60 protein-coding genes (1 of these 60 only partly in view) are annotated in these 56292 nt (G+C 56.2%); 33 read left to right on the top strand and 27 right to left on the bottom strand.

Going from position 1 to position 56292, the window contains the following annotated elements; genetic code table 11:
- From pnp to WC600_14910, 5 genes are all read left to right on the top strand, one after another.
- Positions 1–815, top strand: the 3' portion of a protein-coding gene (pnp, locus tag WC600_14930; GenBank protein ID MFA4904026.1) for a polyribonucleotide nucleotidyltransferase. 1333 nt of this gene lie to the left of the window's left edge; the window shows 815 of its 2148 coding nt (coding positions 1334–2148); its start codon lies off the left edge, out of view; the stop codon is at positions 813–815.
- Positions 790–2040 (top strand): pitrilysin family protein, encoded by a 1251-nt coding sequence (locus tag WC600_14925; protein ID MFA4904025.1) that lies wholly within the window; start codon positions 790–792, stop codon positions 2038–2040. Before pnp ends, WC600_14925 begins: the two co-directional genes overlap by 26 nt.
- 209 nt (positions 2041–2249) lie before the next feature.
- Positions 2250–2651, top strand: coding sequence for a hypothetical protein (locus WC600_14920; protein MFA4904024.1), 402 nt, complete (start codon positions 2250–2252; stop codon positions 2649–2651).
- A gap of 68 nt (positions 2652–2719) precedes the next feature.
- A complete protein-coding gene (locus WC600_14915; protein ID MFA4904023.1) occupies positions 2720–2875 on the top strand; it encodes a DUF3309 family protein in 156 nt (51 codons plus the stop codon).
- A gap of 15 nt (positions 2876–2890) precedes the next feature.
- The gene (locus WC600_14910) at positions 2891–3073 is read left to right on the top strand and encodes a DUF1328 domain-containing protein (GenBank protein MFA4904022.1); all 183 of its coding nucleotides are present in this window, start codon (positions 2891–2893) and stop codon (positions 3071–3073) included.
- A gap of 111 nt (positions 3074–3184) precedes the next feature.
- Here WC600_14910 and WC600_14905 read toward each other — a convergent pair whose 3' ends face one another.
- From WC600_14905 to WC600_14885, 5 genes are all read right to left on the bottom strand, one after another.
- Positions 3185–3412, bottom strand: a complete 228-nt coding sequence (locus tag WC600_14905) for a hypothetical protein (GenBank protein MFA4904021.1) — start codon at positions 3410–3412, stop codon at positions 3185–3187.
- Between the two features lie 77 nt (positions 3413–3489).
- Positions 3490–4296, bottom strand: a complete 807-nt coding sequence (locus WC600_14900) for an alpha/beta hydrolase (GenBank protein ID MFA4904020.1) — start codon at positions 4294–4296, stop codon at positions 3490–3492.
- Positions 4293–5192: a DUF3108 domain-containing protein gene (locus WC600_14895; protein MFA4904019.1), complete on the bottom strand. Its 900-nt coding sequence runs from the start codon at positions 5190–5192 to the stop codon at positions 4293–4295. Before WC600_14895 ends, WC600_14900 begins: the two co-directional genes overlap by 4 nt.
- Positions 5193–5212: 20 nt before the next feature.
- Positions 5213–5989, bottom strand: a complete 777-nt coding sequence (locus WC600_14890) for a DUF3108 domain-containing protein (protein ID MFA4904018.1) — start codon at positions 5987–5989, stop codon at positions 5213–5215.
- A complete protein-coding gene (locus WC600_14885; GenBank protein ID MFA4904017.1) occupies positions 5989–6306 on the bottom strand; it encodes a DnaJ domain-containing protein in 318 nt (105 codons plus the stop codon). Before WC600_14885 ends, WC600_14890 begins: the two co-directional genes overlap by 1 nt.
- A gap of 324 nt (positions 6307–6630) precedes the next feature.
- On the opposite strand from WC600_14885, the gene pyrR reads away from it, so the two are divergent.
- The 15 genes from pyrR to WC600_14810 all read left to right on the top strand — a co-directional run bounded on the left by pyrR (position 6631) and on the right by WC600_14810 (position 22296).
- The gene (gene pyrR / locus WC600_14880) at positions 6631–7185 is read left to right on the top strand and encodes a bifunctional pyr operon transcriptional regulator/uracil phosphoribosyltransferase PyrR (GenBank protein ID MFA4904016.1); all 555 of its coding nucleotides are present in this window, start codon (positions 6631–6633) and stop codon (positions 7183–7185) included.
- Positions 7185–8417, top strand: coding sequence for a hypothetical protein (locus WC600_14875; protein ID MFA4904015.1), 1233 nt, complete (start codon positions 7185–7187; stop codon positions 8415–8417). Before pyrR ends, WC600_14875 begins: the two co-directional genes overlap by 1 nt.
- 2 nt (positions 8418–8419) lie before the next feature.
- Positions 8420–8818: a secondary thiamine-phosphate synthase enzyme YjbQ gene (locus tag WC600_14870; GenBank protein MFA4904014.1), complete on the top strand. Its 399-nt coding sequence runs from the start codon at positions 8420–8422 to the stop codon at positions 8816–8818.
- 1 nt (position 8819) lies between these two features.
- The gene (locus WC600_14865) at positions 8820–10559 is read left to right on the top strand and encodes a hypothetical protein (GenBank protein ID MFA4904013.1); all 1740 of its coding nucleotides are present in this window, start codon (positions 8820–8822) and stop codon (positions 10557–10559) included.
- Between the two features lie 868 nt (positions 10560–11427).
- A complete protein-coding gene (locus WC600_14860) occupies positions 11428–11664 on the top strand; it encodes a DUF465 domain-containing protein (GenBank protein ID MFA4904012.1) in 237 nt (78 codons plus the stop codon).
- A complete protein-coding gene (gene ilvB / locus WC600_14855; GenBank protein MFA4904011.1) occupies positions 11661–13349 on the top strand; it encodes a biosynthetic-type acetolactate synthase large subunit in 1689 nt (562 codons plus the stop codon). The genes WC600_14860 and ilvB overlap by 4 nt, the downstream gene beginning before the upstream one ends.
- Before the next feature lie 12 nt (positions 13350–13361).
- Positions 13362–13850: an acetolactate synthase small subunit gene (gene ilvN, locus WC600_14850; GenBank protein ID MFA4904010.1), complete on the top strand. Its 489-nt coding sequence runs from the start codon at positions 13362–13364 to the stop codon at positions 13848–13850.
- 119 nt (positions 13851–13969) lie between these two features.
- Positions 13970–14959: a ketol-acid reductoisomerase gene (ilvC, locus tag WC600_14845; protein MFA4904009.1), complete on the top strand. Its 990-nt coding sequence runs from the start codon at positions 13970–13972 to the stop codon at positions 14957–14959.
- 250 nt (positions 14960–15209) lie between these two features.
- Positions 15210–15866, top strand: a complete 657-nt coding sequence (locus WC600_14840; GenBank protein ID MFA4904008.1) for a phosphatidylserine decarboxylase family protein — start codon at positions 15210–15212, stop codon at positions 15864–15866.
- On the top strand, positions 15863–16690 hold the full coding sequence (gene pssA, locus WC600_14835) for a CDP-diacylglycerol--serine O-phosphatidyltransferase (protein MFA4904007.1): 828 nt from the start codon (positions 15863–15865) through the stop codon (positions 16688–16690). Before WC600_14840 ends, pssA begins: the two co-directional genes overlap by 4 nt.
- 240 nt (positions 16691–16930) lie before the next feature.
- Positions 16931–18049 (top strand): GDSL-type esterase/lipase family protein, encoded by a 1119-nt coding sequence (locus WC600_14830; protein MFA4904006.1) that lies wholly within the window; start codon positions 16931–16933, stop codon positions 18047–18049.
- Positions 18050–18061: 12 nt separating this feature from the next.
- Entirely contained in the window at positions 18062–19621 is a 1560-nt protein-coding gene (locus WC600_14825; GenBank protein ID MFA4904005.1) for a 2-isopropylmalate synthase, read from the top strand.
- Between the two features lie 135 nt (positions 19622–19756).
- Positions 19757–21022 (top strand): 3-isopropylmalate dehydratase large subunit, encoded by a 1266-nt coding sequence (gene leuC, locus WC600_14820; GenBank protein MFA4904004.1) that lies wholly within the window; start codon positions 19757–19759, stop codon positions 21020–21022.
- Positions 21023–21226: 204 nt separating this feature from the next.
- Complete coding sequence (locus tag WC600_14815) at positions 21227–21715, top strand: SRPBCC domain-containing protein (GenBank protein MFA4904003.1); 489 nt, start codon at positions 21227–21229, stop codon at positions 21713–21715.
- Between the two features lie 302 nt (positions 21716–22017).
- Positions 22018–22296 (top strand): hypothetical protein, encoded by a 279-nt coding sequence (locus WC600_14810; GenBank protein MFA4904002.1) that lies wholly within the window; start codon positions 22018–22020, stop codon positions 22294–22296.
- Here the strand turns inward: WC600_14810 and WC600_14805 are convergent.
- Both WC600_14805 and prfA read right to left on the bottom strand, forming a co-directional pair.
- On the bottom strand, positions 22293–23282 hold the full coding sequence (locus WC600_14805; GenBank protein MFA4904001.1) for a HemK/PrmC family methyltransferase: 990 nt from the start codon (positions 23280–23282) through the stop codon (positions 22293–22295). The two genes, WC600_14810 and WC600_14805, sit on opposite strands and share 4 nt — an antisense overlap.
- Entirely contained in the window at positions 23283–24356 is a 1074-nt protein-coding gene (gene prfA / locus WC600_14800) for a peptide chain release factor 1 (protein MFA4904000.1), read from the bottom strand.
- 265 nt (positions 24357–24621) lie between these two features.
- Here prfA and WC600_14795 point away from each other — a divergent pair, with 265 nt between their 5' ends.
- A complete protein-coding gene (locus tag WC600_14795; GenBank protein MFA4903999.1) occupies positions 24622–25161 on the top strand; it encodes a hypothetical protein in 540 nt (179 codons plus the stop codon).
- A 108-nt stretch (positions 25162–25269) separates the two neighbouring features.
- Here WC600_14795 and WC600_14790 read toward each other — a convergent pair whose 3' ends face one another.
- The 6 genes from WC600_14790 to gltX all read right to left on the bottom strand — a co-directional run bounded on the left by WC600_14790 (position 25270) and on the right by gltX (position 30791).
- Positions 25270–26118, bottom strand: coding sequence for a histone deacetylase (locus tag WC600_14790; GenBank protein ID MFA4903998.1), 849 nt, complete (start codon positions 26116–26118; stop codon positions 25270–25272).
- Positions 26119–26149: 31 nt separating this feature from the next.
- Positions 26150–27211, bottom strand: a complete 1062-nt coding sequence (locus WC600_14785; GenBank protein ID MFA4903997.1) for a hypothetical protein — start codon at positions 27209–27211, stop codon at positions 26150–26152.
- Between the two features lie 213 nt (positions 27212–27424).
- Positions 27425–27904 (bottom strand): hypothetical protein, encoded by a 480-nt coding sequence (locus WC600_14780; GenBank protein ID MFA4903996.1) that lies wholly within the window; start codon positions 27902–27904, stop codon positions 27425–27427.
- Between the two features lie 83 nt (positions 27905–27987).
- Complete coding sequence (locus WC600_14775; GenBank protein ID MFA4903995.1) at positions 27988–28926, bottom strand: methionyl-tRNA formyltransferase; 939 nt, start codon at positions 28924–28926, stop codon at positions 27988–27990.
- A 199-nt stretch (positions 28927–29125) separates the two neighbouring features.
- A complete protein-coding gene (locus tag WC600_14770; GenBank protein MFA4903994.1) occupies positions 29126–29323 on the bottom strand; it encodes a hypothetical protein in 198 nt (65 codons plus the stop codon).
- A 64-nt stretch (positions 29324–29387) separates the two neighbouring features.
- Positions 29388–30791: a glutamate--tRNA ligase gene (gene gltX, locus WC600_14765; GenBank protein MFA4903993.1), complete on the bottom strand. Its 1404-nt coding sequence runs from the start codon at positions 30789–30791 to the stop codon at positions 29388–29390.
- A 159-nt stretch (positions 30792–30950) separates the two neighbouring features.
- On the opposite strand from gltX, the gene WC600_14760 reads away from it, so the two are divergent.
- From WC600_14760 to WC600_14740, 5 genes are all read left to right on the top strand, one after another.
- Complete coding sequence (locus tag WC600_14760; GenBank protein MFA4903992.1) at positions 30951–31148, top strand: hypothetical protein; 198 nt, start codon at positions 30951–30953, stop codon at positions 31146–31148.
- Positions 31149–31489: 341 nt separating this feature from the next.
- The gene (locus WC600_14755) at positions 31490–32581 is read left to right on the top strand and encodes a PAS domain-containing sensor histidine kinase (GenBank protein ID MFA4903991.1); all 1092 of its coding nucleotides are present in this window, start codon (positions 31490–31492) and stop codon (positions 32579–32581) included.
- 116 nt (positions 32582–32697) lie between these two features.
- Entirely contained in the window at positions 32698–32886 is a 189-nt protein-coding gene (locus WC600_14750; protein ID MFA4903990.1) for a hypothetical protein, read from the top strand.
- 481 nt (positions 32887–33367) lie between these two features.
- Positions 33368–35083, top strand: coding sequence for an FAD-dependent oxidoreductase (locus WC600_14745; protein MFA4903989.1), 1716 nt, complete (start codon positions 33368–33370; stop codon positions 35081–35083).
- A gap of 45 nt (positions 35084–35128) precedes the next feature.
- A complete protein-coding gene (locus tag WC600_14740) occupies positions 35129–36373 on the top strand; it encodes a cation:proton antiporter (GenBank protein MFA4903988.1) in 1245 nt (414 codons plus the stop codon).
- Positions 36374–36419: 46 nt separating this feature from the next.
- On the opposite strand, the gene WC600_14735 is transcribed toward WC600_14740, so the two are convergent.
- Positions 36420–37226 (bottom strand): alpha/beta fold hydrolase, encoded by an 807-nt coding sequence (locus tag WC600_14735; protein ID MFA4903987.1) that lies wholly within the window; start codon positions 37224–37226, stop codon positions 36420–36422.
- Between the two features lie 206 nt (positions 37227–37432).
- Here WC600_14735 and WC600_14730 point away from each other — a divergent pair, with 206 nt between their 5' ends.
- Positions 37433–38041, top strand: a complete 609-nt coding sequence (locus WC600_14730) for a hypothetical protein (protein ID MFA4903986.1) — start codon at positions 37433–37435, stop codon at positions 38039–38041.
- 14 nt (positions 38042–38055) lie between these two features.
- Here WC600_14730 and WC600_14725 read toward each other — a convergent pair whose 3' ends face one another.
- The 9 genes from WC600_14725 to WC600_14685 all read right to left on the bottom strand — a co-directional run bounded on the left by WC600_14725 (position 38056) and on the right by WC600_14685 (position 45254).
- Positions 38056–38943, bottom strand: coding sequence for a CBS domain-containing protein (locus WC600_14725; protein ID MFA4903985.1), 888 nt, complete (start codon positions 38941–38943; stop codon positions 38056–38058).
- A 45-nt stretch (positions 38944–38988) separates the two neighbouring features.
- On the bottom strand, positions 38989–39456 hold the full coding sequence (locus WC600_14720; protein MFA4903984.1) for a CBS domain-containing protein: 468 nt from the start codon (positions 39454–39456) through the stop codon (positions 38989–38991).
- Between the two features lie 246 nt (positions 39457–39702).
- Positions 39703–39993 carry a hypothetical protein gene (locus WC600_14715; protein MFA4903983.1) on the bottom strand — a complete coding sequence of 97 codons (291 nt, stop codon included), beginning with the start codon at positions 39991–39993 and terminating at the stop codon, positions 39703–39705.
- Entirely contained in the window at positions 39971–40750 is a 780-nt protein-coding gene (locus WC600_14710; protein MFA4903982.1) for a ParA family protein, read from the bottom strand. The genes WC600_14715 and WC600_14710 overlap by 23 nt, the downstream gene beginning before the upstream one ends.
- 403 nt (positions 40751–41153) lie before the next feature.
- Entirely contained in the window at positions 41154–41486 is a 333-nt protein-coding gene (locus WC600_14705; protein MFA4903981.1) for an HMA2 domain-containing protein, read from the bottom strand.
- A gap of 171 nt (positions 41487–41657) precedes the next feature.
- Entirely contained in the window at positions 41658–41828 is a 171-nt protein-coding gene (locus WC600_14700; protein ID MFA4903980.1) for a hypothetical protein, read from the bottom strand.
- A gap of 63 nt (positions 41829–41891) precedes the next feature.
- Positions 41892–42128 carry a hypothetical protein gene (locus tag WC600_14695; protein ID MFA4903979.1) on the bottom strand — a complete coding sequence of 79 codons (237 nt, stop codon included), beginning with the start codon at positions 42126–42128 and terminating at the stop codon, positions 41892–41894.
- A 226-nt stretch (positions 42129–42354) separates the two neighbouring features.
- Entirely contained in the window at positions 42355–43116 is a 762-nt protein-coding gene (locus WC600_14690; GenBank protein MFA4903978.1) for a hypothetical protein, read from the bottom strand.
- A gap of 203 nt (positions 43117–43319) precedes the next feature.
- The gene (locus WC600_14685; protein ID MFA4903977.1) at positions 43320–45254 is read right to left on the bottom strand and encodes a PAS domain S-box protein; all 1935 of its coding nucleotides are present in this window, start codon (positions 45252–45254) and stop codon (positions 43320–43322) included.
- A gap of 444 nt (positions 45255–45698) precedes the next feature.
- Between WC600_14685 and WC600_14680 the strand changes: the two genes are divergently transcribed.
- The 4 genes from WC600_14680 to WC600_14665 all read left to right on the top strand — a co-directional run bounded on the left by WC600_14680 (position 45699) and on the right by WC600_14665 (position 49304).
- Positions 45699–46844 carry a DegT/DnrJ/EryC1/StrS family aminotransferase gene (locus WC600_14680; GenBank protein ID MFA4903976.1) on the top strand — a complete coding sequence of 382 codons (1146 nt, stop codon included), beginning with the start codon at positions 45699–45701 and terminating at the stop codon, positions 46842–46844.
- Between the two features lie 353 nt (positions 46845–47197).
- Positions 47198–48127, top strand: a complete 930-nt coding sequence (gene rfbA / locus WC600_14675; GenBank protein MFA4903975.1) for a glucose-1-phosphate thymidylyltransferase RfbA — start codon at positions 47198–47200, stop codon at positions 48125–48127.
- Positions 48128–48190: 63 nt separating this feature from the next.
- Entirely contained in the window at positions 48191–48775 is a 585-nt protein-coding gene (locus WC600_14670; GenBank protein ID MFA4903974.1) for a nucleoside recognition domain-containing protein, read from the top strand.
- Position 48776: 1 nt separating this feature from the next.
- Positions 48777–49304, top strand: a complete 528-nt coding sequence (locus tag WC600_14665) for a nucleoside recognition domain-containing protein (protein ID MFA4903973.1) — start codon at positions 48777–48779, stop codon at positions 49302–49304.
- A 473-nt stretch (positions 49305–49777) separates the two neighbouring features.
- Here the strand turns inward: WC600_14665 and WC600_14660 are convergent, their stop codons facing one another.
- The 4 genes from WC600_14660 to WC600_14645 form a co-directional block, all read right to left on the bottom strand.
- Entirely contained in the window at positions 49778–50917 is a 1140-nt protein-coding gene (locus tag WC600_14660) for a pentapeptide repeat-containing protein (GenBank protein MFA4903972.1), read from the bottom strand.
- Between the two features lie 155 nt (positions 50918–51072).
- Positions 51073–52281 (bottom strand): SufD family Fe-S cluster assembly protein, encoded by a 1209-nt coding sequence (locus WC600_14655; GenBank protein MFA4903971.1) that lies wholly within the window; start codon positions 52279–52281, stop codon positions 51073–51075.
- Positions 52269–52994 carry an ABC transporter ATP-binding protein gene (locus WC600_14650; GenBank protein MFA4903970.1) on the bottom strand — a complete coding sequence of 242 codons (726 nt, stop codon included), beginning with the start codon at positions 52992–52994 and terminating at the stop codon, positions 52269–52271. Before WC600_14650 ends, WC600_14655 begins: the two co-directional genes overlap by 13 nt.
- 183 nt (positions 52995–53177) lie before the next feature.
- Positions 53178–53516, bottom strand: a complete 339-nt coding sequence (locus WC600_14645) for a succinylglutamate desuccinylase (GenBank protein ID MFA4903969.1) — start codon at positions 53514–53516, stop codon at positions 53178–53180.
- Between the two features lie 674 nt (positions 53517–54190).
- On the opposite strand from WC600_14645, the gene WC600_14640 reads away from it, so the two are divergent.
- A complete protein-coding gene (locus WC600_14640; GenBank protein MFA4903968.1) occupies positions 54191–54385 on the top strand; it encodes an FAD-dependent oxidoreductase in 195 nt (64 codons plus the stop codon).
- A gap of 51 nt (positions 54386–54436) precedes the next feature.
- On the top strand, positions 54437–56292 hold a 1856-nt coding region (locus WC600_14635), incomplete at its 3' end, for an FAD-dependent oxidoreductase (protein MFA4903967.1).

The raw sequence follows: 56292 nt of genomic DNA, 5'->3' as shown, positions 1-56292 counted from the left end.
GCTCCATGGCCCTGATGGACGCGGGCGTGCCCATCAAGGCGGCGGTAGCCGGAGTGGCCATGGGTCTCATCAAAGAGGACGACCGGGTAGCGGTGTTGTCCGACATCCTGGGCGATGAAGACTCTCTCGGCGACATGGACTTCAAGGTGGCCGGAACCGCAGACGGGATCACCGCCCTCCAGATGGATATCAAAATGACGGGATTGACCCGGGAGATCATGGGCCAGGCCCTGACTCAGGCCCGGGAGGCCCGGCTGCATATTCTGGGGAAGATGAACGAAGTTATCGACGCGCCGTCTCCCACCCTCAAGGAACACGCGCCCAAGATCATCGTGCTCACCATCAATCCCGACAAGATTCGGGAGGTGATCGGACCCGGTGGTAAAATGGTGAAGTCGATCGTGGCGGCCACCGGAGTAAAGATCGACATCGAAGACGATGGCCGCATCCATATCTCCTCGGCCGACCAGACCGCGGCTAATGAAGCTATTCGGTTGATCAACGAGATCATCGAAGAAGCGGAAATCGGCGCCACCTACACGGGCAAGGTGAAGAAGATCATGGATTTCGGCGCTTTTGTGGAAATCCTGCCGGGCACCGACGGCCTGGTGCACATCTCGGAGATGGCCCATCGCCGGGTTAAAACCGTAGACGAGATCCTCAAGGAAGGCGACGTAGTCACGGTCAAGGTTCTGGACGTGGACCGGCAGGGGAAGATTCGCCTGTCCATCAAGGCCTTGATTCCTAATGATAACCCCCAGCCGGACGATTCGGATCGCAGGGGGGGGCGTGTACCAAAAAAGCGTCCTGAGTAACGGGCTCCGCATCGTCACCGAGGAGGTGCCTCACTTCCATTCGGTGGCGGTGGGGGTGTGGCTCAATGTGGGTTCCCGGGACGAGACTGCCTCAGAGAACGGTCTCAGCCATTTCCTGGAACACATGGTCTTTAAGGGCACCCCCGAGCGCAGCGTCCTGGATATTGCCCGGGAAATCGACCAGTTGGGCGGGCAGTGCAACGCCTTCACCACCAAGGAACAGACCTGCTTCCACGGCCGGGTCCTGGCGGAGCAGCTGCCCCGGCTGGTGGACCTGCTGGGCGACTTGGTACTCCGGGCGCACCTCCCGGCTCCAGATCTGGAGCGGGAACGGCAGGTCATCCTGGAGGAGATTAACGCCCAGGACGACTCCCCGGAAGAACTGGTGCACGTGCATTTTGCCCGGAACTTCTGGGGGGACAACCCCTTTGGGTGGCCCATCCTGGGGGAGGCTGCGAGGATCGGCCAGGTCCAGAGGGAGGACTTGCTGGCCTACCGCCGGCAGGTCTATCGCCCGGCCGACACCGTGATCGCGGCTGCGGGTAAAATCCGGCACGAGGACCTGGTGAACCTGGTGACCGCGGGTTTTCAGGATTTTACCAACGGCGCCCCGGCCCGACCCCGGATACCTGTCAGCACTCATCCCGGGGTCTATCCCCTCTCTCGGGACCTGGAGCAGGTCAACCTCGTTTTGGGGGCCCCGGCGGTGGCGGCGGGCGATCCCCGGCGCTATGCGGCTACCATGCTTCAGTTGATCCTGGGCGGCAACATGAGTTCTCGCCTCTTCCAGGTGATTCGGGAGCAGCTGGGATTGGCTTATGCCATCCAGTCGTACGTCCAGTTTTTCAGCGATGCGGGCTTTTTGGGCATCGCCGCCGGGGTCAGTCCCGGCAATCTTGAGGCCATTATGGCCGCAATTCGCGAGGAACTGAAAAATCTGCAAGCCGAGCCGGTCTCCCGTGCCGAGCTTACCGCGGCCCAAGAACATCTTAAAGGCTCCATCATGCTTTCCGCCGAGGATTGCGACCATCTCATGCTGCGTCTGGCCAAAAACGAGCTCAACTTCGGCCGCTATATCCCTCTGCAGGACATCATCACCGGCATGTTGCAGGTCACGACGGCAGAGATCCTGGAAGTAGCCCGGGACCTGCTCCGGCCGGAAGCCTGGGGCGTGGCCCTCCTGGGTCCGGTGGATGATACCCCGGGCAATTATGGCCTGGCTTGAGTAGCTACTAGCTACCAGCGGTCAGTTTTCAGCCAAAAATTTCAAACGGCTGTAATTACGTCCTGAGCACCATTCCTTGGTCTGAACAGCCGGGGGGGCTGGTCTACACCTTCTCTTGATTTCCCAAAACCATCCGGAAATTTCCTGCTTGACTCTTAAAAAACCATTATTAATTTAACTGTTAAACTATCTTTTAAAGGGAGGCAATTATGCGTAAGGTGATGGTATTCATACTGACAGCATCTTTGCTCATGGGCGCGGGTTACGCCATGGCTCAGGCGCCCGGGGAAGTCCAGACCCCGCAGCCGGGCCAGAGTCAGCCGCAGGGGGCCATGATGGGGAGTCAAGAGATGCCCCAAATGATGAAGCAAATGCAGGACAACATGCAGCAGATGCAGCAGATGATGAGCAAAAGCAAGGTGCCCCCGGCTGACCTGAAGAAGATGCAGGATATGTTTAACCAGATGCAGGTCATGCTGAATCAGATGCACATGATAGGTATGATGCAGATGATGCAGGCCTGCCCCATGATGAAGCAGCTGCAGACTCCGGGGACCCAGCCCCAGGCACCGCCAGAACACCCGAAGCCGCCCGAGCCGGAAAAGAAGTAATAGAAGCATGGACGCCCTGGCGGGAGCGGCCACTTCTGGTCGCTCCCGGTTGACAAGGAGGAACAAAAATGGTCAGCACTTTATTGCTCATCATATTAATTCTTCTGCTTATCGGAGCGCTGCCACGCTGGCCCTATAGCGGGGGTTGGGGTTATTATCCCAGCAGCGGCATAGGATTGATCCTTATCATTATAATTATCCTGCTCCTGCTGGGACGCATCTGAGGCCTGGAGGTAGATATGCTTAGTATGGCACTTACTTTCTTGATCATCGCTTTAATAGCGGGTGTATTGGGACTTGGCGGCATTGCGGCTATTTCTGCGGAAATTGCCTGGATCCTTTTCATTCTTTTTCTAGTGCTCTTCATTATTTCATTGTTCTTTGGGGTGAGAAGCAGGAGGAGGGGGCCTCCCTTAGTTTAACACATCCATATCACGAAGAGGGGGGCCGTTTCCCCCCTCTTCAATTTTTTTATGAGAAATCAGAAGCGTTCTGCGTTTCCCAAAGAGCGGGGGGGAGTATCAGGTGCTGCTCTAAAAATCCTCCTCGTCTTCTAAGATGGCCTTGTTGATGAATTTATAGAGGCTGCCGATCCATTCCAGCTCATTTTCCAACTCCGAGTTGGCGAAGATCCATTCGCCTTCCCGGTCTTTGGCGATGATAACGATTTCTTCGATGTCATCCAACTCCTGATAAAACTTCTCCACGACCTCCTTGACGGAACGTTGCGCCCGGGCAAAAGGGATGATGTTTTTTGTCATGTGTATGTGGCGGGTAAAATGCCCGTCACCCTCCTAGTAGTATTCCCTTCAAGAGAAAGGTAAAAAATGCTTTTGCGTTAATTGTTTAATGAACGGCCCAAAAAATCAATGATTATCTTGTTTACCTTCACCGGGGCTTCTTCCTGGGGGGCATGGCCCACCTCCGGCAGCAGGTGAAATTCCGCCTGAGGCAAATGACTTTTGATCCAGTGACCCTGGGCCGGAGGCAGGATGAGGTCGTGCGCTCCCCAGATGAGGCTCGTGGGCAGGGTGAGACTGCGCAGGAGCTCCGCAATCTCCTCGAGAGGTCGAACCTCCAATTGCCGGCAGACCTGGCGCAGGGCCAGACGATGGCTCAGGGATCGGTAAGGCGGGGCATAGCCGGCCACGGCCTCAGGGATCATCCGCTCGGGATGACAGTAAACCAGGCGCATGAACCAGGGAAGAAACCAGGGACCCAGGAGGGTCGCGACTGCATATCCCAGGACCGGCAGGCGCAGCGGATAAAAGGCGTAGGGAATCCGGGTGATCGCTGCGGCGGGGGCCAGCAACACCAGGGCGCACACCTGCTCGGGGCGCTTTTTAGCCACAAGCAGGCTTAAGCCCCCGCCCAGGGAATTGCCGCCCAGGATAACGGTCTTAAGCCGGCGCCAGTCCAGGAAATCCAGGATACCCTGGAGCAGGGCTTCGACGCGGTAGTCGGCGTGCCGGAGCGCCGGGGATTTGCCGTGGCCAGGCAGGTCAGGGGTGATCACCCGGAAATGGCGGGACAGGGCAGTCCGGTTGTGGCGCCAGGAAAAGCTGGAGGCCCCCAGGCCGTGGAGCAGCACCAGGTCGGGCCCCTGACCGGCGATCTCCACGTACCAGTCCCGGGGGTGGATCATGGCGGGCTTTCCCCATCTGGGTCAGGTGTGGGGATGTTAGCCTGGGGAGACCGGGTAGCAGCCGGCCCGGACGCGGGGAGCCCCGGTAATTTCGCGGGCATCATGACGCTGCCCGGTAACAAGGCCCCTCTGACGGTGACGCCGAAGACCGTGGTCCAGGCCTGGTGCGGCACCCGTTGCGCATCGATCATAGCGAATACCACACCCCGGGTACCTGCAAAGACCGGGTTGACCAAAGAAACCTTGGCCTGGCGGCCATCGACGGTCTCCGGGCCTAAACTCACTTCCAAGGCCTCGGGCTGGGGATAGGGAATGCCCCGGATAGTGCTGGTTTCGCCTTCTCGGGTTGGGCCTAAAATCTTCAATCGGCAATTGTAGAACGCGCTCAGGGGGTCATAGACCTGCTCAGGCAAATCGGTCTCCCATTTCTTTAAGAGACCTTTGCCTTGATGCCACTCCCACAAGGCTAACCGGGCTCGAGGATAATTGAAGCGATACTCCTTGAAGGCGCGTTTCCCGTGGCGCCAGGATTCTTCCCGGTAAACCAGCGGCACCAGACGCCCCTTCCGCCAGACCATCTCGGTTTGGAGACGTTCCTTGTGGTTGCCGCTCATGACCTTGATGAAGCCCCTGGTCTCTCCCAACACTTCCGCCACCAGGCGGCCCTGCCCCTGGTTCGTTAAGGTAACCCGGACCTGGGCGGCATCCGGCCAGACCAAAACCGCTATCTGGTAGCGCAAATCCTCAAGTAAGGCCGGGGCAGCCAAGACCGCGCCGTCCGGCAGCACAAAATGGATCAGAAAGAGGAGGACCAGGCAGGGGAGGGCGCATCGCCATCTCTGAACGCGGCCAAATAAGGAGAGGTACCGCCCCTGAGGTGGTAAATTACCAGCCACGCTTTTTACGACCTGTCATATTAATTATGCCGCGCCATGGCCGGCAGCAATTCCTTCTTGATCTCGCCGGGGTTCAGCAAGCGCCCCGCCAGCTTGCCGAAGAAGGTGACCTCGGTCCAGGCCAGGGTGGGCACTCCCTGCGGATTGAGGAAGATGAAATAGTGATCTTCGGTAGGGGAGTCCTGCGGGCGATAGTTTAACATCACCTTAAGGCCTGGCTCGGTCTTCTCGCCTATGCGAAAGACGAGTTCTTGAGGTTTGGGGTTGGGCAATACCGCAACCCGGACGTTTTCACCGCCCTTGAGCGTCCCGAAGGCCCCAATCCGGACATTATAAAACAGGGACAACAAGTCATACACCGGTTCGGTCAGGGGAACTTCCCATTTCTTAACCCAGGCGCCGCCGTCGATCTGGCGCCGGAGAGTCAGAAGCCGGCGCTCGTAGTCAAAGCGGTACTCTTTTACCCAGCGCTGCCCCTTGTCCATAAATTCTTCGCGATAAACCAGGGGTTTAAGACGCCCCTCCCGGTAGATCATCTCCGATTGGTAGCGTTCGGGCAAATAGCGGCTGAGCAGCCGCCACATGCCCTGGGCCGCGCCGGAAAACTCGGCCAGGTAATGTCCCGGTTCCAGTTCCTTTAAGACCAGATGAACCTTGGCCACATCATCCCAGGGGCCCAGGCTTACCTGGTAGACCAAATCTTCCCGGGTGTTGGGCAGAGGGGCGGCCGGAGCCCGCACCGGCGCCAGGACTACATGGAAGCAGATGACCAAAACCAGAAATGCCCGGATTGACATCAATTGTTGCCGCCGTCTTGATCTTTCGGGGGGGGTGGCCCCCACACCCCGGTGTAAAAACGATCGGCCCACCATTTCTGGAGATCTTCAGGACCGGCGCTTTCAACCAGGTCGTAACGATACGCCTCGATGAATTGGACAATCCGCTGGTAGGCTGCGTTAATCTGCTGCATCCGGGTGCGGTATAGGGCTTCCTCACCAATGGGGGCGCGGTCCGGATGCCAGAGGCGGGCTGCCCGGCGGTAGGCCGTTTTGATCTCCCTTTTGGTGGCCTTGGGCTCAAGCTCCAGGAGCTCCCGAGCTTCTGCCAGGGTCATGACGTGGTTGGGATTGAGTTCGTGCAGAGATTGAGTCCGCCATTAAGATTAATTAATTACCGTTGGGTTCATTATAGCTCTGATCGGCTTTGTCGCCAATAAGCCATCACACCATGGCCGACTTACCTTGTCTTCTTGAAGAAATCATGGTAAAAATTTAACCAATTGCCATCGTTAGGGAAAATACGGCACCGGCGACGGCGATGCTGCAAGTTTGAAACAAGTCCTCCTCTGGAGTGCGCACCGCGCACCATTTATCAAGGCTGGTGGCGGGCGAGGACGCCCGCCCTGCCGGGTTCGGAACAAGGGGAAAGCGATAATTCCATGACAAAGACCAAGACCTCGGCCATGCCTGCCCGGGAACTGAACAAGACCCTGGAGCGCCTTACTGATGAGATTATGGCGAAGCATCAGGACCAGGACGCCTTGGTACTGGTGGGGATCAGGACCGGTGGGGCCTTTTTGGCCCAGCGCCTGGCCGCCATCATTACCAGGCGGACCTCCCTTCCCGTGCGGGTGGGGGTGCTGGATATCACCCTCTACCGGGACGATTGGACCCAGCTCAGCCACAAGCCCCTGGTGGGCAAGACGGAACTGCCGGGCTCCATTGATGCCCAGGAAGTGGTGCTGGTGGACGATGTACTGTTCACCGGACGCACCATCCGGGCCGCCCTGGACGCGCTCATCGACTACGGGCGGCCCAGGCGTATCGAGTTGGCGGTGCTGGTGGACCGGGGCGGCCGGGAGTTGCCTATTCAGCCGGACTACGTCGGGCGGGTCCTGGAGTTACCTCCGGGGCAACGGGTCAACGTCTACCTGAGTGAGATGGGGCGCGCAGACGAAGTTGCCATCGAATCAGGCCCGCCGGAAAGGCCTTGATGGAACGCATGAAAAAGGCCAAGAATCAACCCGGGGGCGCAGTCCCGCTCGCGGCGGAGGCAGAGGCGCGGCTGGCCAACCAGGTGGCCGAGATCAATGCGGCCCTGGAATCCGGAGCCGACCTGGCCGCGCTGCAAAAGCTGCTCACCCCTGATCCCCAAGACCCTGAGTGGGATGTCCGACTGATGGCGGCGTTGGGGGCTTTGCCGCATCCGGCCATTCCGGCCTTGTTGGTGGCGCTCTTTGGCGGGGCCACAGACAAGCTCCGGCGCAAGGCCCTGAAAAAGACCCTCCACCTGCTCAAGACTAAGGGAGTGGCAGTCCCTCATGACCTCCTCCCCAAAGAAGAGGTAAGCGTTGGAGTGCCGCGGCCCGGAACCGCGACGGCTTTTGTGACCCCCATCTTCGGCAACGGCGAAAGCTACATCATTCTGGAAGGTCCTCCGGAGGTTTTGCGCGGCAACTTCCTGGTCTCACTCATCAACGACCGGGAAGGCTTTGGGGAATGCGTGCTCCTGAACCTCAAACGCAAGCAGGAAGCGGAATTTTGGGACCACTTCCGAGAGCAGGGGTTAGAGGAGGTATTTTCCCCACCCCCGGCGTATGCGGTCTCGATGCTGGAAGCGGCCTTCACGGCTCACCCCGACTCCCCCGGGGCTTCTCAATACGGCGCCTTGCGGGAGAAGATTTTTCAGCACTGGGGTCGCCCGGAGACTGCCCCGGACCTGGAGTCGGCGTTGCCGTCCGTCAATCCCGGAGAGCGGACCCGGCTCTTGGACGAGAGCCGGAAGCTGGCCCTGGACCCGCTATTTAACTCCTGGCTGCCGGGGCCGGAAGAGATCACTCCCTGGCTGACCAAGCTCCAGGAGGTCCAGGACAGCCCGTTGGTGTTGTCGGATCAACAAAAGCAAGTGCGCAGCGATGCGGTGTTGGAGGAAGCCATCCAGGCCCTGTACCCCCCTGAGACCCGGGCCGATTGGGGCCGGCGTCTGAAGACCATGGCCTATTACCTGCATCTTTTGGGGAGAGACGAAGACTCCCGGACCGCTCGGGCCGCGGCGGCCGATCTGGCCGACCCGGAACGGGGCGCCCTGGCCGGAGAAAACCAGTTTCTGAAGGGCCTGGTGCAGTACGCCGCGCTTCTGGCCTGGCAAGCCCGGCAGGCCCGGGAACCCGCGACGGGCTCACCCCTGGTGGCGCCGCCCGATTCCTCCCTGCTCATCCGGAGGTAAACATGATCCAGACCTTGAGCGTGCGGACGGGCAGCCGCATCGAAATGGTGGATATCACCGGCAGGATTCAGGAACTGGTGCGCAAAAGCGGCGTTACGGAAGGCGTCTGCCACGTCTTTGTGGCCCATACCACGGCGGGTTTGACCATCAACGAAAACGCCGATCCCAGCGTCCAGACCGACATCCTCATGGTGCTGAATAAAGTCATCAGCGACCGGGAGGCTTATCGCCATGGCGAAGGCAACTCCCCGGCCCACATCAAGGCGTCCCTCATGGGTCCCGACCTCACGATCCTGGTGAGCCAGGGGAGCTTGCTCCTGGGCACCTGGCAAGGGATCTATCTCTGCGAATTCGACGGGCCCCGGACCCGTAAGGTGCATATCAAAATTATGGCGGGTTAATATGGTAAATCCCCGGAAATTCTTTGGCGAGGTGAAGCTGGACGGCCTACCTCTGGCCGCATTCCAGCAAGAGCCTATCGCCATCCGGGATCGCACACTTCTCAAGGATTTTCTGGAATACACTCATATCCGCGAGGGGTTGCTGGCCCCTTACCACGCCACCTACCCCTTGATCGAGCCCCGGGAACTCCTGCCTTCCTTTGAAAAGAATTTCTCGGAATATAAGCATCTGCCCAGTTTTAGCATGGTGGCCTTCAACCGCCCCCTGTCCTATCAGGAAGAAATCTTCCAGTTCGATCTGCTCCATACCCCTGAAGAAGGCAAGCGGCGCTCTGCCCGGGAAGACCTGGACAAGATCGCTCCCCACCTTGACCGGGACTTCAGGCCCGTTTTCAGGCAGTTGCTCGGTTCCCGGGATATCACCGATCTGGCGAACTATGAGGAACTGCTGCGGTTTCTCTTTCACATGGACCGGGCCCACGTCATTGCCCGGGATGATGCGGGCGATTTTCGCCTCATGGGCGTTTACGCCTCCTTTCCATCGGATTTGGACACTGAACTCAAGGCCCTGGGGCGCACGTTGGGGAAATTCAAAAAGCTGGATAACTTAATCTACGAGCGGGAACGGGAATTCGTCTATCAATTTCTCATGGAATTGTATGGCTTCCCCATCGCCTCGGAGCGCCGCACTTCGGCGGCGCTGTTCGCCCGGCGGTTGAGCCACCTCAAGCAGCAATACCTCATCAAGGTGCTGGGCGCCTCGGACCGGACCATCACCAGCCTCTCGGGATTTGAGCAGAAGCGCTATCCATTGGTGGAAAAGGTGGCGCTCATCGCACTCTCACCCACGCTAGCGGAGGCCCAACCACATCTTAAGGAGGGGGGCTTTTACGTAGACCCCAAGCGGCGGGTGGTGATCCTGAAGGTGACTTACCAGCAGCACAAGTACAACCGTTTCAATATCCTGGAAGACCGGGCCATGTCCATCCTGCGCCAGGAAATCATCCATCCTTTCCACGGCGGCCGGGACTTCAATCTCAATATCTTAAAGGACACCAAGCGGACCTTGAAGGAACTCACCGATATCGTCCGGGGTGAGCATATCGGTTCCATTACCTACCGGCGCAGTGACCTCCTTACCTCAACCAAGACCCATGAGGAGCGCCTCAAGTTCCTGTCGGCCTGGCTCAACAAGAACCAGCGGCGTCTTGGGGCTTATGGCAAGGAAACCTTCGAGGATGTGAAAAAATTGCTCAACAGCTATCTCTCCCAGCGGGACCATCGGGAAGCGTTCAGCAAGCACCGGGAGTTGCACCGGGAAGTGGTCCATCACCTGGCCTACTTGAGCCAGGTACAGCAACTCCAGCCCCTGGAAAAGCTGGCCCAGCCCGGGAAGCTCCAGAAGGGGATGGGCCCCAACCGGCGCCTGACGCAGGCCGTAGCCTTTCTGGAGGAAAACCAACATGATTTGCCTTACTTTTACCCCGACCTGTTCAACAAGGCTTGTCATCTCTTCAGTCAGATTCTGAGCTATCCTTACTTCAAAAAATTGCTGGCCGAGGAAGGTCCCCCGGCCAGTTCCTTCCGGCGGCGGGTCTGGGAGATGCTGGTTCGGGGACAGGAACTCACTGCGCAGATGGGAAAGGAACACTGCTGGATCAAGGGCGAAATCAAGCGAGGCACTCCATTTCCAATGGCCATCCCAGAGGTCCAGTCGTCCTCGGCCCCCAAAAGCGCTTGAGTCACAAAATAGGGGGCGGTTAAAAAAAAGTTAATTTCCCTCTTGAAATAGTTTAAGTGATGATTAACTTATAGTCAGAAGCCTGAGGACCGGAAAATCTGCCGCCGGCCCCCCAAAAGCAATGCGAAAGAAGGGGCGCGATGTGGGGGTTGCAGTCCCACCTGGCTTGTATCGGCAAGAGGGCCGTGTCGTGAGACATGGCCCTCTTGTTTTGGGCAATCACAATTGAGTTTCTTGCGAAAAGCCTTTTTGTCATCCTGAGCGAAGCGAAGGATCTCGTAACTTCCCGTAGTTATGAGATTCTTCGGTTGCTTCGCTCCCTCAGAATGACAGGCACGGAGCTATTTGCAAGACGCTTGGTTGGTTAGTAGCGATCATTTTATCAGGCTGCTTAAAAACCCAGGCGCGGCGGCAGTATTTTAGGGGACCGCGTTTAAAACTTGATTATTAGCTTCGGTTTGAGATATAATTATTTCTATGAAAAATCCTGCCCGGCCTATAACCACCCTTGCTGGCATTCGAGTATCCGACGGCACCGTATTGTTAGGCGTCGCGGCCGGCCTGTTGGGTCTGGGGCTGGTGGGGCCAAGGAGGACGTTGCGGTCATAACCCGTGACCCCCACTACCGAAACTGTCAGGCAGGGCCGCTTGCGGTCCTGTTTTTTTTTGTCAGGTGCGGTAGGGATGGCTGGGCCTGGGTTAGGGGCTCTGAATGCGAGATGGATTTTTTCCGAGGGAGACCTGACTTAGGCATGACAAATAATCATTGTACTTGAGCTAAGTTCTTATTCTGCCAATGATTGACAAATATCTAACACTATTTTAATATTTGATCTTTAATAATCTATAGAATGGTCGGGGGCAGAGCATGGAGAGAAGCGACCAGGAACTCATTGAGCATTTGATGGATCGGGACCCGGAGTTGAAAAAGTATGTAGATGAACACCGGGATTATGAGAAACTCTTGGAAGAATTCAACCGCCGGCCATACCTGACGGCCGCGGAAACCATCGAACGCAAACGGTTGCAGAAATTGAAGCTGGCCGGTCGCGACCGGATCGAGCAGATCCTGGCGCAGCATCGCCAGAAGGAATGTGTGCAATGAAGCGGAATGGGGCCCAGATACTGCTGGAATGTTTGAAGCGGGAAGGAGTGAAGCACATCTTCGGTTATCCCGGCGGCGTGGTTCTCGATATTTACGATGAACTGACCCGGCATCCGGATATCCAGCATATCCTGGTGCGCCACGAACAGGCTGCGGCCCACGCCGCGGACGGCTATGCCCGGGCCTCCTCGCAAGTGGGGGTGGCTCTGGTCACCTCAGGCCCCGGCGCCACCAACACCGTAACCGGCATTGCTTCGGCCTACATGGACTCCATTCCCATCGTGGTGTTAACCGGCCAGGTGCCCACCGCCCTGATCGGCAACGATGCCTTTCAGGAAGTTGATATCGTTGGCATCACCCGGCCCTGCACCAAGCACAATTACCTGGTGAAGGACGTCAAAGACCTGGCCTACACCATCCTCGAGGCCTTTCATATCGCCCGCTCCGGGCGGCCGGGGCCGGTGTTGGTTGACCTGCCCAAAGACGTCATCCAGGCCAGTACGGTCCCCAAGTATCCGGACGAAATCAAAATCAAGAGTTACAACCCGACCTACCATGCCAATCCCCGGCAGGTCAAACGGGCTTTGGATATGATCTTGGCCGCCAAAAAGCCGGTGCTGTACACCGGGGGCGGCATCATTCTGTCCAATTCCTCGGGCGAACTGCTGAAGTTCGCCGAGACCCTGCAGATCCCGGTGACCAGCACCCTCATGGGCCTGGGCGGCTTCCCGGGAGATAATCCCTTGTGGATGGGCATGCTGGGCATGCACGGCACCTATTGCGCCAATATGGCGGTGTCTGAGGCCGATGTCCTTATTGCGGTGGGAGCCCGTTTTGACGACCGGGTCACCGGCAAGCTGGCGGAGTTTGCGCCTCATGCTAAGATCGTGCACATCGACATCGACCCCAGTTCCATCAGTAAGAACGTGGCGGTGGATGTCCCCATCGTGGGCGACTGCAATGATACGCTGAAGCAGCTCAATGACCTGTTGGCGACCAAGACGGCCCAGAATTGGCAAGAACAGCGCCGGTCCTGGCTGAATACCGTAAATTCCTGGGAAGAGGAGCATCCTCTGACTTATGTTTGGAGCGATACGGTCATTAAACCGCAATACGTAGTGGAAAAGCTCTATGAATTGACCAAAGGCGAGGCCTACATCACCACCGAGGTGGGCCAAAACCAGATGTGGGCCGCCCAGTTCTATAAGTTCAAGCGCCCCCGGCAACTGATGACCTCCGGCGGTCTGGGGGTCATGGGCTATGGCTTCCCCGCGGCCATGGGCGTGCAGGTGGCCCGGCCCGGCGCCACGGTCATCGATATCGCCGGCGATGGCAGCATCCAGATGAACATCCAGGAACTGATTACGGTGGTGGACAACAAACTGCCCGTGAAGATCGCCATCTTGAACAACACCTTCTTGGGCATGGTGCGCCAGTGGCAGCAACTTTTTTACGACCGGCGTTACAGCTCCACCCCCATGACGGCCCCCGATTTTGTCAAGCTGGCCGAGGCGTACGGCGCCGTAGGCTTAAGGGCCACCAAACCCGAGGAAGTGGTGCCGGTGATCCAAGAGGCCCTCAATACTCCGCGGCCGGTGATCATGGACTTCAGAGTGGAACCCGAAGAATGCGTCATGCCCATGGTGCCGGCAGGCAAGGCCATGCACGAGATGTTACTGGCTTAAGGAGGGGGGGAGATGGAACCGCGTCATACCATTGCAGTCGAGGTGGACAATACTCCTGGGGTGCTCTCCCGGGTGACCGGTCTGTTTTCCGGCCGGGGCTATAATATCGAAAGTCTGTGCGTGGCCGAAACCATGGAACCGGATGTCTCCCGGATCACTTTGGTGTCTGTCGGTGAGCCGCAGATCATCGAGCAAATCATCAAGCAGCTTCACAAGCTCATCAATGTCATCAAGGTGACGGACTTGAGCGAAATGCCGCATGTGGAGCGGGAAATGGCCCTGGTCAGGATCAAGGCCGAAGATAAATCCCGGGCCGAGGTCTTGCGGATCGCCGATATCTTCCGCTGCCGGGTGGTGGACGTCAGCGCCACTACCTATACCCTGGAGATCACTGGGAACCACGAAAAGATCGAAGCGGTGCTGGGCCTCTTAAAACTGCACGGCATTCAGGAAGTGGTGCGCAGCGGCACCCTGGCCATTCAGCGCAGCAAGAAAGAGTAAAAAGCTGTCAGCTTTCAGCGGTCAGCAGTCAGCTTATCAAGAACCCATGGTGGGCACCGCCTACCAGGATTGATAAAAAGTCTAAAGTACCCAAGCTCTTTAAGGAGATGCAGATAACCATGAAGATGTATTACGATGCAGATGCGGATTTAGGGATTCTTAAAGGCAAGAAGGTGGCCATCATCGGTTTCGGCTCCCAGGGCCACGCCCAGGCTCTCAATTTGAGGGATAGCGGCGTGGACGTGCTGGTCTCCGAAGTGCCGGGAACTCCCAACTATGAGTTGGCGGAAAAATACGGCTTCAAGCCGGTGTCCGCGTCGGACGCCGCGGCTGCCGCCCAGGTGGTGCAGATCCTGACCCAGGACCACGTCCAGGCCGCGCTGTACGAAAACGATCTGAAACCCCATATGGGACCGGGCAAGACCCTGCTTTTTTCCCATGGCTTCAACATTCATTACGGCCAGATTGTGCCGGACCCCAAGGTTGACGTGATCATGGTAGCCCCCAAGGGTCCCGGCCACCTGGTGAGGGCCGAATACGAGAAAGGCGCCGGCGTTCCCTGCCTGGTGGCGGTGGAGCAGGACGCGTCAGGGAAAGCGCTGGCCACGGCCCTGGCTTATGCCAAGGGCATCGGCGCTACTCGGGCCGGCGTGCTCGAAACCTCCTTTGCCGAAGAGACCGAAACCGACCTTTTTGGAGAGCAGGCCGTGCTCTGCGGCGGAGTCTCCGAACTGGTCAAGGCCGGCTTCGACACCCTGGTGGAGGCGGGCTACGCCCCGGAGATCGCTTACTTCGAGTGTTTCCATGAACTGAAACTCATCGTGGACCTGTTCTATCAGGGCGGCCTGGAATACATGCGCTATTCCGTGTCCGACACTGCGGAATACGGCGACTACACCCGGGGGCCGCGCATCATCACCGAGGAGACCCGGGACGAGATGCGCCAAATCCTCTATGAGGTGCAAACCGGCGAGTTCGCCAAGGAGTGGATCCTGGAAAACCAGGCCCGGCGCCCGGTCTTCAACGCGCTTCGGCGCCAGGAGGCCGAGCACCCCATCGAGGAAGTGGGCAAGAAACTGCGCTCCATGATGGGCTGGCTGAAGAAATAAGGGGCGAAAAGGCGAAGAGGGAAAAAGGCGAAAAGGGAAAAACACTGAGCTGGGAAACGTGCTGTAATTAAATGGAAATTTTTTATATAATAAAAGCAGAGCTTCGCGCAACGAAGCTTTGGATCAAAGCAGATTCAACAGCGGGATGGGAACCGGGGAAAGGGCCTTTTGCTTTTAACCTTTTCGCCTTTTCGCCTTTTCGCCTTTTTCCCCAAACCTTAGCGTTGTCCAGGCAGGATGGCCGGTAAGTATGCCACCAGCCTCTGATACGAAACGCAGCCCGATTGCGCCCCAAGGGTATCCTTTGATTCTGGCCGGCGTGGTGCTGATCTTCCTGGGGATGATCGGTCACTGGGCCTGGATCACGGTCTTGGGGCTTTTGGCCACTGGTTTTTTTGCCTATTTTTTCCGGGACCCGGAACGGGATATCCCGTCGGACCCCGAGGCGATCATTTCCCCTGCGGACGGCCGCGTGGTTTTGGTGGATGAGGTTCAGGAAAAAGAGTTCCTGGAGAGTACGGCCCGGCATGTGGCTATCTTCATGAACGTCTTTGACGTGCACGTTAACCGCGCTCCGGTAACGGGCCTGGTCACCAAGATGCAGCACCGGCCGGGGGAATATAAGGCGGCGTCGCGCCCGGACGCGGGTCTGCGTAATGAACAGCAGGCCGTGGTCCTGGAGAGCAAATACGGCCAGAGGGTTCTGGTGGTCCAGATCGCTGGTCTGTTGGCCCGGCGGATTATCCCTTTTATCAAACCCGGGCAGCAGTTGGCCCGGGGTGAGCGTTTCGGTATGATTTGTTTCGGCTCCCGGGTGGATGTCTACCTGCCGCCGGATAGCTCCATCCAGGTAAAGGTAGGAGACCGGGTGAAAGCCGGGAGCAGCATCATCGGGAGGTGGGCATGAGTTTTCGCCGGAGACGTAAAAAGAAGGACAAACGGCGCTTTCGGGGCGTTTACCTGCTTCCCAACCTGATCACCACTGCCAGCCTGTTCGCCGGGTTTTACGCCATTATCGCCGCCATAGACGGCCGGTTCCATTCGGCCGCCATCGCCATCCTGGTCTCCCTGGTCTTAGACGGTCTCGACGGCCGCGTTGCCCGGATGACCCAAAGCACTTCCGACTTCGGGGTGCAATACGATTCTCTGGCGGACCTGGTGGCCTTTGGGGTGGCCCCCGGCCTCCTGGTCTACCTCTGGGCCCTGAAACCCTACCATCAATTCGGCTGGGTGGCCACGTTCCTCTTTGTGGTCTGCGGGGCCTTAAGACTGGCCCGCTTCAACGTTCAGCAGGGTTCTCATGACCCCCGCTATTTCAACGGCCTGCCTATTCCGGCCGCGGCCACCATGATCGCCACGGCTATTATCTTTTACTACGAGATCGGCGAATGGGCCCCGGAGCGCCACGTCTACACCTTGGCGATGATTTACCTGCTATCGTTTCTGATGGTGAGCAATGTCAAGTATGTAAGTTTCAAGAAGATGGACCTCTTCCAGCGGCATCCCTTCCATTCTTTGGTGGCTGTAGTGCTCGTCTTTGTAGTGGTGGCCACCGCACCCACGATCATGGGATTTTTGCTCATGGCGGCTTATGTGGCCTCCGGGCCTATCAGCACCATTATGTATTATCGCCGGCGGGCCTTGTTGGAAAAGGGCGAGAGCGAACCCCCGACCCAGAATAAATCGGGATTGGACCTTAGTGGGGGAGGCGAGGCCAGGAAGCAGGCCTGATTGCTGCTTAGCCGCACCTCCCCGAAGCAGTCCCGACATCAGCTTTGCAACCTTGTCTTGCAGTTTTTTGAGGATGGCACCGGGGCAAACGACCCTGGTTCATCCCTTCATTTCAATATTTATAGCGTTTGCCAAAAGTTTTTTCCTCTAATTCTCCTCCCCCCTTGTGGGAGAGGGTAGGGTGAGGGGTTAATAAGAAAAAACTTTTGGCAATGAGTATAAAGAGATTACCGAGCGGCAGTGAAGTCACTTCTCTTTAAAATCATATGCGTCTTCCTCGGTTTTCTGGTGGCCTTTGCCATGGCGGAAGGCGCCGTGCGGCTGTTCCGTCCCCAGGAGGTGGGGCCGGTGCGCTTTGCCTGTGACTCTGAACTGGGCGAGATTCCTGTTCCCGGCCAACATGGGGTGCGACATTCCCCCGGAGTTTTTGACTTTACCTATAGCAACAACTCCCTGGGCTGGCGCGGACCCCGGGAATTCCGGGAAGACAAGCAGACTACATACCGGGTGCTTTTTCTGGGAGATTCGTTCACTTACGGCCTTGGCGTCAACGACGAGAAAACCTTTGCCGCCCAAGTGGAAAAGATTCTCACCGCTGACCGTCTGTCCGTAGAAGTTATGAACGCCGGTTGCCCCGGCAAAGGCACCGATTATGAAGTGAAGGTATTTGACACGGTGGGGCGCAAATTTCACCCTGACCTTACCGTGCTGTGCTTTTTTTGCAATGATTTTCAGGACAATGAACGGGCTGAGTATTATAATATCGACAAACGCGGCGACCTTCATGCCAAAGAGTTGAACTGCAACCAGGGCGCCCTGAAAAAAGTTCTCCTGGATCTGCCCGGTTACAACTGGCTGATTTCCTGGTCCCAGGCGGCCAACCTGATTAAACAGACGGGGGTTGACCTGCTGGTGAACCGGGCCGCTAAAACCGGCCCTGAGGCAACGCCAGGATTGGTGGTATCCTATAACCGAGGAGCTGAGGGTTATGCCAACCGGACTAATAAAGGCTTAACCAACCTCTACGTTGAACACTTGAACACCGCAGTAAAAAGTGCCGGTGGTGCGTTGATAATGTTTTATATTCCCGTGTCCCAGGAAGTGCGTGACTATAAAAAGAGTCGGACAATATCCGCCGATGAGCAGGCGTGTGTGCGTATTGCGGCAGATAACGGTATTACGCTGTGGTCCTTGACCCCCTTGTTGGCCCTCTCGGGCCAAACTATCGAGAACCTCTACTATGAAGAAGGTCATTGGACCGCCGCGGCTCATGAACTGGCGGGAATCTCTATGAGTCGGCTGATTGCCAGCCGGTTAATGGAGCGCCGCCAACCTGCGCAACGTGAACCTATCAACTGAAAAGGTTTAAATATGGCACACAAAATTTTTATCTTCGATACTACCCTGAGGGACGGGGAACAGACCCCCGGGGCTAATCTCAACGTGGACGAAAAACTGCAGATCGCCCGGCATCTGGAACTCCTCAATGTGGATGTCATCGAGGCCGGCTTCCCCATTTCTTCGCCAGGGGATTTCGAGGCGGTGCGAGCCGTGGCCCGGGAAATCCGGGGCCCCCAGATCGCCGGCCTGGCCCGGGCTTTTGAGAAAGACATCGACGCCTGCTGGGAGGCGGTGAAAGAGGCCACCAATCCTCGGATTCACACCTTTGTCTCCACCTCCGATATCCACCTGAAACACCAGATGCGCAAATCCCGGGAAGAGGTGCTGGAGATGGCGGTGGCCGCGGTGAAGCATGCCTGCCGCTATACCTCCAACGTGGAATTTTCGGCCATGGACGCCTCCCGGAGCGACCTTGATTATGTCGTCCAGGTCTTCACCGCGGTCATCAACGCGGGCGCCACCACCCTCAATTTCCCGGATACAGTGGGCTACGCCATCCCCGAGGAGTTCGGCTTCAAGATCAAGTACCTGATGGAGCACATCCCCAACATGCACAAGGCCATCCTTTCGGTGCACTGCCACAATGACCTGGGGCTGGCCGTAGCCAACACCCTGGCCGCCATCAGTAACGGGGTGCGCCAGGCCGAGGTGACCATCAACGGTCTGGGGGAACGGGCGGGCAACGCCTCCCTGGAGGAAGTGGTGATGGGCCTGACCACTCGCCGGGATCTGTTTAACTTTTACACGGACATTGTCACTCAGTACATCTATCCCACCAGCCGCCTGACCAGCAAGCTTTCAGGCGTGCCAGTGCAGCCCAATAAAGCCATCGTGGGGGCCAACGCCTTTGCCCATGAGTCCGGGATTCACCAGGACGGTGTGCTTAAGGACTCCAGCACCTTTGAAATCATGACCCCTTCCACCGTGGGCATCAAGAAGAGCACGCTGCCTCTGGGGAAACTCTCGGGCCGCCACGCCTTCAAAAACAAGCTCCGGGAGATGGGCTTCTACGTAAACGATGAGGAACTGAACCGGGCCTTTGCCCGCTTTAAGAGCCTGGCAGACCGCAAAAAGACCGTGTTCGACGAAGATCTGGTCAGCCTGGTTGAGACCGAGGTTATCTATAAGTCGGTGCCGGAACACTTCAAGCTAGTTGAACTCGTGGTGGTCACCGGGACCATGGCCAAGCCCTCGGCCAATGTCAAAATGGAGATCGGCGGCCAACTCGTCGGCCCCTATTCGGTGTTCGGCGACGGCCCCATCGACGCCACCTACAAGGCCATCACCCACCTGGCCGGGTCCAAGTGCACGCTCCTGAAGTTTGCGGTGAGTTCCATCACCGGCGGCACCGACGCCCAGGGCGAGGTGTCGGTGCGCCTGGAGGAGTCCGGCCACGTGGTGACCGGCCAGGGGGTAGACCCCGACGTGGTCACTGCCAGCGCCCGAGCCTTTATCAACGGGCTCAACCGCCTCAACTTCCTCAAGGAGGGCGGCCCGGCGAAGAAAGGCCCCAAACCCGAAGAACTGTAAAATGCCAGCTATAGGGCGGGCCATGCCCGCCATTTTTCGGCGTGCACGGCACGCCCTATGAACTGTAACATACCGTAGGGGCGGGTTTAAAACCCGCCCCTACATCGCCATACTATAATTTATATGGAGACTGTAATGCCTAAACCTCAAACCATTACCCAAAAAATCCTCGCGGCGCACTGCGGCAAAGATTACGTGGAACCCGGCGAACTCATCATGGCCAAAGTGGACATCGCCCTGGGCAACGACATAACCGCGCCTCTGGCTATCAAAGATTTTCATAAAGTGGGGGCCAAACAGGTCTTTGATCGGGACCGGGTGGTGCTGGTCTGCGACCACTTTGCGCCCAACAAAGACATCCCTTCCGCCATCCAGTGCCAGCAATTACGCAATTTCGCCAAGGAACAGAACCTGACGCATTTTTACGACGGCGGCGAGATGGGGGTCGAGCACGCCCTGCTGCCGGAAAAAGGCATTGTTGGCCCCGGCGACGTCATCATCGGCGCGGACAGCCACACCTGTACCTATGGCGCCCTGGGGGCCTTTGCCACCGGGGTGGGCTCAACCGATCTGGCCGCAGTTATGGTCAAGGGAGAGTGCTGGTTCCGGGTGCCCGACAGTATCCGCTTCGTGTATAACGGCAAACTGCCCGAGTGGATAACCGGCAAGGACCTGATCCTCCACACCATCGGCGATATCGGGGTGGACGGCGCCCGGTATATGGCCATGGAGTTCACCGGTCCGGCCATCCAGGCCCTTCCCATGGCGGACCGCTTCTCCATGGCCAACATGGCGGTGGAAGCCGGAGCCAAAAACGGCATCATCGCTCCGGATGAAATTACCCTGGAATATGTCAAGGGGCGCACCTTAAGGCCGTATAGCCTGTATGAGAGCGACGCCGGGGCCGCGTACCTCTTTGAAAAAACCTACGAGGTCAGCAACCTCGAACCCCAGGTGGCCTGTCCGTCGTCGCCCGGCAACGTCGTACCGGTTTCCCAGGTGGGAGAGGTCAGCATCGACCAAGCGGTGATCGGCTCCTGCACCAACGGCCGGATCGAGGATCTTAGGCTGGCCGCCCAGATCATCAAAGGCCACAAAACAGCCAAAGGCGTGCGCCTTATCGTTATTCCCGCCACGCCCTTAGTGTGGCGCCAGGCCATGGACGAAGGGCTGATGGCTATTTTCATGGACGCCGGCGCGGTGATCAGCCCGCCGACCTGCGGGCCTTGCCTGGGCGGGCATATGGGCATCCTGGCCCCGGGCGAAACCGCCGTTGCCACCACCAACCGCAATTTTGTGGGCCGCATGGGCCATACCAAATCCAAGGTCTACCTGGCCAGTCCGGCGGTAGCCGCGGCCTCTGCGGTAACCGGGCGTATCAGCAGCCCTAAAGATTTGTAGTCATTGCCGGAAGTAATTTCTTTTTTAGGGTACGGGCGAGCCGTGCCCTTTTTTGTTCTAAGGCTACAGAAATTTGTCCCCTACTAAATTCCGAGTTAGGTAGAATTGGGAAGATTATTCAAGTTCCCAATATTTGACAGACTGGGTCGCCCTCCTTATATTTTTACAAGATCTTTTGTAATTCCTTGATGGGGAGGTGCCTCTATGGATAAAAGCAAAAATGACCTAATCATCATTCGCGTGTTTGATGCGCCCCGGGAACGCGTGTGGAAGACATGGACAGATCCCGAGATGTTCAGGAAGTGGTGGGGACCGCAAGGCTTCACGTCTCCTGTTGCGAAGTTCGATCTCAAAGTGGGCGGGAAGTACCTGAACTGCATGCGTTCGCCAGAGGACAAGGACTATTGGAGCACCGGTATCTACCGCGAAATCATGGAGCCGGAGCGACTTGTCATGACCGATTCCTTCGCGGACAAAGAGGGCAACGTGGTTCCGGCAACCCACTACGGATTGAGTGCGGATTTTCCGATGGAGATGCAGATAAGCGTAAGGCTCGAAGAACAGGCAGGAAAAACCAAGCTCACCCTGAAGCATTCCGGAACCGCCGGTATCAATGAAAAAGACCGCTCCGATATGGAGCAAGGCTGGAGCCAGTCTTTCGATAAGTTGGCGCAATTACTGACTAAAGAATGAACTCTAACGCAAGCGCTTAAAACAATTCCGAACTTTATCTTCTCCAGTTCTTTCCCTCAGTTCCCAAATTGCACTTCGGAACGAGGCTGTAAGTCTACGCTATCAAGAATGATTGTGGGGCAGATGAGACGAGGAAAGTTATAAGACAGTCGACTTTCTTGTGAAATTGTGATACCTTTCTTACAGTCGCTCATGAGCTTGCCGCTCTCTCAAAACCATGAAAAACCCGGTAGGGCGGGCGTCCCCGCCCGCCACTCAACCTTGAACTTTGAACCTTGAACTCTGAACTTTTCAAGACAGATATGAAGAATTATTCTATAGTTCCCGAGGGCATGGACTTGAAGGGCTGGATAAGAAAACGGTGCCTGCCTTGGCTGGTAGCGGCAATGGTGGTATCGTCAGGCTGCTCTGGCGTCATGATGGAGTCCAAAGACAGTAGCGGCAAGATAGACCGGGTCAGGCTTGACAACGGCCAAAGCTGGAAAAGCTACGACAACAAGCCGCGTCAGCCCTATGTCAGTGCCGGTAAGCACGGCCTGGATGATATGAGCCTTATGCTTCTGAGAGAGATGACTTTTTAACCGGCTCCATCCCGGCGCCGTGCCCGCACCACCCGCTCTATCCCACTGAAATCCTTAATGCTCTCCACGCGGTCATAGGCGCCGCTCTGTTGGATTAACCCCTCGACTTTTTCCGCCTGCCGATCCCCTACCTCCAGGAGCATCCAGCCTCCTGCTTTAATATACTGGTGTGCCTGCCGAACTAAGGGCCGGATCAGGTCCAAACCGTCTTTTCCCGCCAATAAGGCTTGTCGTGGTTCAAAGTCTTTAATATCTCGTGGCAGTTGCTCCCATTCCGGCTGGGGCACGTAGGGCAGATTAGCCACCAGCACGTCAAATGACGGCTGGGGCTTGAATGCACTGAGCAGATCGCTCTTAAACAGATGAACCCGGTCGAGCACCCCATGGCGCCGGGCATTGTCCCATGCCACAGCCAGGGCCGCAGCCGAGATATCCACCCCTATCCAATTAATCTCCGGCAGTTCTTTAGCCAGAGCGACGACCACCGCGCCGCTGCCGACACCGATTTCTAAACCCCAGGAGGATTCGTTCTTTGTGTCTGTTTCAAGACGTGGAGGCTTTTGCTCCTGTCCCCTTTCCTCCAGTGATTGCTCTGGCTCTCCGGTAGGGGCGGGTTTCAAACCCGCCCCTACATTATCTTTCGCGACCTCCACGGCCGCGGCCACCAGGGTTTCGGTTTCAGGGCGGGGGATCAGTACCGCCGGGGTCACCTGAAAGTCAAGAGACCAGAATTCCCGGTGCCCGGTGAGATAGGCCACGGGCTCACCCTGCCGGCGCCGGACCACCAGAGCCTTGAAGCGCGCCAGTTCTGCCGCATTGAGGGGCTGATCGTAACGCAGATAGAGGTCCAGGCGGCTAATGCCTAAGGTGTGGGCGAGGAGCACTTCGGCGGAAGCCCGGGGCTCCGAGACCCCTTTAGCGCGGAAATATTCAGTGGTCCACCGAAGAAGTTCCAGGATGGTCCAGGCGGTTTGGGGTTCGGCCATTTATCCCTGCGCCAGGGCCTGGGTCCGGTAGTAAGCGAGCAAGCCCTGGATGAGCTCCTCCAGGTCCCCGTCCAGCCTGTCCTCCAGCTTGTAGAGGGTCAGTCCGATGCGGTGGTCGGTGATCCGGCCCTGGGGGAAATTATAGGTGCGGATGCGTTCGCTCCGGTCCCCGGTGCCCACCATGCTTTTGCGTTCCTGGGCGATCTGCTGCTGCTGTTCATGCTGCATGAGGTCCAGCAACCGGGAGCGCAGGACTTTCAAGCCCTTGGCTTTGTTTTTGTGCTGAGACTTTTCATCCTGGCAGGAAACCACCAAGCCGGTGGGCAGGTGGGTGATCCGCACCGCAGAATCAGTAGTGTTGACGCTCTGGCCGCCGGGGCCGGAGGACCGGAAGACATCGATGCGCAGTTCTTCCGGGCTGATCTGCACGTCCACCTCTTCGGCTTCGGGGAGCACGGCCACCGTCACCGCGGAGGTATGGATGCGTCCTTGGGATTCCGTGGCCGGGACCCGCTGGACCCGGTGCACCCCGCTCTCATATTTGAGCTGGCTGTATACTTTATCGCCGGAGATGGAGGCGATAATTTCTTTGAATCCCCCGCCCCCGGTGGCCGAATGGCTCAGAATCTCCATTTTCCAGCGTTTGCGCTCCGCCAGGCGGGTGTACATCCGGAAGAGGTCCGCAGCAAACAGCGCCGCTTCATCACCCCCGGTGCCGGCCCGGATCTCCAAAATGACGTTCTTGTCATCCAGGGGGTCCTTGGGCAGCATCAGAGACTGGAGATCTTCTTCTAACTTGGCGGCCTGGTCCTTGAGGACCTGAATCTCCTCCCGGGCGTAGGCCTTCAGTTCTTCATCCGCCTCTTCCTTCAGCAGGGTCTGGTTCTCCGCCAGTTCTTTTTCGACCTGCTGAAAGCGCCGGAAGGTCTGGATCACCGGCGCCAGTTCGGAAAGTTCTTTACGGGACTTATGATACAGGTCCTGGTTCTTGATGACCTCGGGATCGGTCAGCGCGGTTTCCAGTTCCTGGTAACGATTTTCCAGGGATTCTAAGCGATCGGTAAGCATATAAATAGGGGAAAGGGCTGGGAAGCTGTCCCAGTCCTTGAGAGTTTGTAGTCAAGGGTGTATCACCCATAACTCATTTAAATATATTATAAATTAAAATATTACGTCCAGCAATGGGAAAGCACAGGAGAATGATCCAGACAAGAGTCTCTGCCCTCCTTTCTTCCCACAACCGAAAATATCCATGGTAACGTAGGGCTTACCAATAATTTCTTGACAGAGGTGATAATTGTAATGAATATGGAAACAATCTAATAAAAGGAGAATGGCCATGAAAAAATTAATAATCTTTGCCAGCTCGTGTTTATTTTTAGTAGTTTGTCTGGCCAGTTTCTCTCTCTCCGCGCCCATTCCTGACCTCAAAGGCGTCTGGAAGGGAACTGCGACGGTTGGCTGGGTTCGCGCTGATGGATCCACCCCCCTAACGCAAAAATTTATGGATTACGACATTACCATAACCATCACTGATCAAAATCAAGACCTGGTTTTGGGAAAAATGGACGCGCAGTTAATTGGCGGCCCTCCCGCTGGCCCTGTCCCCTCTGCTGACTTTGCCGGAGTTATCTATGGCGACAATGAACTACATTTTTTAGGTGGCGACCCCACAGGCGTGATTGGTTTTGGAAAATTGTCTTTATCGCCCTTAAAACCATCATTCGGCCAGAAACAAACCATCAGTGGCCATTGGATTGGATCACTTGGACCCAGTATACCTTTTCATGGGACGGCCGCTCGATTTTCAGTAACCAAAAGAACTTTGATCAAGCCCCCCACCCCAGGCGGCCCAGCCAAAGAACCCTTATCGAAATAGGCCATTCTGGGGCGCACGTCTTAAAAATAATGACGCTATCTATAAGGTTCTAAAGGGCAAGGACCTCTGGTGGTCCAGGCCCTTTTAATTTTGATTAAAAGGGGAGGACTACCCATCCGCCAGGCGGCGGATGATTTCGGGGATGGTGGCCGTGGCCAGATGGGACATGGAGCCGCCGGCCAGGACCACCTGGAGCGGAACGCCCATCTCCTCGGAGGCCGCCAGCATCAGGTCGCAGATGGCGAAATAGGCCGTTTCGGTAAGTCCTATGGAACCGTAGTCGTCCCGGTGGGTGTCGAAGCCGTAGTACCAGATGAGCAGGTCCGGCTTGAAGGCAGTGATCAAAGGCAGGTTCTGCCGCACCAGGTCAATATAGTGGGCATCAGGGTCTTCCCGAAAGTCAGGGCGATGGACATTGACATCGACCTTGGTGCCGTCAGCGCTTTTAAAATTGGTGCCGCAGAAGCACAGGTGCAAGACCTCGGGGTCCTCTCGCACCAACTGGCGGGTGCCGTCGCCGTGGTGAGCATCGGTGTCCACAATGGCAAAGCGCCGCCATCTACTGCTTTCCCGGGTATGGGTCAGGGCGATGACCACGTCGTTGAAACAGCAGGCCCCCCAGAATTGGCGATAACCTGCGTGGTGGCCGCCCGCGCCGATGAAGCAGAACGCCCGGTCAACCTCACCCTTGGCCAGATCCGTCATGCCGGCCACCACCGAGCCCACGGACTCATAAGCCGTGGAACACATGCCGTCCATGGCCACCATGGTCAGCATCTCCGGGTCGTGCACCTTGGTGACCAAATCGTTGGCTACCCGGGGCGCCTGGATGAGACGCACGTTGGGCTTGGTCAGCAGCGAATCCAGGGCCTCAGGAAAGTCCCGCAGCCGGTTGCCCACGGTCATGTAACTCTTGCGGCTGAAGCTCGGGTGGTAGTAAATGCCGATCTTCTTCATTCAGCATACTTATAAAAAATTTATCGATTAATCAAGGCTGCTTTTTCTTTGCCAAGCTGCCAACGGTTTGTTCGGCCTTCGTTAAAATATCCCGGGCAAATATCTCACTGAAACCGGCGATGAATCCCAAAATAACGTTGAAAGCGTTCTTCTTATCGGGGGCTACAGTCACAGCGAGAATGCCAGATTCGATAATAAGGACCACAAAAATGGCGAAGACCAAACCGATTAATGGCCTAAAAAAGCCCGAGGAAAAGAGCACGGCGAAGTCTGCGTCTCGCAAGCGGGCGAAATCGGGCATCCGCACCATAAGGCTGGTGATGCCACCTGCAGCACCTGCAAAACCCGCAAATTTTAAAGGTGCGGGAATCCCCTGCCAAGCTGAGCTCCACGCACCAAAAACCACTGTTGGGTCCCATGCCCATTTCGAAACCGCTGTCCATTGCTGAAGAACAATTCCAGAAACATATGCTAAGGATCCAATGATTATAGGAAGACCTACAAATAACAGAAAAAACAAGCCAAGAAAGGTCAGAACTCCTAAGAAGACTTGCGATGCCGGGGAAGCGCCTTTAAGGAGACTTTTCTTTTGCTTAAGGCGAGATTGGATATGCACGCGTATTTTGGAGGCCAGGCTTGCGTTCGGTTTATCCTGCAGGAGCGCCTGGGCGGCCAGTTCCATTTCTCCTGTAAGCGACTCATCACTGCCAAGCTCCGAGAGCAATTGAATAAATTGGGCCAGTTCATCCTGACAAGCAACATCCTGTTGTTGGAGTAGAGCTTTTTTAAAGTCCTCATTCAACTTTTGCAATCGTGCTTGCACTTTCGCTTCATCCAGGCGAGACTCGAGATCTTCCCTGACCATAAGGGCCAGTCTGAGGTTAAGTTTATCTTTCTCAAGGGCCTTCAGGGCAATCTCCCACTGCTGGCAAAGATGGGGATATCCACAGATATCCGGTAACAAATGGGTCAAATGACCCAGCTCCTCCTGCGCCATCTCCTCCAGATTCGAAGAGATGACATTCTGCAGGTTTTGTTGAAGAGTCAATAGAACATCCGTTTTAGGAGTTTCTGGGACACCTTGGGAATCCATTTCCCGCCTCCTTCGCCAATCCTGGCATGATTAAGATGAAAATTCTAAAATATGCTAAGTAATATACATGAAAATATCTATAAAAGCATAAATATCTTAGTTAAGACTTAATGTTAATAAGTTCTCTAACAGAATTAGAGATGTTTTAAGGAGAATTTCTTTTAGGGGGGTTCTCAAGCTGGAGTAAAAGAACGAAGGAAACGAAATGCAAGGCTAGTGTGATGTCCCCTTCTTCCCTGTACTACGGGATTTCACCATCTGCTCCCACTGCTCGTACTTGGGAAAAAACAGGTAAAAATAGCCCAGAGAAATCACCATAAAGACATAAAAATCCAGGGCATTGCCGTTCAGCAGAAACAGGACCAGACCGAAAATCGCCACGCTTTCGCAGAGGGCGAAAGTGACGATAGCCGCCTGGGGCAGGTTGTCAAGCGATCGGGCCGGCAGGATCTTCTGTACCACCTTGATGATGACAAACTGGGCCGCGGCCAGAGCCAGGAAGATATATTTGAGCAGGCTTGCGGTTTGAGGCGAAAGTTGGGCGAACCCGCTAAAAGGCGCCCACTGCCACTTGATCACTTCCACCATCCCGGCATAGGCCAAAACCGCGGCAATCATGGCCAGGCCGATGAAATTGACCGCCAGGTAGCGGGACTTGAGGACGACGTGGTTATCTTTGAGATTGGTGGCCATTTAGGGTTTTATGGTGCCCAAGCAGAGCTTGGGCCAAAATTTACGCTCCCAAGCAGGAGCTTGGGAGCGAGGAATGAGACCAATCAACAGCACCGCATTACAGCCGGCGCGCCGAAGCGGTCGCCGGCTTGGGGCTTTTTAGCATTGATAAAATCCGGCGCCTTGACCTTGCCCAGGTCTTTAGTGCGGAAGCGGGTGATGAAGAGTGCAGCCCCGCTTACTGCCACCTTGAGGCCTTTGTCCGTGACTTCCAGAATCTCCCCAGGCTGGGCGGCATGGTCCGCCATGAGATATGCGGCATTATAGAGCTTGACCTGCTCGCCCTTGAACGTGGTGGTGGCGCCCGGTTGAGGATCGCAGCCCCGGATGAAGTCGAAAACCTTGCGGCCCGGCTGGTTCCAGTTGAGGGCCGCCACTTTCTCATCGCAGGGGGGGTCATAGGTGCCTAAAGAGTGATCTTGGGGTATCCGGGGCGCCTTGCCCTGGGCCACCAGATCCACCGCCTCCAAACAGGCCTGCACCCCCATGGGGTAAAGTTTGTTGAAGTAAACCTCGCCGGTGGTTTCGTTGGGTCCGATCTCCACCTTCTTCTGAAGCAGGATGTCGCCGGTGTCGATGCCTTCATCCACCCAAAAAATGGTGAGCCCACTTACCGCCTCGCCGTTGATCACGGCCCAGTTGATGGCCGACGCGCCCCGGCATTTGGGGAGAATGGAAGGGTGGTAGCAGATGGACCCGAGTTTGGGAACGCCCAGAACTTTGCCGGGAACTATATCGGTAACGAAGGCCAGGACCGCCAGGTCGGGATTGATAGAGACCATCTGATCGTAGGCCTGGGGGTCTTTCATGCGGGGTGGCTGGAATACGGGAATCCCGGCCGCCTGGGCCGCGTCTTTGATGGGATCGACCTTGCTGCCCCGGTCCGGGGGGCAAAAGACGCCCACGACTTCTTGGCCCCGCTCAATTAACCCTTTTAAGACGTCCGCACCAAAGGCTGCCTGGCCGATTACGGCGATACGCATAAATGCCCTCCTTATGGTTGGCAGCGGGAAAGAAATCGGCTGCGGCAGGTGCACCTGCACGCCGCTTCTCCGGCCACCCGGTTATGAGCCTGGCAAGACGGATAAATGATAATCGCTGCCCAGGCCGGATCATCACCTGAGGGAGTGCAGCGGTGCCGGGGTAGGGGAGGGGGGTGGACCCTGGTCCCTCACCGGCAACTTAATGATGGTGGTGGTGCTCTTCCGGCGCCTTAGGCGGTTCCAGGGTGGAAGCGTAAAACGCGATACCGCAAGCCGCCAGGATAGAGACCACCGCTATCGGGGCGCTATGCCCCCAAATGGCGATGCCGATACAGGCGAACACCAGGATAATCAAGTAAGCCTGTTTTTTCCGATAGCCTTGATTGCCTTCAGCCATGACTAACCTCCCTAAGATATGGCAAAAACTCAGCCGCAGAGTCGAATTTCGATAATTTCTGAACTTACGCGCCACCCCGTTCCACAAACTCGATGGCGTTCTCAAGCCGCCGCAAGGTCTCGTCGCGGCCCAGGATATTGATGATTTCAAAGAGCCCGGGACTGGCCGTCTTGCCCGTCAGGGCCACGCGCACCGGCTGGGCCAGATTGACCATCTTTAGCCCGGTCGCTTGGCCAAGGTCGGCGAACAACTGACTCAAAGCCGCTTCGTTGACCTCCGGCAGTTGGGTCAGCCGCGCCGCGATCTCCCGGATGTTGGGAACCGCAGTCGGGGTGAGGAACTTCTGGGTGGCCTTGGCATCATAGGGCCGGGGGTCCTGAAAATAAAAACGGGCCGCTTCCGCCATCTCCACCAGGGTCTTGCTCCGGGCGCTCAGGGTGGTCACCACCCGGCCCAGGTACTCCTGGTCCGGCGCCTCGCTCAAATAGTGCAGGAACGGGGTCAGCTCCCTGGCCAACTCAAGGGGAGGCAGCTCCTTGAAATAGTGGCTGTTGAGCCACTGGAGCTTTTCTTCATCAAAAACCCCCGGGGATGTGGTCACGTGGTCCAGGCTAAAGTATTTGATGAGTTCGTCCCGGGAAAAGATTTCCTGGTCGCCGTGGGACCAGCCCAGCCGGGCCAGGTAGTTCACCAGGGCCTGGGGCAAGTAACCCTGCTCCCGGTAGGCCGTGACCGACACCGCGCCGTGGCGCTTGGATAGCTTGGCCCGGTCTTTGCCCAACATCAGGGGCATGTGGGCGAACAGAGGCGGCGCGATCCCCAGGGCTTCATAGATGACGAGTTGCCGCGGGGTATTGGGGATGTGGTCCTCCCCCCGGATAACCTGGGTGACGCCCATGGTGATGTCATCCACCACCACCGCGAAATTATAGGTGGGAATGCCGTCGGCCCTTTGGACCACCAGGTCGTCCAACTCCTGATTGTCAAAAGCGATGGGGCCTTTGATCTGATCATCCCAATGGGTGACGCCGGTCTGAGGCGTCTTGAACCGCACCGCGGTATTCGGGCCCGCGGGCAGCTTGAGGTCCCGGCAGTGGCCGTCATACTTGGGTTTTTCGCCCCGGGCCAGGGCGGCTTTGCGGCGGGCCTCCAAATCTTGGGGCGGGCAGTTGCAGTAATAGGCGGCGTCCCGCTCGACCAACCGCTGGATATATTCGTGATAGATCGGCAGTCTTTCCGACTGCCGATAGGGGCCTTCATCCCAATCAAGACCCAGCCAGGTCATGGCGTCAAGAATCTCGGTAACGAACTGCGCCTTAGAACGTTCTTTGTCCGTGTCTTCGATGCGCAGGATGAACGTCCCGCGATAATGCCGGGCAATGAGCCAGTTGAACAGCGCCGTATGAGCGCCGCCCAGATGGAGGGCGCCGGTGGGGCTGGGAGAAAAACGGGTACGCACTTCGGTCATGTTATTTCCTTTAAGACTAGGCATATGTACCATAATTTTTCTGCCCTGGCCAGGGAATTTCCCCCGGTAAATCCCTTGCCAAGGGTAAGAGTAATGTTTATTAATGAACTAATGCTTGTATATTCCCGCATGGACGTTTAAGAAGATCGAGGAGGAAGTATGGTGCAAGAAAGAGGACAAGGTCAGGGGGCTGGACAGAAATGTGGTTGTGGTGGCGGGAGAGCGCGAACCGGCCGGGGGCCTCAAGGCACCTGCGTCTGCGCGGTCTGCGGGCACCAGGTCCCCCATGCACCGGGGGTGCCCTGCCGGGAAGTTGCCTGTCCCCAGTGCGGCGGCGCCATGACCAGGAGAGATTGATCAGCTTCAGAAGCCGAGCGTTTCAACCGAGCTTGGCTCCCATAGGATTTCTCAAAGGGGGTTGGTCCATCCGGGGCGGTCCCCTTTTCAATTACCTATGCTCTCGACCTTTCCACTCAGAGCTCCGGGAAAATCGGATTGCCCTCCATGGCAAAAACTGTTAATAAGATTTACATTATTTTGCAGGCAAAGCCTGCGCTAGGGGCGGGTCTGAAACCCGCCCCTAAATCTGAAAACTTATAGCATTTGCCAAAAGTTCTTTCCTCTAATTCTCCTCTCCCCTTGTGGGAGAGGGTAGGGTGAGGGGTTAATAAGAAAAAACTTTTGGCGATGAGTATAAGATGCCCAAAGCAAAGCACGCTAACTCGACCAGGTCTCACGATTGGTCCCACTTTCTGATTCAGAAAACCCCGGGCGCAGTGATTACTGCGGATACCCAGGGCCGGATTACGGAATTTAACCCCGCCGCCGAGAGGATGACCGGGTTTAGCCGGGCGGAAGCCCTGGGCCGAGACACCGGGGAAATTTTGCACTTTCAGGGAGGCGAAGCTAATTTCCCCTTAAACCAGGTCTGGGGGGGTAAGCTTGAGGTAACCGAGGAACTCATCATGCACAGCCGTTCGGGCCAGGAAGTGCCGGTGATGATCAGTTCCTTTGCGCTGAGGGACGAGCGCGGGGCGATCTACGGCGGGGCCGTCATCATTCGGGACCTGACCCTCGTAAAACGCCTGGAGACCGAGCGCCGGCATCTGGTCAACATGTTCGCCCATGACCTGAAAACCCCGGTCGTGGGCACCGCGGGCCTGATCCGACGCCTGCTCCAGGGCAAGTTGGGGGAGCTATCACCCCCGCAAATCAACTACCTCCAGACCGTCGACCGGGAACTGCACCACCTGGAAGAACTCATCACCCGGTTTTTGGAATTCGCCCGCCTGGACCTGCGGATTATGATCCCGCAGCCCCAGGACCTGGACGTGGCCGGCGAGTGCCAGGAGGTCGTCACCCTGCTTATGCCCCTGGCGGAAGCCAAAGACATCACCCTCTCAATAAATCTTCCTCCTGGGATTCCCACCCTGAAGGCCGACCCGTACCTGTTCCGCCGGGTTTTGGAAAACCTCATCGGCAATGCCATCAAGTATAGTCCCTCGGGCAGCACGGTCTGGCTTAACGCCCAGGTCGAGGACCCAGCCGTCCGCTTCGCCGTGAAAGATCAAGGTCCCGGCATCTCGCCTGACGACCTGTCTCATCTCTTTGAAAGCTTTTACCGGGGCCAGGGGGTGGCAAACATTCCGGGCTTCGGCCTGGGGCTGGCTACGGTCAAGCGGATCATCGACGCCCACGGTGGCCGAATCTGGGTGGATACTTCCCCGGGACACGGCAGCGCCTTCTACTTTACCATTCCTTTAGAGACCCAGAATACCCCATCAAAATAACCCATCGCACGCTTCCTGCCAGTGGATCGCCACGGTATACAGTAAATAATCAAGTAAAAAACTTGACTAAATGGGCCGGGGACTTATCTTTTGGTTAAAAATGAGAGGTAAGAGTTATGCCCTTAGAAGGCCATGGTACGGATTGTGATTGTGGCTGCTGCGGGTTCGAGGCAGAGCCTGAAACCAAGACTCAAGCCAAATGCGTGTGCCCCTCCTGCGGCAATGAGATGTCGGCTGCAGCCGGTACCGCCTGCGCCGCCATGAAATGCCCCGCGTGCGGGGCCGCCATGCAAGCGGGCAAATGAGGCGAGGCCGGAGCGAGTTGCATAAAGATAATCCCAGTTTTTGGGAACCCCGGGAATTACCTGGAGATGCTGAAATTAACCTGCCTCTCAGTTTAAAAGAGCGCCCTTCAGCAAAGGTAACAGTGGGCAGGGTCAATGCTGCTCCGGCCTTTGCCTATGAATAGTGTCCAGCGCTTGTGTGCCCCCCCGATCCACTCATCCCTTGCTTGTGAGTTTCATGAAGCTGCGAACGGGCTAAAATTCCTTTAACTGAGCTTTACCCTGGAACTCCCGCCGATCTCGCCTTATATTTGAATAATTCGCCTAACTAGTTTTCATCCGGAAACGCCTTTAAAATCCCCCCCTTTACCAAAGGGGGACTTTGAAGGCCGGTTGCATCTTTAAACGTTTTCAGATGAGAGCTAACTAAGACCAGACCTCAGGGGTGGGGCAGGCTGCTAAACTCCCCCGTGGTCCTGAAGCATTATCGGAGGCCGTTACCATGGCAGATCCCTTGAAAATTGTGATAGTGGGCGGTGTGGCCGCGGGCCCCAAAGCCGCCGCGAGAGCCCGGCGCTTAGATCCCCAGGCTTCCATCACCATCCTGGAGAAAGGCGATTACATCTCTTACTCCGCTTGTGGCTTGCCCTTCCTGATTTCCGGCGAAATCCCGGACGTCAAGCATCTGTTGGCCTCACCTGTGGGGGTGATGCGGGATGTGGAATATTTCCGCAAGGTGAAGGACATCAACTTCCTCACCGGCAAAGAAGTGCTGGCCATTGACCGCGCCGCCAAAGCAGTCAAAGTCCGGGACCTGGCTACTTCCCAGGAGGAAACCTATCCGTACGACAAGCTGGTGCTGGCCACCGGCGCGCTGCCGGTCCGGCCGAAAGTGCCGGGGATCGATGTGGAAAACGTCTTCGTGATCCGCCAGCCCCGGGACGGCCTGGCCATCATGGCCGCGTTGGAGGAGCACAAACCTCGGCGCGCCGCCCTGATCGGAGCCGGCGCCATCGGCCTGGAAGTGGCCGAAGCCCTGGTGGACTGGGGTGTGGAGGTCACGGTGGTCGAAGCTATGGACCAAGTCTTCCCCGGCTTGCTGGACTTCGAGATGGGGGCGCTGTTAAAAAGACACCTGGAAAGTAAAGGAGTTAAGGTGCTCACCGGGGAGGCGGCCACCAGTCTCGGCAGTGACGAGGACGGCCACCTGAACCGGGTCTATACCTCCAAGGGCGAGTTCCCCGCGGAACTGGCGGTGGTGGCGGTGGGGGTGCGGCCCAACGTGGAGTTGGCCCGGGCCGCGGGCCTGGCCATCGGGGAGACCGGGGCCATCCAGGTGGACCGGGAACAGCGCACCTCGGACCCGGACATCTATGCCGGCGGCGATTGCGCCGAAACCTACCATCGCCTCCTCAACCGGCCGGTGGTAGTATCATCCGGACAACAAGCCAACATCCAAGGGCGGATTATCGGCACCAACCTCACTGGCGGCCACTTGGCCTATCAGGGCATGGTGGGAACCGCGGTGGCTAGGGTCTTTGACTATACCGTGGGCGCTACGGGCTTGACCGAGGCCGCGGCCAAACAGGCCGGCTTCGAGGTTGCGACCGTCCTGGTTCCGGGCCTGGACCACGCCCATTACCTCCCCGACGCGCAGTTCGTGGGTCTTAAAATGGTGGCTGACCAGGTCACCGGCATAGTGTTGGGGCTCCAGGTGGTGGGACCTGGGGACGGCGCCAAGCGCCTGGATGTGGCCGCCGCGGCCATCACCCTGGGGGCAACGGTGGAAGATTTCACCCAATTCAACCTGGGGTATTCGCCCCCATATTCCGTGGCCATCGACCTGTTGGTCAATGCCGCCCAGGTGATGCAAAACAAGCTCACCGGCGTGGCCCAGAGCGTTTCACCCCTGGAAGTCCAGGCCCTCACTGACCGGGGTGAAGATTTCATGCTCCTGGACGTTCGCACCCCGGGTGAGTTCAAGCGCGAGCGCCTCAAGCATCCGAAAGCCTTTGCCATGCCCCTGGCCCGCCTCCGGGACAAAGCCCACACGTTGCCCAAAGACAAGTTGTATATCCCTTTCTGCCAGCAGAGCCTAAGGGGCTATGAAGCGGAAAAAATCCTGGAGGGTCTGGGCTTTAAGAACGTGAAGTTCATGGATGGCGGCGTGACCCATTGGCCCTTTGAGTTGGAGCGCGGCAAGGGCGAAAAAGAGTAAGACCCGGGAATCTATCGGGATGACCGCCACCGGCTGATCGAGACTATGGAAACCAAGCTAATCATCGATATCATCTTGATCTTGCTGGTGGCCTGGCTGCTGGGGGACCTCTTCCAGCGGCTGCGCCTGCCCCGGCTCTTGGGAGAGTTGTTGGGTGGCCTGCTCCTGGGGCCGCCCCTCCTGGGTTGGGTCCAGCCCCATGAAGGTTTGACCATTCTGGCGGATCTGGGCGTTTTCTTCCTGATGTTTTACTCCGGCATGGAGATGGACCCTCGCAAGCTTCTGGAACAATTCTGGATTTCCCTGGCAGTGGCGGTGGGGGGCTTCATCCTGCCCTTTGCGGTGGGATATGGCGTGGCTGTCCTGTACGGAGCCACCACCTTCCAAGCGCTCATTATCGGCATGGGACTGTCAATCACGGCCATTGCGGTGCAGACCCGGGTCCTCCAGGAATTGGAGATCCACCATTCCAAGGTGGGCCATATCATCATCGGGGCAGCTATCGTGGACGACATCCTGGCCCTGGTAACATTTTCAGTGCTTACCAACCTGGCCAAAACCGGCTCCGTAGACCCCTTCAGCCTCCTGATAATGATTGGCAAAGTGGCGGCCTTTTTCGGCTGTACCATCCTGGTGGGCCAGTTCGTGCTGCCCCCGCTCACTCGACGTATCAAGGATCGGGAGGCCAAAGGGTTTACCTTCGCGCTGTTGATAGCGTTGATCATGGGTTACCTGGCAGAAATGGTGGGCCTCCACATCATCATCGGGGCCTTCCTGGCCGGGCAGTTCGTCCGCCAGGAAGTGATCGAACCAGAACTTTATCACAAGCTGCATGACCGTTTCTTCAATATTATTTATGGCTTCCTGGGACCGATATTCTTCGTGAGTCTGTCGTTTGAGGTCACCCTCGATCTCCCGGCCCATGACTGGTTCCTTCTGGCCGCGGTGGTGGGGGTGGCCATCTTCGGCAAGGTGGTGGGTTGCGGACTGCCAGTCCTGTTTTTCCGGCGGAGTTGGCGGGAAGCCCTGGTCATCGGCCTGGGCATGAATGGGCGGGGCGAGGTGGCGCTCATCGTCGCCAAAGAGATCCTCCTGTTGAGCTCCGTCCTCCTGGCCAATGGGATGATCGGTTCGCCTTTGCTCACCGAAGCCCAATTCACCATCCTCATCCTCATGGCCTTCATCACCACGCTTATCACCCCGATATCCTTGAGGCTAACGGTACCGCGGGTCTGCGCCGACTCCGACCAGGATTTCTGCCATCTCTGGCGCAATTCTCCACTGAACTGAGGCCGGCATGGCGCCAGGGTTATTGGTCAGGGCCTGGAGTGGTCTCTCAGGCGTTACGAATCTTATCCGCCAGGTTTTTTATGGCTGCCATATATTCGCTAAAACCTTGCAAGAGGATGTCGTTGTGATTGGCATTGGGGATTTTGAGCAGGGTCTTGTCCTGGGCGCGGCTGGCGTTAAACAAGGCCTGGCCGTCGCTGAATGGAATAATATGGTCGTGCTCCGCGTGGATGATCAGGGTGGGACCGGGATAAGATTTGATCTTGTCCACGTTGCGAAACCCCGCTTTCTCCTGAAAGCCGATAGCCCCGAGGTTGACGCCCAGAAGTTGCAGCAGGGGCCCGGCAAAGGCAAAGCCGCTTTCTACGATCAGACCCGCCACCTGGTCCGGATAGCTGGCCGCGAGCTCTAAAACTGAGGCGCTCCCCAGGGAGCGGCCCATGACGATCAGAGGCCCCGTGTATCCCTGCTCCGGCAGCCAATCCCGAAAGTATGCGAAGACCCTATGGCAGTCCTGCATCATGGCGCTCACCATGGGAGAGCCGGTGGACCGGCCGTAACCTCGATAATCCACGGGAATAAAATTGACTCCTAAGCGCAGGTAGAAGGGCGCCAGTTCGTCATAATCCGCCACGATTTCGCCGTTGCCGTGGAAAAAGAGCAGGGTAGGGGCGGCCAGTTCTCCCATGTGCAAGCTGGCCCCCACGAGCACGTTATCTGCCACCGGGATCAAGAGGTCTTGGAATGCAGTCGAGGCAGCGCTGAGGCGTGATTCGGGCCGGGGGTGAAACAGGCGCAATAAAACCTCGGGCACGTCCAGGGCCGAATAATCAATGCTGCGTAAATCAAGCATCGGTCTATCTCCTAATTGATGCAAGATTTTGCCGGCGCCGCAAAAACGAGGTGGCTGGCGGCCTGCGCAAAAACTCGCTGGCTTTGGGGTTCGCTATCGTATACAATGCACCCCACCTGAATCTCCCCGGTGAACCGGGTCAGAGAATGGCAACCGAGCCCGGTAAGAACCCCGGTCAACGCTGGTTTCAGGAGGGAACTATAAGAATGCTGAAAAAGGCCATCCTTTTAGGAATGACGTTGCTCATGGCCCTGGTCTTTGGGTCGGGTCAGGCCCCGGCGGCCCCGGAACAGATGTTTTCCTACAATTACACCTTTAAACCCGGTTCTGAGCCGGATGGCTTCCGGGGCCTCAAGTGGCAAACGGACATCGCCACCCTGGACCCGCTCCACACCATGGAAGTGATCGCCATCGTCGGACCCTTCACCTACTATAAGAAAATTAAGGAAGATTTACAAATGGTGACCGTCAAACTCGATGATGTCGTCTACGAGTTTTGGAATGGCAAGTTTTGCGGGGTTATCATTACAGTCAAAGGTGAGCGGCAATTTCAAATCTTAAAGGATTATTGTTTTTCCAGGTTCGGACAAGGCCAGAGATCGAGAGTCCTGCAACAGTTGGATGTCCAGGAATTCTACTACAATGGAGTTAAAACGCGCATGTCCCTCAAATATAGCGACCTCGAACGCGAAGGGGAACTCTCTCTCTACTCCATCGCCCTGCTCAGTCAGCAACAAAAGACCGATACTTATTACCACCGGGAACGGGCCAAAGCGGAAATCGAGGCGTGGGATAAAATCAAGGGCAAGAAATAGCCGTTTCGGTCAGCCTACTGGGGGCGAATGCGGCTGCTGACACAGGCCCGGCACGTCCCCGAGCGGAGCCGGGCGGCGTCGGACAGAGAAAACACGCCCACAATGTGGCCGGGCGCTTCTTGATAGACAAAGAGACGGGAGACATCAGAAAAGATCATCCGGCGCAGGGCGTTGACCAGGATGTCATCGCCATCGCAGGCCTGTACCCCCCTGGTCATCACGGTCTCGGCCCTGACCTCGGCCGGGGTGCCATGCTTATAGGCTAAGATGAGGTCGGTCTTGGAAATCACCCCCACCGGTGCGCCTTCCGCCCCGGTAATCAGCAGAGCGCCGAACTTATGGGCCGCCAGCCCTTCCATCACCTGGAGCAGACTGTCGTTCTCATCGTGGGCATAGACGCCCGGGGTCATGACTTCCCGGAGGCGGAACCGGTCGGACAGAGAGTGCTCCCTATCAGCCGTTTTCCTCAGCAGGTTCCGGTCGCACTGGTGGCAATAGCGGTAGAGTAAACCCACGATATCCGGATAGGCCAGGACCCCCACAGCCTTTTGCCCCTCTTCTTTGACATAGAGCCGATGAATTTTGTGGGTGCGCATCTGATCCAGGGCTGCATCCAGCGAATCTTCCAGGTGGCAGAACAAAGGTGGGCCCACCATGATGGAGGACGCCGGGGTAGAAAGCGGCAGTCCGGCATAATAAGCCCCCATGAGATCGGTTTTGGTGACCACCCCCAAGGCCTCGCCGCCGGCGTCGGTAACCAGAATGGCATTAACCTTGTACTTGATGGCATAGCTGATGACCTTCTCCAGGGAAGCCTCCGCAGCCAGGTGAATGGTGAGCCGGCGCATGGCCTCCCTGACCGTTAAATCCTTCATGACATTCTGGCGATCATTCACAGCCATGGCAGTCCTGACTCCCTGGTTTCAGCTCTTACGAAAATACGAAAACTACGAAAACCGTCCCAGAAGATGTTGAAAGACCCTGGATATGTACACCATCCCCACCATCTTGCCGGCCTCCAGGACCGGCAGCCGGCGAACATGCTTTTTAATCATGATGTCGATGACCTGGAGCAGGTGGGTGTCCGGGGTGATAGTGGTAAGGTCGGTGGTCATGATATCCCCCACCAGCATGGACTTGGACCGTTGGCAAGCTTCATCCAGGATGCCCGAGACGTCCACGTCCTTGATCTCGCCCCAGATGTGAATATGCTTGGGCCGGATCAGCAGGAAGATGTCATACATAGAGAGCATGCCAACTAATTGCCCCGACGTCTCGGTGACCACCATGCCGAAGACAATCTGCTTATGCTCTTCCCCGGCTTTTTGAAAAACCTGCATGGCCTCGGCAATGGTCATACGGGGCGACAGGGTGGAGAAGTTGGTATCCATGATCTCACGGGCGGTTATATCCATAGGCTTCCTGATGACGGGGAACGTCTTATTTAGCAAATGTCGAGGCTGCCTGCTTCCAGGCCCCCTCCAATGCGGCTGGCCCTATTTTACCACAGAAATCGGCTGTCCCAAGATTAGACGCGGCTGACCAGGTTTTTATTGTCACTCTGGCCAAAGGGGCGAGGTTGCACGGTTTCGGTGGGGCGACGGCAGGGTAAAGCCTGCCTGCACTGGAGAAGGGGAGGGGGATCAGGCGAGGGTTTCTGATTAAAAACCAGCCTCTTTCAAGGCCACCCGCAGCCACAGTATCACGACCAGGTGCGACCGGTCGACAGTGCCAAGAGAGGGGGTCAGGGTTTGGCGGACTCGATCCAGGGCCGCCTCCATGGCCGCGGGAGCCAGGAGAGGGGGGCGCTTCGGCTCAGGCGGGCTTATCTCCGGTCCCAAAAAAACGTCGGCCCCCTGGCCTTTGGGAGCCCGCCGCTTTTTGATGGGCTGGTCTGTCGCTCCCAGGAAAATATCGGCTCCCCGGCCTTTACTTATCGGGCGTTTGGGCATCTGCCAAGACCTCCTGGGCCAACTGGCGGTAAGCTCGGGCCCCTTCGGATTCCCGGGCAAACTGCAGCAGCGGCTGACCTGCCCGGGAAGCTTCCGCAAATTTTATGGTGCGCTTAATCACGGTCTCATACACCTGCGCCCCGAAGGCCTGTTTCAGTTCTTCCACAATCTCGGTTGAATGGAGCGTCCGGCTGCTGTGCATGGTCCGGAGGATTTTGACCTGGAGGCCGGGATTGCCCTTTTTCTGGACTTTCTGGATGATCCTCTGGAGTTGGGCTAATCCTCGCAAGGCCAGGTACTCGGTCTGGACCGGCACCATGACCTGATGCGCGGCCATCAGGCTGTTGGTGGTGAGCACCCCCAGGCTGGGAGGGCCGTCGACGAGGATGTAATCATAGGGCCTGATGACCAGCGCCAGGTTTTCTTTCAAGGTCCGGTCCCAGCCGATCTCCCCGATGAGTTCGGCTTCCGCCCCGGCCAGATCGAGGTTGGCGGGGATCAGGTCAACCCCTTGAGCTCCGGTCGCGCTGATGAGGTCCTCCATCCGGAGGCTTTCAGGCCGGATCAGGAAATCGTAGCTCGTGAGTTCGAAGGACTCGGGGTCCAGGCCCAGGCTCACCGTCAGACCGGCCTGAGGGTCCAGGTCGACCATGAGCACCTTCAGGCCGGTTTCGGCCAGGGCCGCGGCCAGACAGGAGCAAGTAGTGCTCTTGCCTACCCCCCCTTTTTGATTGGCGATGGCATAGATCCGGGGCATTGGCCCAGCTTAATGTAAGGGAGGGTTTGCTGTCAAGCTAGTTAACGCGGTGCGCTCTTATACCAAGTTGCGGTCATACAGGTAATTATAGTTTTTGTAGGGGCGGACCTATGTGTCCGCCCTCAGAGTGGTCGCACATGCAAGTGTGCCTCTACAAAACCGAAGCTATTTTTACTTCTATGAGCGCAACTTGGTATTAGGCGCTGCCGGGCAGGAGTTAGGCTGGGGATGATACAGAAAAAAAGGCGGAAAAACCGCCTGGCGTGGGAATGTTTAGATATAGAGATGATGGATACAGCCGGGGCTTTAATGCCTTGATGCCACCCCTGACCTTGAATCAGGCAAAACGCGAACAGCCTGCCGGGACTCGCTGGGGATAGACCCCAACGTCATAAGAACTCAGTTAAATCAGGGCCATAACCATGGATTGCAGTGCGGTTTCCATGACTGCCTTGGCCAGTACTGAAACCAACCCTTCTCCCCCACTTGCCGGGACCCGGACGCTTCCCTTGAGATAGCCGGCGTCTTGCAGCAGGGTGAGAATGCCCTCTTGAGAAATCTGCTGAGGATTGTAAAGCATGAGGACGTTACCAGTAATCGGGTTGGCGTTCACTTCATCGATCCCGTGGGAACTGAGCAAGTAGCGGGTAAGCTCTTGGGCTGCCGCCGGGCAGCCTTTGACCTCGGTGATCTTAATCCTCATCCGTCCATCCAGGGCATGTAAGTAATCCGTCATAGCATGTTCCCCCCCCGTTATTTATGTCTAATTATCGACCCCTATAATTAAATCGGAATTATAGTAAGGTTAAATTTGTGTTAAATCGGCTCGGCGCCACAATATTACCGGGTTTTTCTCCAGCCACAATCAGCATGGGCTTGATGCCTTGCGGGGCTGCCCAGGGAGGGTTCAGGCCAACGGGTCCTCAAGGGTGGCGGCTGGGCCATATTTAGCCACAAAGGCTTCGGCTTCGGCCTGCACCACCTCGGGGTCAGGCCTCTTGCCCATCATCTTGATAAAGATCTCGCTCAAATCTTGACTGATTCGGGCGACGGCGACGGCTTCCGGCTCGTTCGGCATAACAGTCCTCTCCATGGTTATCCAGATTTCTCAGGGGCGCTTCGGGAAGGCAGGCCCTTAGAATCACGATTGTTTCATGGCCCAATGGGGGCCGTCCGGGTAATTAACCTGCAGCCAGTCACAAATTTTCTGCACCCACACCCCGGGGTCCACCAGGGCTTTAGGGCCCTTAAAGTAATAGCCGTCAAAGCCCCATTCCCGATAAACGGGATCATAGTCGAAATTGTCCTGTAGGGGGCGCAGTTCTTCCGGGGCCGCCAGGGTCTTTACCGCTTCGAACACACATGCTTGGATGTCCATGTCTGCTTCCGGTAACAAAAATTCATGGGAATGACCAGGTTTCATAGCCTCAAACCTCTTGCCGATATTTTCTTGTATAATTGTTTCCCTTTGACGTGACCGCGGCTAGAAATACGTGAAGAGGTTGAGGTCTTCCTTTGAACGAGAAAGAACCTGGAGCTTGGGAATGAGAAAAGTTTGGGAACGAGGAAAAAATGGACGGTGAAGTGTAGGGTCGGACCTAGTCCTATTTTTCCCGGCTCAGGCCGGGATAAAGACTTTGGGCGCACTCAGGGCAAATGCTGTGGGTGAATTGCACGCCGGTATGGTCTTGGAAGTAATTTTCAACCTGTTGCCAATTGTCCTGTTCGTCCCGGATCTTCTTACAGGACGAGCAGATGGGCAACATGCTCTGCAAGGTATGGAGTCCGGCCCGAGCCGCCTTGAGTTCGGCGATGACTTGTTTTAGCCGGGCGCTTTTTCTGGCCAGAACCTTTTTTAGATTAGCCAACTGGTTTTGCTTGCAGCTCAGTTGTTCCTGTAGGACCAATTCCCGTGCATCTAAGATTTGGGCCAGAGGGATGGGCTCCGGGATAGGCTCATCCTCGATCTCACACGGGCCTTTATCCATAAAATACTGGGAAAAACGTAACAGCCCTCCCCGCGTCCGGCTTCCGAAGATCAGCAGCAGGCCATTTTGCACTATCCCCCCCACATACAGGGTGGTTGGGAGGGACGCCTGGGAGACCTGCAACTCCCAGCCAAAGGCCGACCCGAACTGTTTCAACTCGGTCAGGAAGGCAAAGGCTTTGTCCAGGCTGCCTCGCTCAACCAAGTGGTGAAAAGAGATCCCCGGAGCGATCCCATGGAGCAAGCCCAAATCGTCGCGCCGGATTTTGAGGAGTGCTCCCCGGTCGTTGCATTCAAGCACCATACCCACGGTGGCCGAAGCCTTCCAGCCATATCGAGTGCTCTGGGACACCAACTTGACTGATTCCTGGACGGGCACTTTCCTCCCCTTTATAACGGCTGAATACTACCACAACCTATGGATAAAAACATAATCTAATAAAATATAAATAAAAAAATTATAATCAACCCTATTTATAAGGAAAATTGGTGGTTCCCTTATTCTGAATCAACCCCAAGAATTACCCTGGCAAAGCAGCCCGATGCGCCGGTTGCCATCCTGACCCTCAAAAAGCTTGACGGCTAAGAATTATCCAGGTCTCCTTTGGGGGCGTCCAAAAACTTCCGTACCCTTTTAACCAGGTCCAACGGCCTGAAAGGTTTAGGAATAATGGTTTTGGAGGGGTCAAGCACACCGTAGGGGGCCAGGTCGCTGTCAGTGTAGCCCGACATGAAGAACACCTGCATTTCGGGATGCAGGGGCGTCAGGCGGTCGGCCAATTCACTGCCGTTCATCCGGGGCATCACCACATCCGTCAACATGATGTGGATGGGACCCTGGTGCTGCTGGCAAGCCAACAAGGCTTCGCCACCGTCGCGAGCTTCCAAGACTTCATAGCCGTAGAGGCGGAAAAACCGGCTCAGCAACGTCCGCAGCGCTACTTCATCTTCCACGATAAGGATGGTTTCCGACCCTTCAAGCTTATCCCGCAGGGGCATCCGGTCCCTGGTCGCCTCTTCTGCGGCCTCGCTGCGCGGCAGATAGATCGTGAACATCGTGCCTTGCCCGGGCCGGCTCTCCACGTCTATGCAGCCGCCATTTTGCCTGATGATCCCGTACACCACGGGTAGCCCCAGGCCGGTACCTCGTCCTGGGTCTTTCATCATAAAGAACGGCTCGAAGATGTGGGCCAGGGTTTGCTCATCCATACCACTCCCGTTGTCCCTGAGGGTCAGTCTCACATAACGGCCCGGCGGCAGAATATCGAAGCGGCATTCGTGATTACTGGCAAACTCGATATTCGCAGTCTCTAGCGTCAGCCGGCCCCCGGTGATCATGGCATCCCGGGCGTTGACCGCCAGGTTCATGATGACTTGCCCCATCTGTCCCGGGTCGGCTTTCACCATCCCCAGGCCGGGGTCGGTAACTATTTCAAACTCAATGTGTTCTCCCAGGAGCCGCCGCACCATCTTTTGCAGGTCTGCCACCAACCGGTTAAGATTGAGTATCTGGGGTTGGATCATCTGTTGGCGGGAAAAGGCCAGCAGTTGTTGAGTCAAGGCTGCCGCCCGATCCGTGGCCTTGAGGATATCTTCGACATAGTGAAAGAGGGGGTCATCCTGATAGAGACTGGTTCGCATGAGCTCGCCATACCCCATGATGGCCATCAGGAGATTATTGAAATCATGGGCCACGCCCCCGGCCAGCCGTCCCACAGCCTCCATCTTTTGAGCTGTCAGGAGCTGGGCCTCCAGGACCTTGCGCTCCGTGATATCCAACCAGGCTCCGGCAATTTCCACCGGTTTGACGCTTTTGTTCCGCACCATCTTGAAGGAGTCGTGTATCCAGTGATACGCGCCATCTTTGGCCCGGACTCGATATTCCAGGGTCTGAAGGTCCTCCGGCCAGGGCAGGGCTAACGCTTCGATTACCCGCGGCTGGTCCTCGGGATGAATGCAGTTGAACCAAAATTGGGGATCCTCCAAACATTGCCGGGGCTCCCAGCCCAGCAACATTTGGACATTTCTGCTGATGTAGGTGATGGCAAAATCACCTCGGGGCTCCCGGGTATAGATAACCGTAGGACTGGAATCCAGCCAATGCTCCAGCCGCGTCTTGGTTTCGATATGCTCGGTGATGTCGATGGCATTGATGGCTACCATCATCATCTGCCCCCAGGCATCGGTAATGGGAAATCTGTATGACACCCAATGATGCGGTCCGTCGTCGTGCAGCATGGTCCCCACGGTAAGCAATGGTTCCCGGGTCTGGAGGATAGTCTGGTCATGTTCGTTAAATTTTGCGGCCAATTTTGGGGGCCAGAGTTGATCAGAGGTCTTCCCCAGCCACTCCTCCCGACTCTTGTGAAAGATCTTCTCCCAGGCCGGGTTAACAAAGATGTAGCGTCCCTCCAGGTCCTTGATGACGGCCACGCTGGGTAGATTCTCTACGAATGCCGCCAGCATCTTTTCTTGAAGGTCCGGGGTCTCTTGGGGATTTTTTTTGTCCTGTGCCATTGAACTTCCTTGTCGTGGCTAAGACCTCATTCAGTCGGCCAACTGGGGATTCAAATTCATAGCATCGAACCTGTCTCAATATAGCGGGATTAATGATTCCCTGTAAACCATATTTTGCCCAACATTTATTACAAGATTATTAAATGATGTCAAATTAATTTAAGGTGAACTCAGTTATTGTTAATTAAAATGAGCGTAATTTCTGTCTGTTAGGGGGAACGTGACGGGCACTGCTGGGCCTTCATCTTTTTTTACCTATTTTTTGACGATTTAGATATATATATCTCAACAGTTACTTAAAGGTGTCAGGAGAAGGGTTGATTATTTGTGAAATTTATCAAATCCCAGTACCTCCGGCACTCCCGGCAACATAGACCAGAAGCAAAGTAGAGCTCATTCTATCCTGCTTTCTGTCTTTCAACAAATACAAGAATAGGATTTCAAGTGAATAAAATCGTTCCAAAGCCCATTGCTTTTATTGACTTAAAAACCCAGCAGGCCCAGATTTTGCCAGTGTTGATGGCAAGAATTCAAGCCGTTCTGTCCCATGGCCAATACGTCATGGGGCCCGAAGTGGGGGAGTTGGAAAGCCGGTTGGCCGCCTACGTGGGGGTCAAACATGCCCTTTCCTGTTCTTCCGGAACCGATGCCCTCCTGATGGCCTTAATGGCCTATGGGGTTGGTCCGGGCGACGCCATCTTCACCACTCCTTTTACCTTTATTGCCACTGCCGAAGTTGTCCAATTGTTGGGCGCGACCTCAGTCTTTGTGGATGTGGACAGCCGCACCTTTAACCTTGATCCGGAAGCTTTGGAGCAAAGCATACGCCGTCTGGCCACAGACCCCCGAACCTCCCATTTGCGTCCCAGAGGGATAATCCCGGTGGACCTTTTTGGCCAACCCGCGGACTATGACAAGATCAATACATTGGCCAGCCAGCTTGGGCTGTTTGTGCTGGGAGACGCGGCCCAGTCCTTCGGGGCCACCTATAAAGGCAGGCGCACCGGCTCTCTGGCAAAAGTTTCGGCCACGTCTTTTTTTCCGGCCAAACCTTTGGGCTGCTATGGGGATGGCGGGGCCATATTCACCGATGACGACGCCTTCGCGGAGATTCTGCACTCCATTCGGGTCCACGGCCAGGGAAGGGATAAGTACGAGAATGTACGCCTCGGTTTAAACGGGCGGCTGGATACGTTGCAAGCCGCAATTTTACTGGCTAAGCTGGATATTTTCGATCGGGAAATCGTTCAGCGGCAGGCCGTGGCCCAGCGCTATAGCGAGGCCCTGGCCCATGTGGTTGAGGTGCCCTCTGTGGCGCCGGACCGGACCTCGGTGTGGGCGCAATATTCCGTGCTCAGCCCGCGGCGGGCCGCAATACAAGAGAGCTTAAGGCAAGCCGGCATCCCCACCGCAATTTATTATCCTATCCCTTTGCACCTGCAAGGCGCGTTTCAGCATTTGGGCTATCAGCCCGGCGATTTTCCCGTTTCCGAAGACCTGGCCCAAAGGATTTTTAGCCTCCCCATGTCTCCCTATCTATCCCCGGACGACCAGGAAAGAATTATCAGGGTTATATTAACCGCTGAATAAGACTACCCATAAATTCCCTCAGAGCTCAAGGGCCGCCCGGGGATATCGGGCTCCGGCCTGGGCCCGGGAAAATTTTCTGATTTTGTTTTACCGTCAATGGGCATAGAATCTGTATGCGGCCGGGAGCGCAAGGTTTAAAGCGTTTGCCAAAAGTTTTTTCCGTAATAGGAGATACTTTAACACCCCAAATCCCCCCTAACCCCCCTTTGGTAAAGGGTAGAACTATAAGGAATTACTTATAAAGTCCCCCTTTGAAAAAGGGGGATTTAGGGGGATTTAAAAATCAGCCAGCGGCATAAATTTATGGCAAACGCTATAAGCCGCAGCAATCTCTAATCAGGAAGACACCACCTATGATCCATGCCGATAGTTGTCAAGTTTTTGGAAGGCCAGCCAGTGATTTTACGGCTTCGGGTTGGAAGGGAATTATTTTGGCTGGCGGCGCGGGAACTCGCCTTTATCCGGTTACCAAGGTGGTCAGCAAACAACTCCTGCCCATTTATGATAAGCCCATGATCTATTATCCCCTGTCGGTCCTCATGATGGCCGGCATCCGGGATATTCTCATCATCTCCACCCCTGAGGACTTGCCCAGATACGAGATCCTCCTGGGTGACGGGGCTCAATTGGGGCTGCGCTTTAGTTATGCTGCGCAACCCCGGCCCGAGGGCCTGGCCCAGGCCTTCCTCATCGGCAAGGAATTCATCGGCGGCGACCGGGTCTGTCTCATCCTCGGAGACAATATTTTTTACGGGCATGGGTTCCAGGAAATCCTGCAACAAGCCGTGCACCTGACCCGTGGCGGCCTGGTGTTCGGCTACTGGGTCAAAGACCCGGAACGGTATGGCGTGGTTGAATTCGACGCGGCGTGTAAGGTCCTGGATATTGTGGAAAAGCCCCTCAAGCCTCGATCGAACGTTGCCGTAGCCGGCCTCTATTTTTATGATAATCAGGTGCTGGACATAGCCGCGCAGCTAAAACCTTCCGCCCGGGGGGAATTGGAGATTACCGATGTGAATAAGGTCTACCTGAAAAACGGGGACCTGCGGGTGGAGGTCTTGGGCCGGGGGTTCGCCTGGCTGGACACGGGCACCCACGAATCTCTCCTGGAGGCGTCCACCTTCATCGAGACCATCGAGAAACGCCAGGGGTTGAAGATTGCCTGCATTGAAGAGATTTCTTACCGGCAGGGCTTTATCGATCGTGAGCAATTACAGCGGCTGGCCGAACCTCTGGCAAAGAATGGCTATGGTCAGTACTTATTGAAGATTTTAGACGAATGACCCGGCAGTTCCACCCTTACGAAAAGGCGAGAGCAGCGAGATAGGCGAGATAAGGGAGAATAGATGAACACCATCTGGCTTGTGGTCATTTGCGTCAGCGTCTTGTTTGCCGCGGTAAGCGGCCGGATTGATGAGTTCACCAAAGCCATGTTTGAAGCCGGCAAAGCCGCGGTGGAAGTCTGTCTCTACCTGGTGGGCATTGTGTCCCTCTGGCTGGGTCTTACTAAAATCCTGGAAGATTCCGGTTTAATCTATAAACTCTCCAATTTCTTCGGCGTTGGCATTTCCCTGCTTTTCCGGAACATTCCCAAGGGCCATCCCTCCATAACCTCCATCACCCTTAACCTGCTGGCCAATCTCTTTGGGTTGGGCAATGCGGCCACGCCTCTGGGGATTAGGGCGATGGAAGACCTCCAGACGCTCAATGACAAGCCAGACACGATAACCTTTGAAATGATGCTCTTTATTGTCATCAATACTTCGAGTATCCAACTAATTCCGTTTACGACTATCGGCTTGCTGGCGAGTTACGGCTCCCATAACCCGAATATTATTGTGTTGCCCACCCTCATCGCGACAGCCGTGTCTTCGGCCACCGCAGTGGGCATCTTGTTCTTGTTCAAGAAATTAAGCAGGAGAGCCGGATAAGATGCAGGTTATCAATCTTCTCTGCCAGTATTTAATCCCGGTATTCGTACTCTTCACGGTAGTCTATGGCTTTGTCAAAAAGGTCCGCGTCTATGATTCTTTTGTCTCGGGAGCCAAAGACGGGATCGGTATCATCACGGGGATTTTCCCCTATGTTCTGGCGATATTTATTGTGGTCAAAACCTTTGAAGCCTCGGGCGCCCACGATTTTCTCAAGAGAATCTTTTCCATATTCTCCGGTCCGCTCCACATCCCGCCGGAAGTGTTTTCCATCGCCATAGTCAAGCCGTTTTCCAACGCGGCTTCTCTGGGCATCTTTACGGAGATTCTGAAATCCACCGGCGCCGACTCGCTTGGCAGTATTGCCGCGGCGGTGATTATGGGGAGTGCGGAGACCACTTTTTACGTGTTAGCCGTCTATCTCGGGTCGGTAGGCATCAAGAAGACCAAATACCTGGTCCCCGTGTGTATTGCGGCTGATGTCGCAGGCATCGTCATCGCCATTACGCTGATAAAATTACTCTTCTAGTGGTGTGTTTCACAATTAAAGTGACCCTTGAGGCTCTTGCAAAAAGCCTTTTGTCATCCTGAGCGGAGCGAAGGATCTCGCATTTTCCTCTCCTTTTTTGAGATTCTTCGGTCGCTTCGCTTCCTCAGAATGACAAGCAAGCAGACTTTTGCAAGCGGCTCTTTTGGAAATGAGTATATAAATTCACCGGTAGCACAGGCTTTCCAGCCTGTGCTCATTCAGGTTAAACATACATGGCCGCAAGCTGCCACCCCTGAGGGATGAAACCCTCCCTTCCCCCTTTATTTAAAGGGGGGCTTTTAAAGTCCCCCTTTGGAAAAGGGGGATTTAGGGGGATTTGGTTTTCACGGTAAAGTTTGCGGCTATCAAGTTACCTGTTTGAACGCATTTTCGTATGAGATGTGGGTTCATTACCCCCCTTTCCTAAAGGGGGCAGGGGGGATTTTTTATTCGGGTTTGTCCCCACGCTTTCACTATCGATTGAAGAGATTACTCAACTGATCCTGTCTGGCTTTGGCCTTATCCTCTGCTGGCTCAATAATTTTCGCAGGAATCAACTCAAGCAGGCTTTCCATATTTTCGAATTCAACGGGTGACAAGACCCAAGGGTAGGCAAGGAGGTCGGTAAACATCGCGTAATGCCGGCTACCTTTCCTCATAATTGGCACAAAAGGTATTTTGAAGTGCGGAACTGTGGCATAAAGTTCCTGAGGAACAGATGGACCGCTCAGCTCAACAATCACAAACCTGGAAAGCCCCACTAAGGTTTTGACGGTTTCGGTGTAATCCCTGCTCTCTGGTCTGTCAAAATCAAATATAATAGGTATATAGTTAAATTCTCTTAGCTTATCTGCTATAGCCTGCAGCAGTTCAAGCCCGCCATCGCCAAAGCGGCCCAGGAGAAGAACGCCTCTTTGCGTAACGGTGTTGAGAACGTCTCGGAGTTTTTCGTATTTTAGCAGTAAATAAATGAATTGAGCCAGTTCCAGGTTATCCACCGTGATCGCCGGCTCATCTTCAGGAGTGATAACGAGATTCGTCTGTTTGGTATTTTGGAGTTTTACGTTCCAGACCGAAACGCCATAAATTCTGCAAGCAGTGAGGTCAGCATTCTCTAAATCTGTCTCAACCAAACTTGCCTCGCGGAGGTCCGCCCCGCTGAGAACCGCTCCGCTGAGGTTCGCCTCCATGAGGTTCGCCCTTCTGAGCTCCGCCCCGGAAAGGTCAGCCCGGGTGAGGTCCGCCCCGCGGAGGTCAGCCCGGGTGAGGTCCGCCCCGCTGAGGACTGCCCCGCTGAGGTTCGCCAAGTAGAGGTTCGCATCCATGAGGACCGCCCCTTTGAGGATCGCCCCGCTGAGGTCCGCCCCGTGGAGGTTCGCCTTCAAGATGTCCGCCCCGCTGAGGTCCGCCCCATGGAGGTTCGCCTTCAAGAGGTACGCCCTAATGAGAAACGCCCCGCTGAGGTTCGCCCCGTGGAGGTTCGCCTCCACGAGGTTCGCCTCAAAGAGGTTAGCCTCGCTGAGGTCGGGGCTAATACCTGGATTGGCAATTCTCCAGGTGTTCCAGGCTTCTACGCCCTCTATAAGTTTTTCCAAATGTTCCGGGTTTGCCATGGGTTGCACCTGAGTGTGCGCCTCTAAAGGGCGGACACTTATGTCAGCCCCTACAGCCGCGTCGACCAAACGGTTCTCTCTCAGGGCACAGAAAGAACCGGCTTTAGAATGGCTGGTAATATCTTTTCACCGAAAACCGAAAACCGAAAACGGTTTTACAAGCCCTTGTTGGTTTCCTGGATGGCCTTCTCCAGTTCATCCTCCAGGGCCGAGGGCAGGCCTTCGATTTTGACGTTCAGGAAGCCCCGGACGATGGTGGAGATGGCTTCTTCTTCGTCCAGGCCCCGGGCCATGAGGTATTCCACTTCCTCGGCGGCAATCTTGCCAACTGCGGCTTCGTGGGACATATCCACCCCGGCCACGCGGCCTTCAAGTTCAGGAATGGCGTGGACCACCCCGTTGCCAATGATGAGGCCCCGGCACTCCAGGTGGGCCTTGATGTCCGGCACCATGCCCACGAGATGACCCCGGGCCATGCTGTAGCCGCCGATAGCCAGGGTGCGGGCGATGACTTCGGCCCGGGTGTGGGGGGCCTTGAGGATCACCCGGCCGCCCACGTCCAACTCGCAGCCGGGATGGGCAATGAGGATGGACTGGAGGCGGGTCATGGCGCCTTCGCCGTTTAAGGTGACGGTGGGGTACATCTGCACCGATTTAACGGGGCGCAGCAGGATATAGTTGGAGATGTAGCGGCCGCCTTCCTCCACCATGACCGCGGTGCGGGGCCGGACATGGACGTCCTCGCCCCAGTTGTGGATCATGGTAAAGGTGAGCTGGCCGCCTTTTTTGACGTAAAATTCCGAGACGCCGATGTGCAGACCGGAACGGACTCCGGGGTGGGTGGCACAGCCGGTAATGATGTGGAGTTCGGCCCCTTCTTCCACCACCACCAGGTTGTGCACGTGTTGGGCGAAGCGGTCGGTGCGAATATACAGGCAGGACTCCACCGGTTGGGCGATCTTCTGCCCCTCTAGAGCCCTGATGAAATAGCCGTTGTCCAACTCCAACTCGGTCTCGGCGGTGTATTTATCGGCATCCACCGCCACCAGACTCCAGAGGAGATTCTTGACCCAGTCGTGGCGGCTGACGGCTTCGGTAATGGGCAGGACTTCCACGCCGGGCTGCCGGGTCTGGCAGTGGACAATGGTTTTGTCGGCCTGGAGGAAGGTGCCGGCGTGGTCCTCATCGGTGAGTTCGATGCCCGTGGTGAGGAGGCGGCTGCGCTCCTCCGGAGAAAACTGCCGGTAGTCCGGGTCGTAATCCCAGCTTCCCCCCTGACGGGAGAAGTCCTCGAGTTTGAGATCGGTCCCAAAGGCCGCCTTCTTATGCCTGCTTTGCTCGGCTCGCTCTTTTATCTGCGACATTTGGCGCATTCCTCGTAACCAAAGTTCTTGATATCATGCAACAATTCCCGGGGATTGCCCTGGCAGCACAAACGGCCGGCGCCCAGGATGTAAGCCCGGTCGGCATTGATGTAATCCATGATGAAGCCGGTGTGAGTGATGATCAGGCCGGAACTTTCCCGGTGCATGCGGCGGCGCTCCTTCTGGAGCAGTTTGGCGATGATCTCGCCCACCACCTGGAGATTTTCCAGGTCCACGCCTGATTCCGGCTCGTCCAAAAGCACCATTTTGGGATTTTGGGCGAGCAGTTGTAGAAGTTCGGAACGTTTGAGTTCGCCCCCGGAAAAGCCGTAATTGACCTCCCGATCCAGAAACGGGGTAAAATCGTAGGCCGCGGCCAAAACCTCTGGAGCGATGGCGCCCCGGGAGCAGACCCGCAGGATGTCAGCGGTCTTGACACCCCGGATGGTGGGCGGGCGCTGAAAGGCAATGCCAAGACCCAGGCGGGCCCGTTCATAAGTGGGCAGGTGGGTGATATCCGTGCCCATGAGGCTGATGCGACCCTGCTTCACCTGATAGCGCTCGAAACCCATGATGGACATGAGGAGGCTGGATTTGCCGGAGCCGTTCTTCCCGAAGAGGATATGAGTCTCTCCTACAGGGATATGGAGATTGACCCCCTTGAGTACTTCTTTGTCTTCGATGTTCACCCAGAGGTCGGTGATTTCAAGCATAAGAACCTCGCAATGCATATAGCGCTTGCCAAAAGTTTTTTCCTCTAATTCTCCTCTCCCCTTGTGGGAGAGGGTAGGGTGAGGGGGTTAATAAGAAAAAACTTTTGGCAATGAGTATAAAGAGAAAGCCCCCAAAGCTTGCTTTGGGGGCCATCGGTAAACAAAATCAGTCAGCAGAGCAGATTACGGAGCTTCTTTGGTCAGAGCCGGCATGGGCGGCAGAGGCGGAGCCAACTGAATGTAATTCATGCCGAAAGCCCGGGTCTCGAAGGCTTTGGGATTGAAAGCCTTGGTCAGCTCAATTTCTTCCGGGGACAGAATCCGCACAATGCCGTAAGGGTCAACGATGGCAAACCGTTCACCTTTGGCCAAACAAGAAGCTACCGTTTCGTCCCCCTTCAGCTGTTTCTTGGAAACGCAGAGCAGCTTCGCGCTTCCCAGTTTCTGCGCTGAGGCAAGAGAAGACACGAAAAACACGGCTACCACTACCACCAGCAACCAAACCACCACTTTAGACCGCATACTCCTTCCTCCTTTTCGCTAAAGTTGATACCTGGCTTCTCCCCCCCCAGTGGAGTATATTGAGAAAAAGCCACCAAACTCCTTTCCAGGCCATAATATATGCGCACAAAGGAAAATGTCAATATAATTGATGGGCTCTGGAAAAAAATCTCGGTCCGGTGTTTCCCTTTACTCTCGGGGCAGAGAGACCTCCGTTAAACCTTAAAAGTTCCGATGGATATTGTAACTATATCACAATCACTTTAAACAATAAAGTGCACTTACCGAGTGAAGAAAACCATCGAAAATCGTCTTTATCCCGCCTTTGGCCAGGCAGGAGCCGACGGCTTGCCCGCCTTTGAGATTCTGGGTGGAGCCCCACAGGAGACTCTCCGCCGCGGCGCTCCCGGTCACTAAAAGCGCTCATAACAGAGGCAGAGCTACGGGGTCAGTTTATTTGTTGGCATGCAATCAATCCTGTATAATTATAAACAGGATGATACGCACTAAAGTTAAGTGCGAAGAGGGAAAATCAGGACTCTGTAGGATCGTGAAAATACCGCTTTTCCTTGACTTTCAGGCGATGATTCATACTATAAATCACAATAATTCTGAAAGCCTTGGCACGAGAGATGGGGTTTTACTTTTGGGCGGCAATCTCCTGAAACGATCCGAACGGGTACAGGTGCAAGCTTATGAGTGCTGATGAGCTCAAGAAGCAATCAGTCGGCGCAGTGATGGTGGTCGGCGGCGGGATTGCCGGGATGCAGGCCGCGCTGGATCTGGCCAATGCCGGATACTATGTCCACATGGTGGAGGAGAAGCCGGCCATTGGTGGGGTCATGTCGCAGCTTGACAAGACCTTCCCCACCAATGACTGTGCCATGTGAATTATCTCGCCCAAGCTGGTCGAGGTCGGCCGGCATATTAATATCGAAGTCATGGCTCCGGCACAGGTCGTGGGCATTAGTGGCGACCCTGGCAATTTTTCGGTCAAGGTGCGCCATATGGCGCGCTATATTGACATGGAGAAGTGTATAGCCTGCGGTCTGTGCGCTGAGAAATGCCCCAAGAAAGTACCCGATGAATTCAACATGAACCTGGCCCCCCGCAAGGCCGCGTACATGGCCTATGCCCAGGCTATCCCTCCTAAGTATGCCATCGATAAAGATGTGTGTATCTATTTTCAAAAAGGGGGCAAATGCAAGGCCTGCGAAAAGTTCTGTCCCACCGGCGCGGTAGATTTCTCCCAGGTGGATGTGGAGAAAGATATAGCGGTGGGCGCGGTGATTTTAGCCCTCGGTTTCAAACCGTATGATCCAGCCAAATATGCCGGTTATTATTACGATAAATTTCCCAATGTCATCACCGGAATGGAGTTTGAGCGCATCCTGGCGGCCGCGGGACCTTTCCAGGGCCACATGGTCAGGCCGTCGGATCATAAAGAGCCGTCAAAAATCGCCTGGCTCCAATGCGTGGGGTCCCGGGATCAGAATCACTGCGACAACAGCTACTGCTCGGCGGTGTGCTGCATGTATGCCATCAAAGAGGCGGTGATCGCCAAGGAGCACAGCAAAGGGCCCTTGGACGCCGCAATTTTCTTTATGGATATGCGCACCCACGGCAAGGAGTTTGAGAAATACTATTGGCGGGCCGAAGCAGAACACGGGATACGCTTTGTGCGCTCCCGGGTGCATAGCATCGATGCAGTGCCGGACACCGATGACGTCAGCATCCGCTATCTGGAAGAAGACGGGACCCTGAGGGTGGAAACTTTCGACCTGCTGGTGCTGTCAACCGGTATGGAAGTGGGCCCCGAGGCCATGGAACTGAGCCGCATCCTGGGCGTCGAGTTGAACGCCGACCGGTTTGCCGAGACTTCGTCGTTTACGCCGGTTTCCACCAGTCGCCCGGGGATCTATGTGTGTGGCGCCTTCCAGGGCCCCAAGGATATTCCTCAGTCGGTGACGGAGGCTTCGGCGGCGGCCGCGGCGGCCGGTGAATTGCTGGCTGACGCCCGGTTCTCCCTGGCCAGGAAGAAACCGGTATTCGGCGAGCGGGATGTGTCCAAGGAAGAACCCCGCATCGGCGTGTTTGTCTGCCACTGCGGCATCAATATCGCCAGCGTCATCGATGTGGAGGGAGTGCGGGATTACGCCAAGACGCTGCCTCACGTGGCTTTCGTGGAGAACAGCCTGTTTGCCTGTTCCCAGGACACTCAGGAACTCATCAAGGAGCGCATCAAGGAACACAACCTCAATCGCGTGGTTGTGGCCTCTTGCACGCCGCGCACCCATGAACCCACCTTCCAGGAGACCATCAAGGAAGCCGGCCTCAACAAGTACCTCTTTCAAATGGCCAATATCCGGGATCAGGGCTCCTGGGTGCACATGAACGAGCCCGAGGCCGCGACGCGTCGAGCCAAAGACCAGGTGCGCATGGCTGTGGCCACCGTCAGCCTGCAGCCGCCCTTGCAGGAATTTGACCTGCCCGTCAGCAAAGCCGGTCTCATTGTGGGTGGCGGCGTGGCCGGCATGGAGGCCGCGTTGGGTTTGGCCAACCAGGGCTATAAAGTGGACCTGGTGGAGAAAAAGGGTTTTTTGGGCGGGCACGCTCTAAAACTCAATCATACCTGGAACGGCGAAGCAGTACGGCCATTCGTGGACGAGCTGGTGCAACGGGTGACCAATCACCCCAAAATCGACGTGCACCTCAACTCCGAAGTGAGCAGCGTGCAGGGGTTCGTGGGGAACTTTACGTCTGTAATCACCAGTGAAGGCCGATCAACCGAGGTGGA

The organism is Desulfobaccales bacterium (assembly GCA_041648175.1).
Classification (GTDB): domain Bacteria; phylum Desulfobacterota; class Desulfobaccia; order Desulfobaccales; family 0-14-0-80-60-11; genus 0-14-0-80-60-11.
This window is presented reverse-complemented; position numbering and strand designations above follow the sequence as displayed.

Excerpts from the sequence above, each read along its gene's own strand:
- WC600_14920 (MFA4904024.1), top strand. The coding sequence starts at position 2,250 with ATGCGTAAGGTGATGGTATTCATACTGACAGCATCTTTGCTCATGGGC.
- WC600_14915 (MFA4904023.1), top strand. The coding sequence starts at position 2,720 with ATGGTCAGCACTTTATTGCTCATCATATTAATTCTTCTGCTTATCGGA.
- WC600_14910 (MFA4904022.1), top strand. The coding sequence starts at position 2,891 with ATGCTTAGTATGGCACTTACTTTCTTGATCATCGCTTTAATAGCGGGT.
- WC600_14905 (MFA4904021.1), bottom strand. The coding sequence starts at position 3,412 with ATGACAAAAAACATCATCCCTTTTGCCCGGGCGCAACGTTCCGTCAAG.
- WC600_14900 (MFA4904020.1), bottom strand. The coding sequence starts at position 4,296 with ATGATCCACCCCCGGGACTGGTACGTGGAGATCGCCGGTCAGGGGCCC.
- WC600_14890 (MFA4904018.1), bottom strand. The coding sequence starts at position 5,989 with ATGTCAATCCGGGCATTTCTGGTTTTGGTCATCTGCTTCCATGTAGTC.
- WC600_14885 (MFA4904017.1), bottom strand. The coding sequence starts at position 6,306 with ATGACCCTGGCAGAAGCTCGGGAGCTCCTGGAGCTTGAGCCCAAGGCC.
- pyrR (MFA4904016.1), top strand. The coding sequence starts at position 6,631 with ATGACAAAGACCAAGACCTCGGCCATGCCTGCCCGGGAACTGAACAAG.
- WC600_14875 (MFA4904015.1), top strand. The coding sequence starts at position 7,185 with ATGGAACGCATGAAAAAGGCCAAGAATCAACCCGGGGGCGCAGTCCCG.
- WC600_14870 (MFA4904014.1), top strand. The coding sequence starts at position 8,420 with ATGATCCAGACCTTGAGCGTGCGGACGGGCAGCCGCATCGAAATGGTG.
- WC600_14865 (MFA4904013.1), top strand. The coding sequence starts at position 8,820 with ATGGTAAATCCCCGGAAATTCTTTGGCGAGGTGAAGCTGGACGGCCTA.
- WC600_14860 (MFA4904012.1), top strand. The coding sequence starts at position 11,428 with ATGGAGAGAAGCGACCAGGAACTCATTGAGCATTTGATGGATCGGGAC.
- ilvB (MFA4904011.1), top strand. The coding sequence starts at position 11,661 with ATGAAGCGGAATGGGGCCCAGATACTGCTGGAATGTTTGAAGCGGGAA.
- ilvN (MFA4904010.1), top strand. The coding sequence starts at position 13,362 with ATGGAACCGCGTCATACCATTGCAGTCGAGGTGGACAATACTCCTGGG.
- ilvC (MFA4904009.1), top strand. The coding sequence starts at position 13,970 with ATGAAGATGTATTACGATGCAGATGCGGATTTAGGGATTCTTAAAGGC.
- WC600_14840 (MFA4904008.1), top strand. The coding sequence starts at position 15,210 with ATGCCACCAGCCTCTGATACGAAACGCAGCCCGATTGCGCCCCAAGGG.
- pssA (MFA4904007.1), top strand. The coding sequence starts at position 15,863 with ATGAGTTTTCGCCGGAGACGTAAAAAGAAGGACAAACGGCGCTTTCGG.
- WC600_14825 (MFA4904005.1), top strand. The coding sequence starts at position 18,062 with ATGGCACACAAAATTTTTATCTTCGATACTACCCTGAGGGACGGGGAA.
- leuC (MFA4904004.1), top strand. The coding sequence starts at position 19,757 with ATGCCTAAACCTCAAACCATTACCCAAAAAATCCTCGCGGCGCACTGC.
- WC600_14815 (MFA4904003.1), top strand. The coding sequence starts at position 21,227 with ATGGATAAAAGCAAAAATGACCTAATCATCATTCGCGTGTTTGATGCG.
- WC600_14810 (MFA4904002.1), top strand. The coding sequence starts at position 22,018 with ATGAAGAATTATTCTATAGTTCCCGAGGGCATGGACTTGAAGGGCTGG.
- WC600_14805 (MFA4904001.1), bottom strand. The coding sequence starts at position 23,282 with ATGGCCGAACCCCAAACCGCCTGGACCATCCTGGAACTTCTTCGGTGG.
- WC600_14795 (MFA4903999.1), top strand. The coding sequence starts at position 24,622 with ATGAAAAAATTAATAATCTTTGCCAGCTCGTGTTTATTTTTAGTAGTT.
- WC600_14790 (MFA4903998.1), bottom strand. The coding sequence starts at position 26,118 with ATGAAGAAGATCGGCATTTACTACCACCCGAGCTTCAGCCGCAAGAGT.
- WC600_14785 (MFA4903997.1), bottom strand. The coding sequence starts at position 27,211 with ATGGATTCCCAAGGTGTCCCAGAAACTCCTAAAACGGATGTTCTATTG.
- WC600_14780 (MFA4903996.1), bottom strand. The coding sequence starts at position 27,904 with ATGGCCACCAATCTCAAAGATAACCACGTCGTCCTCAAGTCCCGCTAC.
- WC600_14775 (MFA4903995.1), bottom strand. The coding sequence starts at position 28,926 with ATGCGTATCGCCGTAATCGGCCAGGCAGCCTTTGGTGCGGACGTCTTA.
- WC600_14770 (MFA4903994.1), bottom strand. The coding sequence starts at position 29,323 with ATGGCTGAAGGCAATCAAGGCTATCGGAAAAAACAGGCTTACTTGATT.
- gltX (MFA4903993.1), bottom strand. The coding sequence starts at position 30,791 with ATGACCGAAGTGCGTACCCGTTTTTCTCCCAGCCCCACCGGCGCCCTC.
- WC600_14760 (MFA4903992.1), top strand. The coding sequence starts at position 30,951 with ATGGTGCAAGAAAGAGGACAAGGTCAGGGGGCTGGACAGAAATGTGGT.
- WC600_14755 (MFA4903991.1), top strand. The coding sequence starts at position 31,490 with ATGCCCAAAGCAAAGCACGCTAACTCGACCAGGTCTCACGATTGGTCC.
- WC600_14750 (MFA4903990.1), top strand. The coding sequence starts at position 32,698 with ATGCCCTTAGAAGGCCATGGTACGGATTGTGATTGTGGCTGCTGCGGG.
- WC600_14745 (MFA4903989.1), top strand. The coding sequence starts at position 33,368 with ATGGCAGATCCCTTGAAAATTGTGATAGTGGGCGGTGTGGCCGCGGGC.
- WC600_14740 (MFA4903988.1), top strand. The coding sequence starts at position 35,129 with ATGGAAACCAAGCTAATCATCGATATCATCTTGATCTTGCTGGTGGCC.
- WC600_14735 (MFA4903987.1), bottom strand. The coding sequence starts at position 37,226 with ATGCTTGATTTACGCAGCATTGATTATTCGGCCCTGGACGTGCCCGAG.
- WC600_14730 (MFA4903986.1), top strand. The coding sequence starts at position 37,433 with ATGCTGAAAAAGGCCATCCTTTTAGGAATGACGTTGCTCATGGCCCTG.
- WC600_14725 (MFA4903985.1), bottom strand. The coding sequence starts at position 38,943 with ATGGCTGTGAATGATCGCCAGAATGTCATGAAGGATTTAACGGTCAGG.
- WC600_14720 (MFA4903984.1), bottom strand. The coding sequence starts at position 39,456 with ATGGATATAACCGCCCGTGAGATCATGGATACCAACTTCTCCACCCTG.
- WC600_14715 (MFA4903983.1), bottom strand. The coding sequence starts at position 39,993 with ATGCCCAAACGCCCGATAAGTAAAGGCCGGGGAGCCGATATTTTCCTG.
- WC600_14710 (MFA4903982.1), bottom strand. The coding sequence starts at position 40,750 with ATGCCCCGGATCTATGCCATCGCCAATCAAAAAGGGGGGGTAGGCAAG.
- WC600_14705 (MFA4903981.1), bottom strand. The coding sequence starts at position 41,486 with ATGACGGATTACTTACATGCCCTGGATGGACGGATGAGGATTAAGATC.
- WC600_14700 (MFA4903980.1), bottom strand. The coding sequence starts at position 41,828 with ATGCCGAACGAGCCGGAAGCCGTCGCCGTCGCCCGAATCAGTCAAGAT.
- WC600_14695 (MFA4903979.1), bottom strand. The coding sequence starts at position 42,128 with ATGGACATCCAAGCATGTGTGTTCGAAGCGGTAAAGACCCTGGCGGCC.
- WC600_14685 (MFA4903977.1), bottom strand. The coding sequence starts at position 45,254 with ATGGCACAGGACAAAAAAAATCCCCAAGAGACCCCGGACCTTCAAGAA.
- rfbA (MFA4903975.1), top strand. The coding sequence starts at position 47,198 with ATGATCCATGCCGATAGTTGTCAAGTTTTTGGAAGGCCAGCCAGTGAT.
- WC600_14670 (MFA4903974.1), top strand. The coding sequence starts at position 48,191 with ATGAACACCATCTGGCTTGTGGTCATTTGCGTCAGCGTCTTGTTTGCC.
- WC600_14665 (MFA4903973.1), top strand. The coding sequence starts at position 48,777 with ATGCAGGTTATCAATCTTCTCTGCCAGTATTTAATCCCGGTATTCGTA.
- WC600_14660 (MFA4903972.1), bottom strand. The coding sequence starts at position 50,917 with ATGGCAAACCCGGAACATTTGGAAAAACTTATAGAGGGCGTAGAAGCC.
- WC600_14655 (MFA4903971.1), bottom strand. The coding sequence starts at position 52,281 with ATGTCGCAGATAAAAGAGCGAGCCGAGCAAAGCAGGCATAAGAAGGCG.
- WC600_14650 (MFA4903970.1), bottom strand. The coding sequence starts at position 52,994 with ATGCTTGAAATCACCGACCTCTGGGTGAACATCGAAGACAAAGAAGTA.
- WC600_14645 (MFA4903969.1), bottom strand. The coding sequence starts at position 53,516 with ATGCGGTCTAAAGTGGTGGTTTGGTTGCTGGTGGTAGTGGTAGCCGTG.
- WC600_14640 (MFA4903968.1), top strand. The coding sequence starts at position 54,191 with ATGAGTGCTGATGAGCTCAAGAAGCAATCAGTCGGCGCAGTGATGGTG.